The 57,671-nt window shown below is 70.9% G+C and carries 46 protein-coding genes (1 of these 46 cut by a window edge); 20 read left to right on the forward strand and 26 right to left on the reverse strand.

What is annotated here, in order from left to right; genetic code table 11:
* Positions 1 to 49: 49 nt before the first annotated feature.
* Positions 50 to 1,441, reverse strand: a complete 1,392-nt coding sequence (gene xylB, locus KZ829_RS00595) for a xylulokinase (RefSeq protein WP_220141925.1) — start codon at positions 1,439 to 1,441, stop codon at positions 50 to 52.
* A gap of 91 nt (positions 1,442 to 1,532) precedes the next feature.
* Positions 1,533 to 2,717, reverse strand: coding sequence for a xylose isomerase (gene xylA, locus KZ829_RS00600; protein ID WP_220141926.1), 1,185 nt, complete (start codon positions 2,715 to 2,717; stop codon positions 1,533 to 1,535).
* A 104-nt stretch (positions 2,718 to 2,821) separates the two neighbouring features.
* Between xylA and KZ829_RS00605 the strand changes: the two genes are divergently transcribed.
* Entirely contained in the window at positions 2,822 to 4,018 is a 1,197-nt protein-coding gene (locus KZ829_RS00605; RefSeq protein WP_220141927.1) for an ROK family protein, read from the forward strand.
* A gap of 126 nt (positions 4,019 to 4,144) precedes the next feature.
* Here KZ829_RS00605 and KZ829_RS00610 read toward each other — a convergent pair whose 3' ends face one another.
* From KZ829_RS00610 to KZ829_RS00620, 3 genes are all read right to left on the reverse strand, one after another.
* Positions 4,145 to 5,851 carry a VWA domain-containing protein gene (locus tag KZ829_RS00610; RefSeq protein WP_220141928.1) on the reverse strand — a complete coding sequence of 569 codons (1,707 nt, stop codon included), beginning with the start codon at positions 5,849 to 5,851 and terminating at the stop codon, positions 4,145 to 4,147.
* A 248-nt stretch (positions 5,852 to 6,099) separates the two neighbouring features.
* Positions 6,100 to 7,158: a lactonase family protein gene (locus tag KZ829_RS00615; protein ID WP_220141929.1), complete on the reverse strand. Its 1,059-nt coding sequence runs from the start codon at positions 7,156 to 7,158 to the stop codon at positions 6,100 to 6,102.
* 115 nt (positions 7,159 to 7,273) lie between these two features.
* Complete coding sequence (locus KZ829_RS00620; RefSeq protein ID WP_220141930.1) at positions 7,274 to 8,053, reverse strand: hypothetical protein; 780 nt, start codon at positions 8,051 to 8,053, stop codon at positions 7,274 to 7,276.
* 141 nt (positions 8,054 to 8,194) lie between these two features.
* Here KZ829_RS00620 and KZ829_RS00625 point away from each other — a divergent pair, with 141 nt between their 5' ends.
* Entirely contained in the window at positions 8,195 to 9,829 is a 1,635-nt protein-coding gene (locus tag KZ829_RS00625; protein ID WP_220141931.1) for an AfsR/SARP family transcriptional regulator, read from the forward strand.
* On the opposite strand, the gene KZ829_RS00630 is transcribed toward KZ829_RS00625, so the two are convergent.
* From KZ829_RS00630 to KZ829_RS00645, 4 genes are all read right to left on the reverse strand, one after another.
* The gene (locus KZ829_RS00630) at positions 9,826 to 10,422 is read right to left on the reverse strand and encodes a GTP-binding protein (RefSeq protein ID WP_220141932.1); all 597 of its coding nucleotides are present in this window, start codon (positions 10,420 to 10,422) and stop codon (positions 9,826 to 9,828) included. The genes KZ829_RS00625 and KZ829_RS00630 overlap by 4 nt on opposite strands.
* Positions 10,403 to 10,714 (reverse strand): DUF742 domain-containing protein, encoded by a 312-nt coding sequence (locus KZ829_RS00635; RefSeq protein WP_229795301.1) that lies wholly within the window; start codon positions 10,712 to 10,714, stop codon positions 10,403 to 10,405. The genes KZ829_RS00630 and KZ829_RS00635 overlap by 20 nt, the downstream gene beginning before the upstream one ends.
* Positions 10,715 to 10,778: 64 nt before the next feature.
* Positions 10,779 to 11,198: a roadblock/LC7 domain-containing protein gene (locus tag KZ829_RS00640; RefSeq protein WP_220141933.1), complete on the reverse strand. Its 420-nt coding sequence runs from the start codon at positions 11,196 to 11,198 to the stop codon at positions 10,779 to 10,781.
* Positions 11,199 to 14,000: a sensor histidine kinase gene (locus KZ829_RS00645; protein ID WP_220141934.1), complete on the reverse strand. Its 2,802-nt coding sequence runs from the start codon at positions 13,998 to 14,000 to the stop codon at positions 11,199 to 11,201.
* Between the two features lie 326 nt (positions 14,001 to 14,326).
* Here KZ829_RS00645 and KZ829_RS00650 point away from each other — a divergent pair, with 326 nt between their 5' ends.
* Both KZ829_RS00650 and KZ829_RS00655 read left to right on the forward strand, forming a co-directional pair.
* The gene (locus tag KZ829_RS00650; RefSeq protein ID WP_220141935.1) at positions 14,327 to 14,947 is read left to right on the forward strand and encodes a hypothetical protein; all 621 of its coding nucleotides are present in this window, start codon (positions 14,327 to 14,329) and stop codon (positions 14,945 to 14,947) included.
* 12 nt (positions 14,948 to 14,959) lie between these two features.
* Entirely contained in the window at positions 14,960 to 15,712 is a 753-nt protein-coding gene (locus tag KZ829_RS00655) for a hypothetical protein (RefSeq protein ID WP_220141936.1), read from the forward strand.
* A 40-nt stretch (positions 15,713 to 15,752) separates the two neighbouring features.
* Here KZ829_RS00655 and KZ829_RS00660 read toward each other — a convergent pair whose 3' ends face one another.
* Both KZ829_RS00660 and KZ829_RS00665 read right to left on the reverse strand, forming a co-directional pair.
* Positions 15,753 to 16,214, reverse strand: coding sequence for a hypothetical protein (locus KZ829_RS00660; protein WP_220141937.1), 462 nt, complete (start codon positions 16,212 to 16,214; stop codon positions 15,753 to 15,755).
* 150 nt (positions 16,215 to 16,364) lie between these two features.
* Positions 16,365 to 18,431, reverse strand: coding sequence for a M48 family metallopeptidase (locus tag KZ829_RS00665; RefSeq protein ID WP_246634881.1), 2,067 nt, complete (start codon positions 18,429 to 18,431; stop codon positions 16,365 to 16,367).
* 91 nt (positions 18,432 to 18,522) lie between these two features.
* Here KZ829_RS00665 and KZ829_RS00670 point away from each other — a divergent pair, with 91 nt between their 5' ends.
* Positions 18,523 to 19,785: a cytochrome P450 gene (locus KZ829_RS00670; protein ID WP_220141938.1), complete on the forward strand. Its 1,263-nt coding sequence runs from the start codon at positions 18,523 to 18,525 to the stop codon at positions 19,783 to 19,785.
* On the opposite strand, the gene KZ829_RS00675 is transcribed toward KZ829_RS00670, so the two are convergent.
* Entirely contained in the window at positions 19,748 to 21,151 is a 1,404-nt protein-coding gene (locus KZ829_RS00675; RefSeq protein ID WP_308285285.1) for a beta-N-acetylhexosaminidase, read from the reverse strand. The genes KZ829_RS00670 and KZ829_RS00675 overlap by 38 nt on opposite strands.
* Positions 21,152 to 21,176: 25 nt before the next feature.
* On the opposite strand from KZ829_RS00675, the gene KZ829_RS00680 reads away from it, so the two are divergent.
* Both KZ829_RS00680 and KZ829_RS00685 read left to right on the forward strand, forming a co-directional pair.
* Positions 21,177 to 21,722, forward strand: a complete 546-nt coding sequence (locus KZ829_RS00680; protein WP_220141940.1) for a GNAT family N-acetyltransferase — start codon at positions 21,177 to 21,179, stop codon at positions 21,720 to 21,722.
* Positions 21,715 to 22,221: a GNAT family N-acetyltransferase gene (locus KZ829_RS00685; protein WP_220141941.1), complete on the forward strand. Its 507-nt coding sequence runs from the start codon at positions 21,715 to 21,717 to the stop codon at positions 22,219 to 22,221. Before KZ829_RS00680 ends, KZ829_RS00685 begins: the two co-directional genes overlap by 8 nt.
* Positions 22,222 to 22,528: 307 nt before the next feature.
* Here KZ829_RS00685 and KZ829_RS00690 read toward each other — a convergent pair whose 3' ends face one another.
* Complete coding sequence (locus KZ829_RS00690; protein WP_246634882.1) at positions 22,529 to 23,482, reverse strand: helix-turn-helix transcriptional regulator; 954 nt, start codon at positions 23,480 to 23,482, stop codon at positions 22,529 to 22,531.
* A 61-nt stretch (positions 23,483 to 23,543) separates the two neighbouring features.
* Between KZ829_RS00690 and KZ829_RS00695 the strand changes: the two genes are divergently transcribed.
* The 5 genes from KZ829_RS00695 to KZ829_RS00715 all read left to right on the forward strand — a co-directional run bounded on the left by KZ829_RS00695 (position 23,544) and on the right by KZ829_RS00715 (position 30,226).
* Positions 23,544 to 24,476 carry an ABC transporter ATP-binding protein gene (locus KZ829_RS00695; RefSeq protein ID WP_220141942.1) on the forward strand — a complete coding sequence of 311 codons (933 nt, stop codon included), beginning with the start codon at positions 23,544 to 23,546 and terminating at the stop codon, positions 24,474 to 24,476.
* 2 nt (positions 24,477 to 24,478) lie between these two features.
* Entirely contained in the window at positions 24,479 to 25,228 is a 750-nt protein-coding gene (locus KZ829_RS00700) for an ABC transporter permease (protein WP_220141943.1), read from the forward strand.
* Between the two features lie 67 nt (positions 25,229 to 25,295).
* Positions 25,296 to 26,441 (forward strand): magnesium and cobalt transport protein CorA, encoded by a 1,146-nt coding sequence (locus tag KZ829_RS00705; RefSeq protein WP_220141944.1) that lies wholly within the window; start codon positions 25,296 to 25,298, stop codon positions 26,439 to 26,441.
* A gap of 246 nt (positions 26,442 to 26,687) precedes the next feature.
* A complete protein-coding gene (locus KZ829_RS00710; RefSeq protein WP_220141945.1) occupies positions 26,688 to 29,282 on the forward strand; it encodes a lipopolysaccharide biosynthesis protein in 2,595 nt (864 codons plus the stop codon).
* Positions 29,283 to 29,875: 593 nt separating this feature from the next.
* Positions 29,876 to 30,226, forward strand: coding sequence for a PRC-barrel domain-containing protein (locus tag KZ829_RS00715; RefSeq protein ID WP_220141946.1), 351 nt, complete (start codon positions 29,876 to 29,878; stop codon positions 30,224 to 30,226).
* Positions 30,227 to 30,278: 52 nt separating this feature from the next.
* Here KZ829_RS00715 and KZ829_RS00720 read toward each other — a convergent pair whose 3' ends face one another.
* Both KZ829_RS00720 and KZ829_RS00725 read right to left on the reverse strand, forming a co-directional pair.
* Positions 30,279 to 31,292, reverse strand: a complete 1,014-nt coding sequence (locus KZ829_RS00720; RefSeq protein WP_246634883.1) for a 3-oxoacyl-ACP synthase III family protein — start codon at positions 31,290 to 31,292, stop codon at positions 30,279 to 30,281.
* Between the two features lie 131 nt (positions 31,293 to 31,423).
* A complete protein-coding gene (locus tag KZ829_RS00725) occupies positions 31,424 to 32,335 on the reverse strand; it encodes an MHYT domain-containing protein (protein ID WP_220141947.1) in 912 nt (303 codons plus the stop codon).
* Positions 32,336 to 32,662: 327 nt separating this feature from the next.
* On the opposite strand from KZ829_RS00725, the gene KZ829_RS00730 reads away from it, so the two are divergent.
* Positions 32,663 to 33,940 (forward strand): D-arabinono-1,4-lactone oxidase, encoded by a 1,278-nt coding sequence (locus KZ829_RS00730; protein WP_220141948.1) that lies wholly within the window; start codon positions 32,663 to 32,665, stop codon positions 33,938 to 33,940.
* A gap of 218 nt (positions 33,941 to 34,158) precedes the next feature.
* Here KZ829_RS00730 and KZ829_RS00735 read toward each other — a convergent pair whose 3' ends face one another.
* Positions 34,159 to 34,584: a rhodanese-like domain-containing protein gene (locus KZ829_RS00735; RefSeq protein ID WP_220141949.1), complete on the reverse strand. Its 426-nt coding sequence runs from the start codon at positions 34,582 to 34,584 to the stop codon at positions 34,159 to 34,161.
* Positions 34,585 to 34,655: 71 nt separating this feature from the next.
* On the opposite strand from KZ829_RS00735, the gene ftrA reads away from it, so the two are divergent.
* Positions 34,656 to 35,600, forward strand: a complete 945-nt coding sequence (ftrA, locus tag KZ829_RS00740) for a transcriptional regulator FtrA (protein ID WP_220141950.1) — start codon at positions 34,656 to 34,658, stop codon at positions 35,598 to 35,600.
* Here ftrA and KZ829_RS00745 read toward each other — a convergent pair.
* A complete protein-coding gene (locus KZ829_RS00745) occupies positions 35,584 to 37,494 on the reverse strand; it encodes a beta-galactosidase (protein WP_220141951.1) in 1,911 nt (636 codons plus the stop codon). The two genes, ftrA and KZ829_RS00745, sit on opposite strands and share 17 nt — an antisense overlap.
* A 47-nt stretch (positions 37,495 to 37,541) precedes the next feature.
* Between KZ829_RS00745 and KZ829_RS00750 the strand changes: the two genes are divergently transcribed.
* Positions 37,542 to 39,686, forward strand: coding sequence for a glycosyl hydrolase family 95 catalytic domain-containing protein (locus tag KZ829_RS00750; RefSeq protein ID WP_220141952.1), 2,145 nt, complete (start codon positions 37,542 to 37,544; stop codon positions 39,684 to 39,686).
* Between the two features lie 148 nt (positions 39,687 to 39,834).
* Here the strand turns inward: KZ829_RS00750 and KZ829_RS00755 are convergent, their stop codons facing one another.
* From KZ829_RS00755 to KZ829_RS00765, 3 genes are read right to left on the reverse strand one after another with little or no spacing between them, the layout of a single operon-like run.
* On the reverse strand, positions 39,835 to 40,770 hold the full coding sequence (locus tag KZ829_RS00755; protein ID WP_220141953.1) for a carbohydrate ABC transporter permease: 936 nt from the start codon (positions 40,768 to 40,770) through the stop codon (positions 39,835 to 39,837).
* Positions 40,767 to 41,801 carry an ABC transporter permease gene (locus KZ829_RS00760; RefSeq protein WP_220141954.1) on the reverse strand — a complete coding sequence of 345 codons (1,035 nt, stop codon included), beginning with the start codon at positions 41,799 to 41,801 and terminating at the stop codon, positions 40,767 to 40,769. The genes KZ829_RS00755 and KZ829_RS00760 overlap by 4 nt, the downstream gene beginning before the upstream one ends.
* A complete protein-coding gene (locus tag KZ829_RS00765) occupies positions 41,798 to 43,471 on the reverse strand; it encodes an extracellular solute-binding protein (RefSeq protein WP_220141955.1) in 1,674 nt (557 codons plus the stop codon). The genes KZ829_RS00760 and KZ829_RS00765 overlap by 4 nt, the downstream gene beginning before the upstream one ends.
* Before the next feature lie 210 nt (positions 43,472 to 43,681).
* Here KZ829_RS00765 and KZ829_RS00770 point away from each other — a divergent pair, with 210 nt between their 5' ends.
* From KZ829_RS00770 to KZ829_RS00780, 3 genes are all read left to right on the forward strand, one after another.
* Positions 43,682 to 44,887, forward strand: a complete 1,206-nt coding sequence (locus tag KZ829_RS00770) for an ROK family protein (RefSeq protein ID WP_308285287.1) — start codon at positions 43,682 to 43,684, stop codon at positions 44,885 to 44,887.
* Between the two features lie 205 nt (positions 44,888 to 45,092).
* On the forward strand, positions 45,093 to 47,912 hold the full coding sequence (locus KZ829_RS43755) for a glycoside hydrolase family 3 C-terminal domain-containing protein (RefSeq protein ID WP_308285288.1): 2,820 nt from the start codon (positions 45,093 to 45,095) through the stop codon (positions 47,910 to 47,912).
* A gap of 340 nt (positions 47,913 to 48,252) precedes the next feature.
* Complete coding sequence (locus tag KZ829_RS00780) at positions 48,253 to 48,888, forward strand: LysE family translocator (RefSeq protein ID WP_220141957.1); 636 nt, start codon at positions 48,253 to 48,255, stop codon at positions 48,886 to 48,888.
* A gap of 172 nt (positions 48,889 to 49,060) precedes the next feature.
* Here the strand turns inward: KZ829_RS00780 and KZ829_RS00785 are convergent, their stop codons facing one another.
* The 3 genes from KZ829_RS00785 to KZ829_RS00795 form a co-directional block, all read right to left on the reverse strand.
* Positions 49,061 to 50,419: a TolB family protein gene (locus KZ829_RS00785; RefSeq protein WP_220141958.1), complete on the reverse strand. Its 1,359-nt coding sequence runs from the start codon at positions 50,417 to 50,419 to the stop codon at positions 49,061 to 49,063.
* Positions 50,416 to 50,958 carry a SigE family RNA polymerase sigma factor gene (locus KZ829_RS00790; protein WP_220141959.1) on the reverse strand — a complete coding sequence of 181 codons (543 nt, stop codon included), beginning with the start codon at positions 50,956 to 50,958 and terminating at the stop codon, positions 50,416 to 50,418. The genes KZ829_RS00785 and KZ829_RS00790 overlap by 4 nt, the downstream gene beginning before the upstream one ends.
* A 115-nt stretch (positions 50,959 to 51,073) precedes the next feature.
* The gene (locus tag KZ829_RS00795; RefSeq protein WP_220141960.1) at positions 51,074 to 52,750 is read right to left on the reverse strand and encodes a cellulase family glycosylhydrolase; all 1,677 of its coding nucleotides are present in this window, start codon (positions 52,748 to 52,750) and stop codon (positions 51,074 to 51,076) included.
* A 568-nt stretch (positions 52,751 to 53,318) separates the two neighbouring features.
* Between KZ829_RS00795 and KZ829_RS00800 the strand changes: the two genes are divergently transcribed.
* On the forward strand, positions 53,319 to 53,861 hold the full coding sequence (locus tag KZ829_RS00800; protein ID WP_308285289.1) for a hypothetical protein: 543 nt from the start codon (positions 53,319 to 53,321) through the stop codon (positions 53,859 to 53,861).
* A gap of 14 nt (positions 53,862 to 53,875) precedes the next feature.
* Here the strand turns inward: KZ829_RS00800 and KZ829_RS00805 are convergent, their stop codons facing one another.
* From KZ829_RS00805 to KZ829_RS00815, 3 genes are all read right to left on the reverse strand, one after another.
* The gene (locus KZ829_RS00805; protein WP_220141962.1) at positions 53,876 to 54,487 is read right to left on the reverse strand and encodes a GNAT family N-acetyltransferase; all 612 of its coding nucleotides are present in this window, start codon (positions 54,485 to 54,487) and stop codon (positions 53,876 to 53,878) included.
* 10 nt (positions 54,488 to 54,497) lie between these two features.
* Complete coding sequence (locus tag KZ829_RS00810; RefSeq protein ID WP_220141963.1) at positions 54,498 to 56,033, reverse strand: APC family permease; 1,536 nt, start codon at positions 56,031 to 56,033, stop codon at positions 54,498 to 54,500.
* A gap of 62 nt (positions 56,034 to 56,095) precedes the next feature.
* Positions 56,096 to 56,737 carry a GOLPH3/VPS74 family protein gene (locus tag KZ829_RS00815; RefSeq protein WP_220141964.1) on the reverse strand — a complete coding sequence of 214 codons (642 nt, stop codon included), beginning with the start codon at positions 56,735 to 56,737 and terminating at the stop codon, positions 56,096 to 56,098.
* A gap of 248 nt (positions 56,738 to 56,985) precedes the next feature.
* On the opposite strand from KZ829_RS00815, the gene KZ829_RS00820 reads away from it, so the two are divergent.
* Positions 56,986 to 57,671: the 5' portion of a helix-turn-helix domain-containing protein gene (locus KZ829_RS00820; RefSeq protein ID WP_220141965.1), read on the forward strand. It continues 163 nt past the right edge of the window; 686 of the gene's 849 nt are visible here — the first part of the coding sequence; the start codon lies at positions 56,986 to 56,988; its stop codon lies off the right edge, out of view.

A 57,671-nucleotide genomic window follows, 5' to 3' on the forward strand; every position in this document is an offset into this window, starting at 1 on the left:
CACGGTCACGCCGGATGGGCCGGAGCGCCGTGGGAGCCGGTCGGGCAGGTCAGCGCCTGCGGTCGAGGACCGCCTGCTGGGCCGCCGCGTACTGCTCCCGGATCAACGGGACGCTGTCGTCCTCGTACACCGCCGGGGTTGCCGCCGACCACGCGGGCGGAACGTCCCCGCCCAGGGTGACCCACGCGGCCTGGCGGGCCGCGCCGTCGGCGACGTACTCACCGGGCGGCGGCACGACGACCGGCCGGCCGAAGAGCGCGGGCGCGATGCGGCGGACCGCCTCGCTGCGCGCCCCGCCACCGACCAGGACGATCCGGTCGGCCACGGCGCCGGTCGCGACCAGCGCGTCCAGACCGTCGGCGAGGGCGCAGAGCATGCCCTCGACGGCGGCCCGGGCCAGGTGCGCCGGGGTCGACGTCCGGAGGGTGAGCCCGTGGATCGCGCCGGTGGCGTCCGGCCGGTTCGGGGTCCGCTCGCCCTCCAGGTACGGCACCAGGACCAGCCCGTCCGCGCCCGCCGGAGCGGACAGCGCGAGCCGGGACAGCTCGTCGTGGTCCACCCCGAGCAGCTTGGCCGCGGCGTCCAGGACCCGGGCCGCGTTGAGGGTGACCACGATCGGCAGGAACCGGCCGGTGGTGTCGGCGAACCCGGCCACCGTTCCGGTCGGGTCGTTCGGCGCCACCTCGGACGAGGCGAAGACCGTGCCGGACGTGCCGATCGAGACGATCACGTCACCGGGCAGCGCGCCGGTGCCGAGGGCGGCCGCCGCGTTGTCCCCGGCGCCCGGGCCCAGCGGAGCGCCGTTGGGCAGGTGACCGGCGATCCCGGTCGGGCCGAGCACCTCCGGGAGGTTCAATGATCGACCGAAACCGAGTTCCAGCAGGTCGTGCCGGTACTCCCCGGTCCTGGCCGACCAGTAGAGAGTGCCGCTGGCGTCGCTGCGGTCGGTGTACAGACCGGACTTCCCGGACAGCTTCCAGGTCAGCCAGTCGTGTGGCAGGCAGACCGTGGACACCCGCGCCGCGTTCTCCGGCTCGTTGCGGGCCAGCCAGCGCAGCTTGGTGAGGGTGAAGCTGGCGACCGGCACGATGCCGACCGCGTCCGCCCACTTGTCGCCACCGCCGAGTTCCTCGATCAGGTCGGCGGCCGCGCCGGCGCTGCGGGTGTCGTTCCACAGCAGCGCCGGCCGGACCACCTCACCGTCGGAGTCGAGCACGACCATGCCGTGCTGCTGCCCGGCGACCGAGGCGGCGGCCACGTCGTCCAGGCCGCCGGCCTCCTCGATCGCCTGCTGGAGCGCGGCCCACCAGGCGTCCGGGTGCACCTCGGTGCCGTCCGGGTGCGCCGCCCGGCCCTGCCGGACCAGCTCACCGGTCTCGGCGTCGCGGATCACCACCTTGCAGGACTGGGTGGAGCTGTCGATCCCGGCTACCAGCGCCATGACTGGGCCTCCTGCGGCATGCCCTCCTGGCCCTCGCCTTCAACGCCGCCGCCCGGTGCGGCTGGGTGCCGCTCGGTGCAGTCGCTCATGCCTACCGCGCCCCGATGAGGTGCTCGATCGCGAGCTGGTTCAGCTTGACGAAGCCGTAGCCCTGGGCGCCGGCGGCGTCGGCGTCGAAGTCCTCGAACGCGCTGCGGTCGGCCAGCAGGTCGGCGTAGCCCTCGCCCGGGTTCAGGGTGGGCGTGCTCAGCTCGGCCACCTTGGACGCGGCCAGCGCCGCCTGCACCTCGGGGTCCGCGCGGAACGCCTTGGCCCGCTCCTTGAGCAGCAGGTACATCCGGATGTTGGCCTTGGCCGACTCCCAGACGCCGTCGAAGTCCTCGGTGCGCGAGGGCTTGTAGTCGAAGTGGCGCGGGCCCTCGTAGGCCGGGCCGCCGTCCGGGCCGTTCTCCAGCAGGTCGACCAGGGAGAACGCGCTGAGCAGGTCACCGTGGCCGAAGACCAGGTCCTGGTCGTACTTGGGGCCGTGCTGCCCGTTCAGGTCGATGTGGAACAGCTTCTTGTGCCACAGCGCCTGGGCGATGCCCTGGGTGAAGTTCAGACCGGCCATCTGCTCGTGGCCGACCTCCGGGTTGATGCCGAACAGCTCGGGGCGCTCCAGCTCCTGCGTGAACGCGATGGCGTGGCCGGCGGTCGGGAGCAGGATGTCGCCGCGGGGCTCGTTCGGCTTCGGCTCGATGGCGAAGCGGAAGCCGTAGCCACGGTCCTCCGAGTACTGCGCCAGCAGGTTGAGGGCCTCCCGGTAGCGGTCGAGCGCGGCCTTCACGTCCTTGGCCGAGTCGTACTCCGCACCCTCGCGGCCGCCCCACAGCACCAGGGTCCTGGCGCCCAGCTCCGCGCCGAGGTCCATCTGCCGCAGCACCTTGCGGACCGCGTAGCGCCGGACGTTGCGGTCGTTGCTGGTGAAACCGCCGTCCTTGAACACCGGGTGGGTGAACAGGTTCGTGGTGATCATGGGGACGACCAGGCCGGTCTCGTCGAGCGCCTTCTTGAAGCCCGCGACGATGCCGTCCCGGGTCTGCGCGTCGGCGCCGAACGGCACCAGGTCGTCGTCGTGGAACGTGATGCCGTAGGCGCCGATCTCGGCGAGCTTGTGCACCGCCTCGACCGGGTCGAGCGCGGGCCGGGTCGCGTCGCCGAACGGGTCGCGGGCCTGCCAGCCGACGGTCCAGAGACCGAAGGAGAACTTGTCTTCGCGTGTGGCCTGCACGGACACGGGTTACCTCCCCGAAATTGTTTAGTGGTTGAATTATTTGGCCAGGGTATGGCACTGTCAAGGGCGTGTTGAGCCCTTCCACGACACCGGTTCGCCAGGCAAGCGTGCGGGCCCATAATCTCGCACTGGTGCTGCAAACTGTTGCGAACAGCACAAATCAGCCATCTCGTGCGGCGGTGTCCGCGGCCACCGGGCTCACCCGCGCGACCGTTTCCGCCCTGGTCGACGACCTGGTGTCGGGCGGCCTGCTGGTCGAGGTGGACCCACCGCCCCGCACCGGCGCGGGCCGGCCCGCGGTCGGGCTCACCCTCACCTCCACCGGCCCCGCCGGGCTCGGGCTCGAGATCAACGTCGACTACCTGGCCGCCTGCGTGGTGGACCTGACCGGCGCGGTGCGGCAGCGCTTCGTCGAGCACGCCGACCAGCGTCCCGCCGACCCGGCACAGGCCCTGGCCACGCTCGGCGCCCTGGCCGCCCGGGCCCGGCTCGCCGCCGAGGCCGACGGGCTGACCGTCGCCGGGGCGGCGCTGGCCGTGCCCGGCCTGGTGGCCGGCGGCGGCCTGGTCCGGGTGGCGCCCAACCTCGGCTGGCAGGACATCGACGCGGTCGCCGAGCTGCACCGCGTACCGGAACTGGCCGACCTGCCGGTCACCGTGGACAACGAGGCCAACCTGGCCGCCCTCGGCGAGTTGCGGGTGACCGGCGCCGTCGGCCCCTCCACGGCCGACGGCCCGTCCGGCGACACCCTGCCATCCACGGCCGCCGAGTCGTCCGGTAACGCCGGCGCAGGCCGGCCTCGCCACGTCGAGAAGGCCTCGTTCCTCTACGTCTCGGGCGAGATCGGCATCGGCGCCGGACTGGTCCTCGACGGCGAGCTCTACCGGGGCGTGCGCGGCTGGAGCGGCGAGATCGGGCACGTCACCGTCTACCCCGACGGGCGGCCCTGCCGTTGCGGCTCACGGGGCTGCCTGGAGCAGTACGCCGGGCAGGAAGCCCTGGAGTCCGGTGAGCCGCTCGCCGCGGCGGCGCTCGGGATCGCCCTGTCCGCGGTGGTCAACCTGCTCGACGTACCGGTGATCGTGCTCGGTGGGGCGTACGCCCCGATCTTCGAAAGGCTGCGGGAGGGCATCGAGGCCGAACTGCGGCAGCGGGTCCTGACCTCGGGTCTCGCGCCGGTCGCGCTGCGCCCGGCGGCGCTCGGCGCCGACGCGGCCATGCGCGGCGCGGCGGACGCGATCATCCGGGCGGTCCGGGAGGATCCCGCGGCCTGGCTCCGTCGCTCGTCCCAGCGGTACGTGTAGAGCCGCGCCCACCGCACGAAAGGCGGCCCGCCCGGCCGGGGCGGGTCCGGCATCCGCGGGAGCGGCCCCGAAACGGAGACGGCCGCCGCCCCGAGGGACGACGGCCGTTTCGGTGTTCGCGCCGGATCAGCTGACGCCGGTCCGGCTGCCGATCGCCTGGGCGAAGATGCCGGTGATCTTGGTGGGGTCCTCGGCCGGGAACACGCCGCTGCCCTTCACCACGTTGCTGATCTCCTTGAGCTCGTCCAGGTTGACGTCCGGGCCGACGGCGATGAGCACCAGCCGGATCGGCGTCTTCGGGTCCTGAGCCTTTTTGAGAGCGGCCAGGAGCTGCGGCCGGGTCATGCCGTCGGCGTTCTGGTTCTCACCGTCGGTGAAGAGGATGACCGAGTTCGCCTTGTTCTGGGCGTAGTTCGCCTTCACGTGGTTGTAGGCGTCCAGGATCGTGTCGTAGAGACCGGTGCCGCCGTTCGTCGGGTCCAGTCGGCCGATCGAGTCCTGCACCTCCTGGCGGGAGGTGGCCAGCGACTTGATCGACACCAGCTGCTCCCACGGCTGCTTGCCCTTCAGGCGGGTGGAGAAGCGCCACACACCGACCGACCACTTGTTGCTGAACAGCGACAGACCCACGCTTGCCGCCGCCTGGGTGACCTGGGCACGGGACTTGCCACCGGCGGTCGGCACCGGGTCGCCCATCGAGCCGGAGACGTCGAAGACGGTGAGGGCCTGACCGGGCTTGGTGAGGGCGATCCAGCTACCCACCACCTGGCTCAGCTCGGCGCCGGTGACGCCACCCGCGGCAGCGCCGCCGTCCGCGGACTTGGTGGCCGAGGCGGTGACCGCCGGCGAGGACTGCGGGGCGCCCATCGGGGCGTTGAAGGCCGCGCCGTAGGTGCCGTCCGGAGCCCGCAGACCGACCGCGGCCAGCGCGTCCTTGGCGCTGCTCTCGGCGAGCTGCTTGAGCAGGCCGTCGGCGGCCGCCGACTTCTGCTGGTCCACCACCTGCGGCATGATCGTGTACGGGTAGTCCAGCGGCGCCGGGGACGGGTCCAGGTAGATGGCGCTGAGCTGCACGGCCGGCCGCTTCGCGTTGTAGGCGACCACGTCCTCCTCGGAGAGCGGCGCGATGGCCACCGAGTCGGGGTTGGTGAGCTCGGACGCCGACTTCGGGAACTTCGCCAGCAGCTCCTCACGCAGCTTGAACTTGTTCTGCGACACGACGGTCAGCGCGCGGGTCTTGGCCTGGAGGGCGGCGGCCGACGCGGTGCCGGTCGCCTGGTTCATCGCCACGAGACTGGTCAGACCGGACGCGTCCACGGTCGGGTCCATGATCCCCACCGAGATCGGCTCGGCGGCGCTGAAGTTGGCGACCAGCTCGGTCCAGCCGATCTTCTTGTCCGGCCAGCCCATCTGCTTGGCGATCGGCTCGGGCGCGGCCAGCACGAGTGGGCTCTGCGCGACCGAGGTGACCTTGCTCGGCAGGAAGCCGGCGGCCTCCTGCTGGAGACGCATCAGCCAGGCCGACGAGTCCGGGATCCACACGTCGGGCACCTGGACCGCATCTGGTGCGGTGTCCAGACCCACGAGGGTTACCTGGTGGTCGCGGGACACGGCGCCGGCGATGGTCGACGAGACCTCCTCGGCGACGGTCACCTGAATACAGGTCCCGTCCACCTCGGCGCCCGCGGCGCTCCACTGCTTGGCGACCTGGTCGACGGCAGGGGCGATCTCGGGGGAGGCGGTGACGGTGAGGTTGACGGCTCCGGAGCACTCGGAGTCGGCTACCTGCTGGTAACCGATCCACGTCCCCGCAATCACGACGACTATCGCCATCGCACCTCCGACGACGCCGGCTCCCTTGGAGTTGAAGTTTCTACGATGGCGGCCAGACACGCGCTCCATAGTGCGCATGTCCGAAGCTGAATGCCATATACGTTCGGACGAAAATTACTCGGATTGACGCTTCCTGATCTAGAAAACACGGAGCGTGTTGACGCCGTTCCGATCGGTGTCGAGATCGACCTGCGGCGTGCCGGGTTTGCCCCACGTAATCACCGACACGCCGCAATGCCTGATCTGACCTATGACCTGATCGCTACCGGATTCCAGCGATGCAGGCAGGTTGGCGTCGGTTCGCCGGTCGGTTCCCCCTGGATCCCGGGAATTCCGGTGTCCGGGTCGATGCGGAAAACGGTCACACTGTGTGAACGCTGATTGGTTACGTAGAGGTGATCTCCCAGCAGGACCATGTGCCTCGGCCACACCCCTCCGGTGGGTACCTCGGCGACCAGCGTGGCCTGCCCGCCGTCCCAAGAGAAGACCGAGACGGTGTCCGGCCCCCGGTTCGCCACATAGACGAACCGGCCGTCCCGGCCCATCGTGATCTCCGACGGGTAGACCGCGCCGGACGACGTGCTCGACGGCGTCTCGCCCCACGATTCGAGCGTGGGGCCACCCGCCGGGCGGTACCAGGTGAGGCTCCCGGTCAGCTCGCCGACCACCAGCAGGGCGCCGTCGGCCGAGTGGAGCATGTGCCGCGGGCCGGTGCCCGGCTTCGTCTCCACGGCGGGCTCCGGAAGGCTCAGCCGGCCCGAGTTGGGGTCCAGCCGGGAGCGCCACACCCGGTCGGAGCCCAGGTCGGAGATCAACACCTCGGCGCTGTTGCTCTCCGGAACCACCTGGTGGGCGTGCGGTCCGGCCTGACGCTCCGCGTCCGGCCCGCCGCCGGTCAGCGTGAGCAGATCGCTGCGCTCTCCGGGGGCGCCTTCGGCGTCGAGAGGGTGTACGGACACCGAGCCGCTCGCGTAGTTCGCCACCACGAGGTGCCGCCCGTCGGCCGTGACGGCCAGGTGGCACGGGTCCGAGCCGCCGGTCGGGCGGACCGCCAGCGGGATCAGCGAGCAGTCCGGGGCCACCGTGAAGGCCGAGACGCTGCCCTGGTCCAGCTCGTTCACGGCGTACAGGACCGGGAGTGTGGGGTGCTGTGCCAGGAAGGAGGGTGACGGGGTGCGCGCGACCAGCCCGAGCCGGATCAGATCCCCGGTCGCCGGGTCACGCCGCAGCAGCGTGATGCCGTCACCCTCGCCTCCCTTGTCACCGGTGTAACACCCGACGAAGACGTATTCATCGCTGGAACCCATGCCCCGATCCCATCACAGAATCGGGTGTTCGCACGGCAGCACACCGCCGCCGGCGGCGCGGACCCCCGTTCTCACCCGCGCCGCCGACGGCGGTGTTCCGGCGCCGACCCGCAGGTCAGCCCTTCAACATCTCGTAGACGTCGGCCGGGGCGGCCACCCCGTCGGTCGGGGCGGTCAGCGGGGCGACGGTGCCGTACTGGTCGTAGACGACCTCGTAGGTGGCGGCCTTGGCCTCGCCTGCCGCCGGGATCTTGACGAGCGCCTTGGTGATCCGGCCCTCGGCGTCCAGGGTCAGCTCCAGCGGCACGGTCTTGGCCTGCTCACCCAGCGCGGCGAGGGTGTCGGCGTCGACGATCTCGGCCTCGGTGGACCCGGTCAGGTCGGTGGTGCCGGCGTAGACGCCCTTGCCGGTCTCCTTGAGGTCCGCAGCGGCCCGCAGCAGGTCGCTGACGTAGCCGGGGTCGGACTCGCCCTGGTAGGTGAAGTCCTCGCCGGAGTCCGCGGCGAGCTTCGTCTGGTCGAGCCTCATCCACTTCTTCGGCAGCTTCGGCAGACCGGAGTCCGCTCCCGCGTTCTTGAAGGCGATCTTGGTCCAGGCTTCGTCGCCGACGACCAGGAACTTCATGCTCAGGGTGATGTCGCTGTCCGGGATCTTCTCCTGGGCCTCGGTGGTGAGGGCCTTGTGCGGGCCGTCGACCACACCGGAGAGCGGCTGCTGGCCGCCCTTGATGGTGTAGCGGAACACCGGCGACTCGGTGGTCGGCACACCCTCGGCCAGAGTGGTGGCCGCGGAAACCTGCGCGACCGTCTCCTCGACGGCCTCGCCCACGCCGCAGCCGGTCAGCGTCACGCCGACGATCAACAGGGTGCTCGCTGTCTTGGTGAGAACGTTCATCGCTTCGTCTTTCTTCGAACGTACGGGGTTGATGGGACGAAGCCTCCGGAAGACGGCTGCCGATGCGCTGCGGCTATGCTGCTGCCGGCTGCGGTTCCGCTGCCGTGGGGAGAAACTGCTGCTCAACAGGGGGGTGCTGGGGTGACGACGCACCCGGCGACCGACCCGCTGCGGTTCGAGATCCTGGGTGCCGTTCGCGCGCTCCGGGACGGCGTGCCGCTCGATCTGGGGCCGGCGAAACAGCGCGCGGTCCTGGCCGTCCTACTGCTCAGCCCCGGCAGGCCGGTGCCGGTCCACCGCATCGTGGACGCGGTCTGGGGTGCCGTCCCCCCGGAGAACGGCACCAACGTGGTGCAGAAGTACGTGGCCGGCCTGCGCCGGGTGCTCGATCCGGACCGTTCACCGCGCACCCCCGGCGAGCTGATCGCGCTGACCGACGGTGGGTATGTGTTGCACGTCGGCGCCCTGGACGCCGAGGACTTCCGGACCGGACTGGCCCGGGCCGACGCGGAGCGGCGTGGCGGCGACCTCGAGGAGGCCGCCCGCCGGGCCCGGATCGCGCTCGACCTGTGGCGTGACGAGGCGCTCAGCGGCCTCACCGGGGGTGTCTTCGAGGCCGCCCGGCTCCGGCTGAGCGAGGAGCGGGCCAGCGCCTGGGAGCTGTGGGCCGAGATCGAGCTGTCCCGGGGCGGGTTCGCCGGCCTGGTCTCCGAGCTGTCCCGCCTGGTGCAGGAGTTCCCGCTGCGCGAGGGCCTGCGCGCACAGCTGATGATCGCGCTGTACCGCAGCGGACGGCAGGCCGAGGCGCTGGCCGCGTTCCGGGACGCCCGGGAGTACTTTCTGGACGAGCTGGGCGCCGAACCCGGCGAGCGACTCCAGGAGACGCACCGGCGGATCCTGCGCAACGAGCCGTTCTACGCCGAACCGGTCGACCCGTGGGCCGACCGCGCCGAACCGACGCCACCGCCGTCGTCCCCGGCGCCACCACCCCCGCCGCCGGCCGCCGATCCGGCGCCGGCGCAGCCGTGGTCACCGGCGCCGTACGCGCCCGCGATCCCGCACCAGCCGCCGGCCCCCGCGTGGCCGCCGCCGGCCGTGATGCCGGGACACCTGATGTCCCCGCGCCGGACCGGCATCCCGCTGGCCGAGGCGGTGGTGGCCGGGGTCCTGCCGGTGGTCACGTGCTCGATGGCCAGCTGGGCCTACTTCGTCTATGCGGCGTTCCAGCGGCGCACCCTGCGGGACGTGCTCACGGCGGCGTTCTACGTGACCGCGTCCCTCACGGCGATCTTCTTCCTGGCGATCGACCCGAGCGACCTGGACAGCGAGACCACCACCGCGGCCGAGGACATCGGGTTCACGCTGATGTTCCTGATCATCCCAGTCGCCGCGGTGCACGGCGCGATCCTCGCCTGCCATCCCGGTGACAACCGGGGCGCCCGCACCCGGCGGCAACTGGCCCGGCAGTTCGCCGCGATCCACCCGGACGGCGCCCGGCAGGCCGGAATCGGGCGGCCCGACCTGCTGCGGTCCTTCGACGACGGCGGGCTGGTCGACCTGAACCACGTGCCACCGCAGGAGATCGCCCGGCTGCGCGGCGTCAGCCCGATAGAGGCGCACCGGATCGCCCTCGACCGGTACGAGCGCGGGCCCTACCACAGCCCGGAGGATCTGGCCCGGCGCGGCCTGCTGACCGACCGGGCGCTGCGCCGGATCCAGCCGTGGCTGATCTGTGTCCCGCCCGGGCAGGTCGCCCCGCCCTCCGCGATCCGCTAGCGGCGGGCCGCGGCCGTCAGCTGACGGCGGGCCACGTACTCCACCAGCTCGATCAGCACGTTGCGGGCGGCCACCTGGTCACGGGCGTCGAAGAGGACCACCGGGACACCCGGGTCCAGGTCGAGGGCCCGGGCCACCGCCTCCGAGGCGAACCGGTGCTGCTCGTCGAAGCAGTTCACCGCCACCACGAACGGGGTGCCCCGCTGCTCGAAGTAGTCGATCGACGGGAAGCAGTCGGCCAGCCGCCGGGTGTCGGCCAGCACCACCGCGCCGAGCGCGCCCTGGGACAGCTCGTCCCACAGGAACCAGAACCGGTCCTGGCCGGGCGTGCCGAACAGGTAGAGCTGGAGATCCTCGGTGATGGTGATCCGCCCGAAGTCCATGGTGACCGTCGTGGTGGTCTTACCCTCCACACCGGAGATGTCGTCGGCGCCCTCCGCCCCGGTGAGGACCTCCTCGGTCTGCAACGGGCGGATCTCACTGACCGACCCGACCATGGTGGTCTTGCCCGCGCCGAACCCACCGGCGATAAGGATCTTGAGAGCGACGGGGATGCGCGACGAGCCGTTACGGTCAGAGCGCACGGAGTCCATTGACAACCGCCTTGAGTACGTCGACGTCATGCGGCTGCGACGCAGCCGGGGGTTCGTACAGCGAGATGAGACCCGCTGAGCGTAGATCACCGAGTAACACCCGGATCACACCGAGTGCCAGATCCAGCTGAGAGGCCAGCTCGACCACGGAGATCGGCTCCCAGGCCGCGGCCACGATGGCATGGTGCTCCGGCTGCAGGTGCTGACCGGGCGGCATGTCGGGCACGGTCGCCACGACGAACGCCACCAGGTCGAAGTCACAGTCGGCCGGAGCGACGCGTCCCTGGGTCATCGCATAGGGCCGCACCACCGGGCCCGCGTCGTTGTCCAGCCAGTCGTGAGTCACACGCGGCCGCTCAGAGGACGTCGGACGGTGTCAGCACCGACCGCTCGGGGGCGGCCATGGTCTGGCCCACCCGGGTGACCAGCATGGCCATCTCGTAGGCGATCAGGCCCAGGTCGGCGTCGGCGGAGGCCAGCACGGCCAGGCAGGCGCCCTGCCCCGCGGCCGTGACGAAGAGGAAGGCCTCCTCCATCTCCACCACCGTCTGCCGGACCTGACCGGCCAGGAAATGCCGGCTCGCACCCTTGGCCAGGCTCTGGAAGCCGGCCGCCATGGCCGACAGGTGCTCCGCGTCCTCCCGGCTCATCGCCGCGGAGGCTCCGAGCATCAGCCCGTCGGCCGAGAGCACCACCGCCTGCTGCGCGGTTGGCACCCGCTCGACCAGGTCGTCGAGGAGCCAGGTGAGATTCGCGCTCTGCTTCGTCTGTGCCACTTATGCGTCCTTCTCCAGCAAGAGGTTCTCCCCGGGACCTTCGGCGTGGTCGCCGCTCACGCCGACCTCCGGCCCGGATGGTGCGTTCTCGTTCTCTTCGGCCGTCGGGAGGGCCGGGAGACTGACGGTAGCCGCATCGCCGGGCGTCACATCGGTGGGAGCTCCGGCGTGTCCGGCGGCCGATTCGGCGCGGGCCGCGTCGACGCGGCCGCGAGTGGTGCCGAGCTGTAGTGCGCTCATCAGCGTACGGACCTGCTCGGGACTGCGAGCCGGTGCGGTGGACGGCGGCTCCTCGGCCGGCGGCGCCTGGCGCAACTGCGGTGCCAGGCTCGCCTGACGGACCCGGCGGGGCAGCCCGTCGTCGCCGGACAGCTCCGGCAGGGGCACGGTCGCCTCGGCGTCCTCAATCGACGAAGTGTCGAGATCCGGCACCTCGAGATCCGGCACCTCGAGATCCGGCACCTCGAGATCCGGCGCGTCGGAGGCGGGCGGCGCGTCGAGAGCCGGCGGCGCCGAGTTGCGGGGCACCGCCCGGGGCGCGGTCGGCAGCCCGGCGGCCAGCTCGTCCAGCACCGACATGTCGATCGTCTGGTCCGCGACGTCGGTGGGCGGGGTGGCGGGCGGCGGGGTGGCCGACTTCCGGGTGCGCCTGCGCTGCACCAGGCCCTCGGCGCTCAACTCCGCCGCGACCGTGCTCGGGGCCGGTCCGGTGAGCTCGGCGGCCGCCCGGTGGTGCCCGTTCACGGTGACGCCGTCGTGCGCCGGCTTCTCGTCCGCGACGGTGGCCCGGCGGCCGGACGTGGTGATCTGCTTCAGCTCGCCGCTGCCCTGCCACTGGAGTGCCGCGAGCGACCGGGACGGGTCCTCGGTGCCGGTGCCGACCAGCGGGCCGGGGGCGGAGCCGTTGGTGGGCCGCCCGCCGCCCGGTCCGCCGGTCACCAGGTCACCGGGGATCAGCGCCACGGCGGTCACCCCGCCGTACGCCGACGCGCGCAGCGACACCCGGATACCGTGCCGGTGGGCGAGCTGGGCCACCACGAACAGGCCGAGCCGGGCGCTGTCCGCCGGGTCGAAGTCCGGTGGCTCGGCGAGGCGGCGGTTGGTCTGCTCCAGCGCCTCGGGGGACATGCCCAGGCCGCGGTCCTCGATCTCGACGGCGTACCCGTTCGGCAGCAACTGGCCGATGACCTGGACCCGGGTGTGCGGCGGCGAGTAGGAGGCGGCGTTCTCGATCAGCTCGGCGAGCAGGTGGATCACGTCCCCGACCGCGCGGCCGAACAGGGCGGCCGTCGGGATCGAGCGGATGTCGACCCGCTTGTAGTCCTCCACCTCACTGATCGCGCCACGAACGACGTCGATCATCGGGACCGGGTTGCGCCAGCCCCGGCCGGGCGCCGCACCGGCCAGGATGACCAGGTCCTCGGCGTGCCGCCGCATCCGGGTGGCCAGGTGGTCGACCCGGTAGAGGTCCTCCAGCTCCTGCGGATCGGTCTCCCGGCGCTCCATCCGGTCGAGCAGCGAGAGCTGGCGGTGCAGCAGCGTCTGCGAGCGCCGGGCGATGTTGAGGAACACCTCGTTGATGCCGCGCCGGACGTTCGCCTCCTCGACCGCGGAGTGCACGGCCGTACGCTGAACGTCGTTGAACGCGTGGCCGAGCTGGCCGATCTCGTCGAGCCCGTACTCCAGCGGGGGTGTCTCCACCTCGACATCGACGATCTCGCCGCGCTGCAACCGCCGGACCACCGAGGGCAGGCGTTCCGAGGCCAGTTCCAGCGCGTCCCGGCGGAGCCGGATCAGGCGGCCCACGATCGAGCGGCCGAGACGGACCGAGACGTAGACGGACATGCCCAGCGCGACCACGCCGAGCAGGGCGCCGACCGCCAGCTTGCCGATGATGTCGATGGCGTACGGCGTGGCGTCCTCGGCCACGTCGTCGACCACCCGCATGGTGAAGTCGCGCATCTCCTGGGAAACGAAGTCGTACTCGGCCTGCCAGGTCACGCCGTTCACCGGGGGCGGACCGCCGGCGTAGCGCTCGGCGAGCAGCGCGTTGGTCAACTCGTCGATCTTGACGAAGCTGGGGTGGGTGATCAGCCGGGAGTAGTCGCCCTTGGCCCGCTCGGGCATGTCCGCGACACCGGCGTTGATCAGGTAGCGGGAGGTCCCGACGTACAGGATCAGGGTTTCCCGGGTCTTGGCGTCGATCCGCCCCTGGGCGTTGGCGCCGGCCAGCAGGGCGTCGATCCGGCTCATGTACTCCAGGCCGCGGAAGGCGCTGATCAGGCCACGGACCTCGCGGTCGACGCGGTCGTGGAAGAAGACGGCCGCCGACCGGGAGACCTCGAACGCGGACTCGATGATCCGGTCGAAGTCCTGCGCGGTGTAGAAGTAGCTGGTCTTCCGGTCGTCGACCTCGCGGCGGATCTGGCCGAGCTTGTCCAGCTCGGCGAGCAGGGCGTCGACGCGGGTGGTGACGTCCTCGCTGGCGTCCGCCTTCCGGGCGGCGGCCCGCACCTCGCCGACCAGCCGGTCGGTCATCACCCGTTCCTGGGCCAGTTCGGTCTTCGACGGACGGGTGGTGGCCTGGTAGATGGCGGAGTAGTGGCGTTCGCGCTGCAACTGGCCGATCAGCCGCATCCCCGGGTCGCCGAGCGTGAGAACCGACTCGCGGGCGTCGAGCAGATGGCTGGCGGGGCTGACCGTCACCGAGGTCGCGAAGATCCAGAGGGCCAGCACCGCGGACAGCGGCACCGCGACCATCGCGATGATCTTCGAACGGATCGACCAGTTACGGCTTCTCATCAGGCTCCGCCCGAGGGGTTCGGCAGGGAACGACCAGCGCGCCGCCCGTTGGCACCGGCCGGTCGGAGGGGGACGACCGGCACACCCGTGGGCACGCTTGCGGAAGAATACGTAATGACGTCCGTCTCAGCTAGTTCCCGAAACCGCTCCAGCGGCCGTCTTCCTCCTGTTTGTCCAGCCAGAACGCCTCACGATCTTTTTCGCTAGATCGTCGGTCTTACGACAGTGGCGTCCCGGTCACGGCTTCGGCATCCCTTATTCGGCGCGGTGGGATTGGCACGTGGTATCGGATGGGAATACAGGCGGTGGAAGAAGGAGGAAACCTGATGTCCACCACCGCCACCATCGTCCTGATAGTCGTCGTCCTCCTGGTGCTGGCCGCGGTCGTGGTCGGTGTCCAGGCCGCGCGCCGCCGCCGGTTGCGGCAGACCTTCGGCCCGGAGTACGACCGCGTGGTCGCCGACACCGGCAGCCGCTCCGAGGCCGAGAAGGAGCTGCTCGAGCGCACCAAACGGCACGCGAAGCTGGAGATCGAGCCGCTCTCCGCCGAGTCCCGGACCCGGTACGCCGCGGCCTGGGAAGAGGTCCAGATCCGGTTCGTGGACAGCCCGAAGGAGGCGGTGGCGACCGCCGACGAGCTGGTCACCCGCCTGATCACCGAGCGGGGCTACCCGACCGGCGACTACGACGAGCGGCTCGCCGACCTGTCCGTGGAGCACGCCGCCACCCTGGAGCACTACCGCTCCGCCCACGAGATCAGCGTCCGCAGCCGGGACGGCCGGGCCGAGACCGAGGATCTGCGCCAGGCGCTCGTCCACTACCGCGCCCTCTTCGCCGACCTGCTCGGCGAGGACCCGGTCGCGCACACCACCCCGGCGCCCCGGCCGGCCGCCGAGGCCGCGCCCCGCACCGGAACCACTCCTGAAACCGACGCCACCAGCCGCTGAGGAGCCCCGACGATGCGCTTCTTCTCCAACGAGGCCAACGAGACCGACGAGACCGACGAGACCGGCCGGACCGATCAGAACAACCAGGCCAAGGAACACGATGGCGCCAACGGGACCGCCTCGCGGCCGGTGCCGCAGCAGCGGGCCGGATCGCCGTGGCAGCGGGACCCCGGACCGGACCAGCAGCCCATCGCGGCGGGCGCCTCCGCCGTCGGCGACGACCCGGAGCGCACCGACCGGATCCCCACCGCCGCCTCCGAGCCGGCCGCCGACCGTACCGTCGCCTTCGAGGACGGCACCGCCCGGGCCGACACGGCCGACGCCAAGGACGACGTGCACAAGGACGACGTGCACAAGGACGACGTGCACAAGGACGACGTGCACAAGGACGACCCCGCGGTGGACCAGGCGATCGAGGATCGGGGCACCTTCGACGACCCGCACCCGGCCCCGGAGACCGGCTCCGCTGTGGACGAACCGCGGCCGGCCGCGGAGAAGCCGCTCACCGGCCCGGTGGCGCTGTTCCCGGGCGGCGACGTCGAGTCGCTGCGCGAGCGGTGGCGCGACATCCAGCTGCGTTTCGTCGACGACCCGAAGGCGGCCACCGGCGAGGCGGCCGGACTGGTGGACGAGGCGGTCGACAAGCTGACCAAGGCGCTGCGCGACCACCGCGGCTCGCTGTCCACCGGCACCGACGAGACCGAGGCGCTGCGTGTCGAGCTGCGTAGCTACCGGGACATCCTGGACCGGCTGCTGGGCCTCTGACCGCCGTACACGATGAGGGGGAGCCGCGAACGGCTCCCCCTCATCGTGCCGACGGATCGGGATCGACGCCGGCCTCCGGCTCGGAGCACTCCGGCGACGGCGAAGGCGACGGCGGCACCGGTGCGGTGCTGGGCGAGGGCCCGGCCGGCGAGGCCGACGGCGAGGACGGCGAAGCGGACGACGGGGAGGCCGGCGGCGGGGACGGCTGCACCGGTTCGAGCGTCGCAGGGCTCGCCGGGGCGGCCTGCTTCCGCTTCGCGGGCGCCGTCGACGTGGGCGGGTGGTACGGCGTGAACGGGTAGGTGGACATCGGATCGACGGCCGGATCACCCGCGCCGATGCCGCCGAAGTCCATGCCGACACCGGGGAACTGCTCGTTCACCGGGGCCGGCCGCTGGCTGGGCGCCAGGTTCACCGCGCCGAGCTGCGCGCCCAGCCACAGGGCGGGACCCAGGCCGACCGACACGATCGCCCCGAAGAGCGCCAACGGACCTCGCTCCATGACGGCCCCTCCCCCGCGTCCGAGACGATCGTCGCCCCTCGCTCCGGCACCTGCTACCCAATTCGGACGCCGGCGAAGCAAACAATCGCTGGAGTTATTGTGACCCAAAGTGACGTAACGGTTGCGGAATCGTCGGACAGGCGACTCGGGTCAGCGGGTGCCGGCCAGGAAGGTGACGGCCTCCTCCCAGGCCGCCCAGCCTCCGGGCAGCTCATCGGCGTCGAGGGCGGGGCGCAGGGACAGGTTGCCGCCGTCCCGCAGACCGAGGACCCACCCCTTTCGCCGTCCGGGCAGGACGGTCACCCCGGCGACATCGGCGAACGGCACGAAACGGCGCACCTCCTGATCGGAATCGGGCTCGGCGGGCGGCTCGGCGCCGGCCGGGACACCGTCGGCCGCGATCCGGGTCAGCCGGCGTTTCGCCTCGACGCCCCGGCCCCGCGGCAGGCCCGGCACCAGCAGCAGGCCCAGGTCGGTGATCAGCAGATCGGTACGCGTGCCGTCCGCGGACAGGTTGACCAGCCCGCCGAGCACCCGGGCGCGGGCCGAGGCGCGCCGGTCCGCCCGCGCCGCCAGGTCGAAGCCGTTCTCGGTCAGATACGTCCGGACCGCCTCGGCGGTCTCCGGGTCGGCGGCCGCGGCGGCGAGTTCGGCGAGGTTCAGGTTGGCGCCGTCGACGGCGACCACCTCCGCCGCGCCGGTCCAGCTGTGCCGCCAGCGGGCCACGCCGCCGCGCAGCGCGGCGAGGGCCAGCATGAGCCCGAGCAGGTCGACGATCCGCGCGGTGATCTCCTCCGGTGACGTGTCCGGGAAGACCGCGCCGGCCGCGGCACGCAGCCGGCCGTCGGCGACCAGGGTGAGCAGATGCGCGGCGTCCGGAACGGCCGCGTCCGAGGCGCGCGAGATCGCCGCGAGGGCGGCTTCCGCTTCCCGTTCCATCTCCGTGGTACGGGCGAAGCTGAGGCATTCGTCCCAGCTCACCACGGTGCGCCCGCGCGGTGGGAAGGCCACCGCCTGGAGCGCCCGCCCGAGCGCGGGCAGATCGGGGACGAGTTCCTCGTCCGGTTCCGCGGGTTTCTCCTCGGCCGCGGCCTCCGGCTCCTCGGACACGGCCTCCGGCTCCTCGGACACGGTCTCCGGCTCCTCGGACACGGTCTCCGGCTCCTCGGACACGGTCTCCGAGGAGGCCGGCTCCTTGGTCGCGGAAGAGGACGCGCCAACGGAAGCGGTCGCGGCATCGGAAGCGGCATCGGAAGCGGAAGAGGCCGCGGCAGCGACTGGGGAGGGCCGCGGGGTCAGGGCCGCCACCCGCTCGGCCAGCGGCGGGTGGGTGTCCCACGGACCGCTCGGCTCCGGCTCGGCGGCCCGCAGCATGCTCATCTCCACCGACCGGGCGGCCAACACCCGCAACAGCCCGCCGAACACGTCGTCCGGCACGTACCCGGCCTGCCAGCCGGGCCCCAGGTATTCGGCGTGGAACAGGCGCTGCATCCCGGCCAGCGCGGGCAGGTCCCGCAGCGCGGCCACGGCGTCGGCCACCCCGGCGTGGTCGGCCGCGATCCGGTCGGCGGCCAGTTCCTGGGCGCGGCTGAACGGGGCGTCCATCCGGCGGTAGAACCTCGCGTACGCGCGGAGCACCGCCCCGGCCGGATTGCGCCGGGAGATCCGCGGCGCCGTCCGGCCGACCGCGACCCGGCCGCGGTAGGCGAGCGGCGCCCACCGGCCGAGTTTCGGCGAACCGTGCGCCAGCTCGTGCGCGACCACCGCCCGGAGCCGGGCCGGCGGAAGCGCCTGGAGCAGCGGCAGGCCCAGATAGAGGTCGCGGCGCCCGCCGATCAGGCCGAGCACCCGGGTGCGCTCGCCGAGGGCCGCGGTGGCGTCGGCGACCACGGTGACCCCGTCCGGCGGGCGGACCCCGGCGGCCGCGGCGGCGCCGTCGATCAGCTCCCACAGCTTCGGGGCCTGCCGGCGGGTGACCGCCACCCCGGCCGGGGTACGCCGGCGGGTGTGCAGGGCCCGCCAGGTCTCGTACCCGAGGGCGCCGACGGTGGCGATGCTCAGCGGCACCCCGGCCCGCAGCGCGACGGCGCTGGGCAGCACCGACAGGACCGCCCAGAGGAGCAGCAGCACGGCGGCGAGCTGGAGCCCGGCGAGGACCGGAAACCCGGCCAGCGCGATGGCCGACCGCGCCGCCACCGGTGGTGCATTCCTACTCAAGCCGCACTCCTCCCCCAGACCGGCCACCCAGCGTAGGGCCAAAACCGTACGTAACCGTTTCGTGTCCGGACTGCTGGTTATACGGAGCGGTATGGCTGACCTCGATCAGACACTGGCCGTCGCCCTGAAGGGGTACGCGTGGCTGCCGGACCTGCGCCGCCGGGCGGGTGGTGGAGCGGTGCGGACCCGGGTGCTGGGCCGGCCGGCCGTCGGCATCTGCGGCCCGTCCGCGGCGCAGTTCTTCTACGGCACCGGCAACGTGGAGCGGCACTCGGCGCTGCCGGGGCTCGTGGTGCGGACCCTCTTCGGCGCCGGCGGGGTGCAGGACCTGGACGGGACGGCGCACCGGCACCGGAAGGCGCTGTTCACGTCGCTGCTGACGGACGACGGCGCCGACCGGCTGGCCGAGCTGGCCGGGGAGGCGTTCGACTCGGCCGCCGAGCGGTGGCGGGGCGGTCCGCCGGTGCGGCTCCTCGACGAGGCGACCCGGATCCTCGCCTCCGCGGTGTCGCGCTGGGTGGGCGTACCCCTGAAGGACCGTGAGGTGAACGCCCTGGCAAGGCATTGCGCTTCGATGGTCGACGGGTTCGCGACGGTCGGGCCGCGCACCGCGCGGGCCCTCGCGGCACGCCGCCGGGAGGAGAGGCGATTTTCCAAGATCATTTCAACGGTACGGGCGAAGCCGCGCTCGGGCACCGTCCTGTCCGCCGTGGCGCACCACACCGAGGACGGCGCCCGGCTGGATCCGCGGGTGGCCGCCGTCGAGCTGCTGAACATCATCCGCCCGGTGATCGCGGTGGCCTGGTACCTGGCGTTCGCCGCGCACGCCATGGACATGTGGCCGCGTCATCAGGCCCGGATCCGCTCCGGCGACGACGAGTACACCGAGGCGTTCGTGCACGAGGTGCGGCGGTTCTACCCGTTCGCCCCGTTCCTCGGGGGCCGGGCCGTCCGGGACGCCTTCTTCCAGGGCGAGCCGATCCCGACCGGAACGCTGGTGCTGCTCGACGTCTACGGGCAGAACCACGACCCGGAGCTGTGGCCGGAGCCGTACGCGTTCTCGCCGGCGCGGTTCCTGGGCCGGGAGATCGGCGACTTCGATCTCATCCCGCAGGGCGGCGGGGATCCCCGGACCGGGCACCGCTGCCCGGGCGAGAGGATCACCGTCGCCGTGCTCGGCGCCCTGGTCCGGCGGCTCGCGGCGCTGGACCACTACCTGCCGCCGCAGGACACCGCGATCGACCTGTCCCGGATCCCGGCGCTGCCCCGAGACCGGATCCAGGTGGTCGTCCCGGAGCACGCGGTGATCGGCGCGGTCAGTGCCAGTCGATCTCGGGCGTTCGATGGAAGTTGATCCCGGCGGCGGTCCAGCGCGGCCCGAAGGCGGCCAGCCGCTCCCGGAACGACGCCCAGTCCCGGCCGCCGCGCGGTGACCACGCCACCTCGGCCACCGCGGGCAGCCGGGGGAAGGTCAGATAGCGCACGTCATCGACGCTGCGCAGGGTCTCCGACCAGAGCGGCGCCTCGACGCCGAGGATCGCCTCCTCGCCGACGCCGGGCAACCGCTCGGCCGGGTCCCAGTCGTACGCCCGCTCGACCGTCAGGTGCCCGGCCCAGTCCAGCCCGATCGGGCTGCCGGCGTCGTACTTCATGTCGAGGTAGGTGCGGTCGGCCGGGGAGACGATGACGCGCCGGCCGGACGCCGCGGCCCGGGCCACCGCCTCGTCGGACTCCTCGATCCGCCAGAACTGCACGATCGCGTTCTCCGGCAGGTCGACGGCGGCGATCTCGTGCCAGCCGATGACGCTCTTGCCGTGGGCGGCCGGGATCGGCAGCACCCGCTCCAGGAAGGCGCGGTAGTCGCCCGGCGGCGTGGCCATGCACTCGTCGCCGCCGATGTGCAGGTAGGGGCCGGGGGTCAGGTCGGCGACCGTCTTCAGGACGGCCTCGACGAAGGCGTACGTCTCCTCCTTGCCGGCCACCAGCGAGCTGTAGCCCACCTCGGCGTCGGTGCGCGGCGCGACCGGCTGCCCGTCGGCGGTGAGCTCGGGGTAGGCGACCTGCACCGTGTTCACGTGGCCGGGCATGTCGATCTCCGGCACCACGGTGACGAACCGGTCGGCGGCATACGCGACCAGGTCGGCGTACTCGGCGCAGGTCAGGAAGCCCGGCCCGACCCCGTCCACGCCGGTGCCCGGGCCGCCGCCGACCTCGGTGAGCCGGGGCCAGCCGGGAATCTCCAGCCGCCAGCCCTGGTCGTCGGTGAGGTGCAGGTGCAGATGATTGATCTTGAACTGGATCAGCAGGTCGATGTGCGCCTTCACCTCGTCCGGGGTGAAGAAGTGCCGGGCCAGGTCGAGCATGGCGCCCCGGTAGGGGTACCGGGGGTGGTCCTCGATGACGCCGCCGGGTAGCACCGGGCCGAGCTGGCGCAGCGTCTGGACGCCCCAGAAGACGCCCGAGGGAGCGCCGCCGGCGAGGGTCACGCCGTCCGCGGTGATCTCCAGCCGGTAGCCCTCGGCGGGCAGCTCCCGGTCCAGGGTCAGGCGGATCGCGCCGTCGGCGGCCCGGGGCAGGCCCAGGTGCGCGGAGACCCGCTCCAGCTCCGGCGGCGCGCTGACGGCCGTACCGGAGACGATCGGGAACGTCGCGTCCGTGACGGGCCGCACCGAGGCCGGCCGAGGGATAACATCGCCGAGTTGCACCGTCCGCTCGCTCACTCTGAAGATTGTAAACAGTTTCTCCATGACGATCACCACACGTTTCGCCACCGAGGGTGACGAGCAGTCGCTGCACGACCTGGCCGCCCGCACGTTCGGCCTGGCCTGTCCGCCCGGGACGGCGCAGGCCGACATCGACGCGTTCGTCGCCGCCCATCTGTCGGTGGAGAGCTTCGCCCGCTACCTCGCCGACCCGGGGCGGATCCTGCTGCTGGTGTCCGTCGACGATCACCCGGTGGGCTATTCGATGCTGGTCCGGGGCCCGATCAGCGACCCGGACGTGGCGGTCGTGGTGGACGCGGCGACCAGCATCGAGCTGAGCAAGTTCTACCTGGCTCCGGAACGGCACGGCGGCGGCGCGGCGGCCGAGCTGATGACCGGCACCCTGGAGGCCGCGGCCAAGACCGGCGCGGCGACCTGCTGGCTCGGCGTCAACCAGCAGAACGAGCGGGCCGCCCGGTTCTACGCCAAGCACGGCTTCGAGGTGGTCGGGGTGAAACGGTTCCTGGTCGGCTCCGAGTGGCACGACGACCACATCCGGCAGCGGGGCCTATCCTCCGTCCATGGCTGAGGTGCGGGCGGCGACCGGCTCCGACGTGGCGGCGATCCGCGACATCTGTACGCGGGGCTACCGGACCACCTATCCGGACCTGCTGTCACCGGAGTTCATCGAGCGGATGCTCACCGAGTTCTACAACGCCGAGCGGGTGACCAGGGAGATCACGGCGACTCCCCCGGGCTGGCTCGGCTACCAGGTGGCCGAGGAGCACGGCCGGGTGATCGGCGCGGCCGGCGGCGGGCTCACCGCGCCGGGCGTGGGCGAGCTGTTCGTGCTCTACCTGGACCCGGACGAGCGCGGTCGCGGCCTCGGCACGCTGCTGCTGGACCGGATCACCGACCAGATCCGGGAGCTGGGCGCCACCGAGATGTGGGTGGCCGCGCTGGAGGGCAACGAGCTGGGCATCCCGTTCTACGAGGCGCGCGGCTTCCGCCCGGTGGAGCGGCGCCGCACCTACGGCTCGACCGAGGCCGACAACGCCTGGTCCTGGCGCTTCTCCCGGGGCATCTGACAGGTTCCGTGAACCCGATCCCGCGCCGCGGGCATCAACCGGGTGTGAACGACCTGATGGACATCACCGACGACGTGCTGATCCCGGGAGCCGGAACAGTTCGCGCCGCTCGTCGACCGGCACGTCCGGCAGGAGGAGCGCCACATCCCGGTCGGCACCGTCCGCTCCCGCATCAACCGGGCCCGGCTGGATTTCATCGAGATTTATATAAGCGAACGGTTAAACGTGACGGGATCTTGTCGTACCCCGTCGGTATTTTCTTCACTGCGGACCGGCGCCACGGGGGCGCCGGTCCGTCCAAAGTCGCCTAGGCCGCGCCGCGCAGCAGCGTCTCGCCCGCCCGGCGCACCTGTTCCCGCAGCTCGTCCGGGGATTCCACAGTGAAGGGCGCGTTCAGCACCCCGAGCACCATGACCGGCCAGCCCAGGTCGTCGATGTTCATCCGCAGCCGGCAGCCGCCCTCCGGCAACTCCTCCACCTCGCCCCAGTTGCCGACGAAACCACGGATCGTGGCCACGTCGGTCCGCACCACGACCGACACCGCGTACCGGTTCGGGATGGTCCGCATCCGGGAGCGCAGCCACCGCACCGGGTCGCCGCCGGGCAGGTCGCGGGGGCGGAACCGGGCGCCGGTCGGCTGCGGGCCGGTCAGCCGGTCCAGGCGGAAACTGCGCCAGTCGCCGCGGTCCAGGTCCCAGGCGATCAGATACCACCGCCGGCCCAGCGAGACGAGGCGGTGCGGCTCGACGTGGCGGCGGGCGGTCTCGCCCTGCCGCGGGGTGTAGTCGAACCGCAGCCGCTCCTCACCCCGGCAGGCCATCGCGCACGTGGTCAGGGTGAAGGCGTCGAGGACCGGGCCGCCACCGAACACACCCGGCGCGGTGACCGCCTGGAGGGCATCGATCCGGCGCCTGAGCCGGGGCGGGAGCAGCTGGATCACCTTGGCGAGCGCGCGGACCGAGGTCTCCTCGAACCCGGCCACCGAGCCGGCGGCGGCGCTGCGCAGCCCGACCGCGATGGCGACCGCCTCCTCGTCGTCGAGCAGCAGGGGCGGCATGGCCGCGCCGGCCTGCAACTGGTAGCCGCCGGCCACCCCGCGCGCGGCGTCCACCGGATAGCCCAGCTCGCGCAGCCGGTCGACGTCCCGGCGCAGCGTGCGGGCGCTGACCTCGAGGCGCTCGGCGAGTTCCGAGCCGGGCCAGTAGCGATGTGTCTGCAGCAGCGACAGGAGCCGCAGCATCCGTGCACTCGTATTCGCCATGGCGCCAGACTCCATCCGATTGCGGTCAGAAAGTGGCCGCAGTGGACTCTACCGTCGAGGGATGATCGAGACGCGAGAGCTGACGAAGCACTTCAAGGACGTGCGCGCGGTCGACGGCATCAATCTGACGGTGGCGCGGGGCGAGCTGGTCGCGATGCTCGGGCCGAACGGGGCCGGCAAGTCGACCACCCTGCGGATGCTGACCACCCTCATCCCCCCGACCAGCGGCAGCGCCGAGGTCGCCGGCTTCGACGTGGTGCGCCACCAGCGCGAGGTGCGGCTCCGGATCGGGTACATCGGCCAGGGCAACGGCGCCGGGCACAGCCAGCGCGGCCGGGACGAGCTGATCAGCCAGGGCCGGGCGTACGGCATGGGTGTCCGCGCCGCCCGGGCCCGCGCCGACGAGCTGATCGAGTCGCTCGGCCTCGCCGAGGTGGCGAACCGGACCGTCTCCACCCTCTCCGGCGGCCAGCGGCGCCGGCTGGACATCGCGATGGGCCTCATCCACGCGCCCGAGCTGCTCTTCCTCGACGAACCGTCGACCGGGCTGGACCCGCAGAACCGGGCCAACCTCCAGGAGCACATCCTGCGGCTGCGCGCCGAGCACGGGACCACGATCGTGCTCACCACGCACTACCTCGACGAGGCCGACTCGATGGCGGAGCGGGTGATCGTGATCGACCACGGCCGGATCATCGCCGACGACACGCCCCGGCAGCTCAAGGCGAAGCACGTCGGCGACCGGGTGATCCTGGGCTTCGCCGGCCCCGCCGAGGCGGCCGAGGCCGCGCGCGCCTCCGGTGGCGAACAGCGCGGCGCCCAGGTGCGGATCACCACCGACGACGGGCCCCGGCTCGCCGCCCGCCTGGCCGCCCTCGGGCCGGATTCGATCGAGGTCGTCCGCCCGACCCTGGACGACGTCTTCCTCACCCTGACCGGCCGCAGCCTGCGCGAGGACGCCAGCGCGCCGGAATCCGAACTCGTGGAGGCCTGACCATGACATCGCTCGTCACCGACACCCGGGTGGTCTTCAGCCGGGAGCTGCGGCCGGTCCTCCGCGACCCGTTCACCGTGATCTTCTCGATGATCCAGCCGCTGTTCTTCCTGGGCCTGTTCGCGCCGCTGCTGCCCGATTCACCGGACGGCGGCTCCCCGTTGCAGTGGTTCGTGCCCGGGATCATCGTGATGTCCTGCCTCTTCGGCTCGTCGATGACCGGCTCCAACCTGCTCTACGAGATGCAGACCGGCTCGCACGAGCGGATGCTGGTCACCCCGCTGCGGCGGCCCGCGCTGCTGATCGGGCGGGCGCTGAAGGAGATCGTGCCGATGATCGCGCAGGCCGCCCTCATCGTGGCCGTCTGCATCCCGTTCGGCTTCGAGCTGCACCTGGTCGGGGCGCTGCTCGGGCTGGTCATCCTGGCCGGGTTCTGCATCGGGCTGGGCGCGCTGTCGTACACGCTGGCGCTGGCCTCCAAGAACAAGGAGTGGATGTTCTGGACGGTCCAGCAGACGCTGCTGTTCCCGCTGCTCCTGCTGGCCGGCGTGCTGCTCCCGATCGAGAACGGGCCGGGCTGGCTCCAGGCGCTTTCCAGGATCAATCCCATGACGTACGTGGTGGACGCCGAACGGGCGCTGTTCAACGGCGAGGTGCTGACCCGCGGCACGCTCGAGGGACTGGTCGCGGCCGTACTGGTCGGGCTGCTCGGCCTGGCCGCCGGGGTGCGTGCCATGCGACGCTCCGACTGAGCCGTGCTTCCCCCGGCCCGCTACCTTTTCCCTCGCAGCCGAATGCGTGCGGGAAGGTGGCGGGCCGATGCTCGGTCGAAGTGACGACTCAGCCGAACGGCGGCGCCTGGTGCGCCCGCCCCGCCTCGGTGACCTGCCGCACGCGATCGGCCGCCTCCTGGGCGGCATCACCCGGCCGGTTCCGGTGTCCGGCCCGGTCCGCCGCGGCGGCAACCCGGACGCGGTGGTGGACTGCGCGGTCTACGCGAACGGCCTGCGGCGCGGCGGTTCGGCGCCGGTCTCCTATCCGGAGGCGGCCCGGCAGGCCCGGCGACGCCGCGGCACCTTCCTCTGGCTCGGCCTGCACGAACCGGACCTGGCCACGATGCGACCGGTGGCCGAGGTGTTCGGGCTGCACGAGCTGCTGGTCGAGCAGGCCGTCGCGGGCGGGCACCGGCCCGGCGTGCAGACCCTGGGCGACGTGACCCGGCTGGTGCTGCGCACCGCGCGGTACGTCGAGCACGACCGCCTCACCGCCACGTCCGAGGTGGTGGAGACCGGGGACGTCACCGTCCTGATCGGCCCGTGGTTCGCGATCACGGTGCGGCACGGCCCGGTGGGCCCGCTCTGGGCGGTGCGCAAGGAGCTGGAGGCCCGCCCCGAGGTGCTGCGGCAGGGCCCGTGGTCGGTGGCGTACGCGGTCGGCAGCCGGATGGTGGACAGCTACCTGGACGTGGCCGAGCACGTCGAACGGGATCTGGAACGCATCGAGGAGGAGACCTTCGCGTCCGAGCGCACCGGCGAGTTCGCCCACATCTACCAGCTCAAACGGGAGATGGTGGAGTTCAAGCGGGCGGTGCTGCCGCTGGCCGAGCCGCTGACCCGGCTGCTCGACTCGCGCGTTCTGCCAACCGGGCTGCGGCCCTACCTGGAGGACGTGCGGGGGCGGCTGGCGCGGGCCGCGGACCGGGTCGGCGGCTTCGACGACCTGGTGAACTCGATCCTCCAGGCGCGGCTGGCCCAGGTGTCGGTCGACCAGAACCACGACATGCGCAAGATCGCCGCGTGGGCCGCGATCGCCGCGGTGCCGACCGTGATCGCCGGCGTCTTCGGGATGAACTTCGACGTCATGCCGGGCACCGGGGCGACGTACGGCTTCTACGTCTCGATCGCGGCCATGCTGCTGATCGGCGGAGGCGTCTACCACCGCCTCAAGAAGTCCGGTTGGCTGTGATCTGAGAAGTCACTCAGCGTTACAGAGATGAAAGTCACAGTCTGCCGCGCGGTCTGATTCGGCGCTGAATCACGCGATGAAGACCCCCAATATGGTGTGGTCATTCCACCTAAAGGGTCCTGTCAACCACCGATACGGCCGGTTACCACACCGGACGGTCGCCGAAGCTCGGGCGTCCTGCCCTAGCCCGCAAACACGGCGAGTTACTAGTTTTCTGACTGCGTCGATCTTTGGGGGGATATCAGAGTGACGGCAACCGACGCCGCACCGCAGCACACCGGGCCGGAGGCGACGGGCAGGGGCGGCATCTTCGCGGCGCTCAAGGGTCACGTCGACCTGTTCCTGAACGCCGGCTCGCTCATGGCGACCACGCTCATCACCTCGGTGTTCGGCTTCGCCTACTGGTGGGTGGCGGCTCACGTGGCCCCGCAGGCGGCGGTCGGCCAGGCCTCCGCCGCGGTCTCGGCGATGACGCTGATCGGCACCATCGGCATGTTCGGCATGGGCACCATGCTCATCTCCGAACTGCCCACCATCGCCCGCGGCAAGTGGGACCTGATCTCCACCTGCCTGCTCACCGCCGGCTCGGCGGCGACCGTCGGCGGCCTGCTCTACGTGCTGGTGGCCACCCTGTGGATCCCCAGCCTCCAGGAGGCGCTGGGCGGCACCGTCGGCTCCTTCCTGCTGGTCGTCGGCATCGCGCTGAACGCCATGACGCTGGTCCTCGACGAGGCCATGGTCGGCCTGTTGCAGGGCCCGCTCCAGCTGATGCGCAACGCCTGGTTCTCACTGCTCAAGCTGGTGCTGCTCGGCGTGGTCGCGGTGATTCCCGGGCTGGCCCTGACCGGCACCCTGCTGCTGCTCACCTGGGTCGCCGGCATCGTGGCGTCGACCGCCATCCTGTTCCGGGTGCTGAACCGGCGCGGCATGATCGACTCGCTGCACCCGCGGCCGTCGCTGATGCGCGGGCGCGGCCGGGCGACCTTCGACCACAACCTGCTCAACCTGGCCACCTACCTGCCCCGGGCCGCGCTGCCGCTGATCGTCACGGCGACCCTGTCCGCGGAGGCGAACGCGGCCTTCTACACCGCGTTCATGGTGCTGTCCTTCATGGCCATGGTGCCGGGCAACGTGGCGCTCACCCTGTTCGCGGTGACCGCCGGCGACAAGAGCGCGCTGCGCGGCAAGGTCCGGGTGGGCCTGCTCATCTGCCTGGGCGCCGGGTTCCCGGCGTCGCTCGTGGTGCTGTTCCTGTCCGACACGATCATGGGGCTGTTCGGCGCGGAGTACGCGAGGACCGCCGGCGACGCCCTGGCCATCCTGGCCCTGACCTACGTCCCGTTCGTCTTCCACCACTTCTTCCTGGCCATCTCCCGCGTGCAGGGCAAACTGCGCGGCGCGGGGATCTTCTCGGTCTTCGCCGGCGTGGCCGAGTTGCTGGCCGCCTGGTGGGCCGGCACCCACGGTGACCTGAACGATCTGGTCACCGCCGTGGCGATCGTGATGGCGATCGAGACGGTACTGGTCGCCCCGACCGTGCTGAAGGTCGTCTTCGCCCCGGTCGTCGACATGTCCGCGGTAGCAGAGGGAGTTAACGTCATGTCCACCACCAGCCTCACCCTGCGCGAGCGCGCATGGCTGCCGCTGGAGTACATCCGCACCGTCGGCCCGCTCACCGGGGTCGACGCCGAGCGGGTGCGCGACGCGCTGATCGGCCTGCACACCGCCGACCCGACGCACCGGGCCGTCTCCCGGCTGGACCGTTCCGGCGCCAACTGGCAGCACATGGACGGCGCCTCGTTCGCCCGGTACGTCGAGGACGCGGTGACCGACCTCGGCCCCGGCCCGGTGGACTTCGACGCCATGACCCGCCGGCTCCAGTCCGAGCAGCGAGCCCACCACCCGGTGCGGATCCTCGTCGGCGGCGGCTACTTCGCGCTGAAGGTGTCGCACGCGTACGGCGACGCCGGCCCGGTCAACACGCTGGTCCACGAGATCGTCCAGGCGGCGTACGAGCAGCGGGCGGCCCGGATCGCGCCGTCGAAGCGGCACAAGACGGCGCTGCCGAAGGCCTGGTGGAAGCAGTTCGGCCTGAAGCCGGGCCGCTGGAAGGAAGGCCTGAGCTTCGCCCGCCCGCCGCACATCGAGGAGGGCCCCACCCGTCCGTGGCAGGCCGCCCTCACCGTGCGGACCGCGCGCTCGGCGCAGGTGCTCGGCCAGATGCGGGCCTGGCGTGACCAGCACGCTCCCGGCGTCACCACCTCGGCGATCACGTTCGCGGCGTTCACCGCGGCGCTGATCGAGCTGGGCCTCAAGCCGGACCTGCGGGGCGGCACGTTCCTCGCCGACGCCCGCCGGTACGTGGACAAGGGCGTCAGCATCGACAGCAACTTCTGCATGGGCCCGTTCCTGACGCCGGCCAGCCTCACCGACCCGATGGCGATCCACACGACGCTGAAGGCGGAACTGGCCACCGGCCGGATCCTGACCATGATGCTGCTGCGCGAGGGCAAGATCATGCTGACCGGGGCGCCCGGCATGCCGGACCCGTACCCGGCCGAGGTGGCGGCCGAGCCGCAGCCGCGGCTGACGTTCAGCAACCAGGGCCGGCACGACATGCTCGGTGACCTGCCGTGGGCCGTCGAGCCGGCGGGCCGGGTCAACCAGAGCGTGCCCACGCTCAACGGCCCCGAGGGCATCACCCTGACCACCAGCGAGATGAACGGCGTCCTGCACCTGGAGGCGACGTTCCACGGCACCACCTACGACCCGGCGGTCATCGACCGGGCCCTCTACCTGGTCTGCAGCGACCCGGCGGGGCTCATCATGGCGAACCGCTGACGAGCAGGGCGCCCGGCCGGTGTGCCCCCCGGATCGGCCGGGCGCCCACTTTTCGAGCCACCCATTTCGTACGCCGTGCGCAAATGCGATGCCCGGCCGGATTCCGTCCGGCCGGGCATCGCGTTTCTGTTCGGTCAGTGGCGCGGGCCATTCCGCCCGCCCGGACCCTGCCGTTCGCCGCTCGGGGCCTGCCCTGGTCACCACCGGGGGTGTGATGACCAGGGCCGCCCCTACCCGGACCCCTTCGGGTCTCCGTCTGGGCCTCCGATCCCCGGACCGCCGGAGCCGTCCTGGCCCAGCCCGCCCGGGTGACCGTGTCCGGGACCGCCCGGACCGTCGTGGCCACCCGGCCAGGTTGTTTCGCAGCACCGCCGGCGAGAGCACCGCGGTGCGCGCCTTTCCCGTACTCGTCGCACGAGAGGCTTCGCTGGCAAAACGGACAGTATGGGAATTCAAGGCGAATCGTGCGGTTTCACGTGCGTTTCGCCGGGAGAAACCGAAAACGGTACAAAATGTTTAGAGGCCGCTCGGCCGAAAAGATGATGTTGGCCTTCCGGGGCTGAATCGCTGTGTTGAGGGGTAACCCGACCGGCATGACGCAGAACAGCGAGACCGCGCCCGAAGACCTCGGTGCACCGGTCTCATACCTGGTGCTCACCGATGGGATGCCGGTCTACGACCGGTCCGGGGACCCGGTCGGCACGATCGAGCACGTGCTCGCCGACGAGCGCGAGGACGTCTTCCACGGCCTGCTGATCGCGACCCCGGTCGGCCCGCGTTTCGCCGGCGGCGACCAGGTGGACGGGCTCTTCGAGCGCGCCGTGATCGTGACCGAACCGGCCGTCCGCCTCGCCGAGCCGAGCGCCGACGCGCCGGCCGACCTGGCCGAGAGCCACGCCACCGGGCTACGCCGGGCGTGGGACTGGCTGATCCAGCCGAAATGACTCCCGGCCGGGCCCGCGCATGCGGACCCGGCCGGGATGGAGATCAGAGGTCTCAGCGCCCCCAGCGCAGAAGACACGCGCCCATCGACATGCCGCCACCGAATCCGGCGAGAAGAACCACCTCGCCGTCGCGCAGCGACCCGTTGCGGGCGGCGTCGTCGAGGGTGACCGGGAGCGAGGCGCTGCCCACGTTGCCGTACCAGGGCAGGGTGAGGTGGGTGTGCGCGTTCTGGAAGCCGGCCGACTCGACCAGCTCCTGGAGCATCATGCCGTTGGCCTGGTGCGGGACGAAGTGGTCGACGTCCTCGGCCTTGAGCTCGTTGCGGCGCAGCAGCGCGTCGAGCGCGGGCGGCACGGCGGTGGCGACGAAGTCACGGACGCCCCGGCCGTTCATCCGGAAGTAGTGGTCGCCGTCGGCGACCGTCTGCGGCGAGGCCGGCAGACGGCTGCCGCCGCCCTTGACGTAGATCAGGCCGTTGGCGTCACCGCGCGAGGCGAGATCGAGGTCGACGATGCCGTGGCCGTCGCTGACCCGGCCGACCACCGCGGCGCCGGCGCCGTCCCCGAAGAGCACGGCGGTCCGCCGGTCGCCGAAGTCGAGGATGCGCGAGTAGATGTCCGACGCGATGACCAGGACCAGCGCGTCAGGGTTGGTGGCGATCAGGCCGTTGGCCACACCGAGGGCGAAGACGAAGCCCGCGCAGACGGCGTTGACGTCCATGCACGCGGCGCGGGAGGCGCCGATCGCGTCCTGCACCAGATTGGACGTCGGCGGCTGTGGGGAGTCACCGGTCGAAGTGGACAGGACGATGTAGTCGATTTCGGCCGCCGTGACACCGGCCCGTTCGAGGGCCGCCCGGGCCGCGTTCGCCGCGAGGTCGGAGGCCGCCTCACCGGGAGCGGCGAATCGGCGCGCCTCGATCATGGTCTTCCGGGACACCCACTCCGGATCCGCGTCCGGCACCAGGGCCAGCAGGTCCACATTGGTGACGACCCGTGTCGGTAGATAGGAGCCGGTTCCGAGAATCCCTACTGCCACGCCCATCCCCCAGGTCTTGCCGTTCATTGCTTTTCACGTTTCACGTCCCGCCCCGCAAACCCTATCCATGCAGGGCGGGAACATGCGGATCGAACAGTCGACGGTTCGGCTGATAAATGCCGGACAGTCCGTCAGAGGGTCATCGGCCGCGAGTCGGGCTACTGGCGGCCACGATCCCGGTAGGTCCACGAAGCGTCACCGAGAGTGCCGCGACCGGTGGAACGGTTCGGCGGCTGCTGGCCGGCGGGCTGCCCGCCGAACTGAGGCTGGGCCGGGGCGGCCGGGGCCGCGGCGCGGTTCTCGATCCGCTGGCGCAGGTACTCGGCGGCATCCCGGTCCTCCTCGGTGGGCGCGGAGACCAGGGCGTAGCCCATGCCGACGATCGCGAAGACGACCGCCGCGCCGACCGGGACGAGCAGGTTGGCGGCGGTGGCGCCCTCGACCGAGCCGAACGCCTCGCCCTCCGGCGTCACCGACATGGCGAGCATGCCGGTGAAGTGCATGCCGTTGACCGCGACACCCATCAGCAGGGCCGAGCCGAAGATGGCGATCGGCTTGCTGACGATCAGGGTGAGCCAGAGCGCGACGGTCGCGGCGACCACGGCGATGGCGATCGAGGCGATCACCTCACGGCCGGAGTAGTGGATCTCGCCGCGCAGCCGCATGGCGGCCATGCCGGTGTAGTGCATCGCACCGACGCCCAGGCCGGCGAGCACGCCACCGATCAGGATCCGGAGCCGCGGGGCCGATCTGCCGAGCAGAGCGATCGACAGGCCGACACCGACCGACGCGAGGGCGATGACCGCGCTCGCCACGGTGAGGCCGATGTCGTACCGGATCGGCGTGCCGTCCACGTCGAAGCCGAGCATCGCCACGAAGTGCATGCTCCAGATGCCGGTGGCGCCGATCGCCACCGCCGCCAGGGTCAGCCACCAGAACCGTTCGCCGCCGCTGCGCGCCGATCGCAGGCGCACCGCGCTGGTGAGCCCCAGTAGTGACCCGAGCACGGAGAGGATGTAACTGACCGTGGGGGTTAGGGCCCCGTACTCGAAGTGATGGATCTGCGCCATCTCGCGCCGTTCCTCTCGTTCGCGATTCCGCCGGGCTGAATCCTGCCCTCACCCCCGCCATGGGCGTGACTGATTGTGACGCAGGTTGCGTTACGAGAGAACGAGCAGCGCGTCTCGATTTGGATCTACTGAAGTATTGAGGGGCCTTGTTCAGGCTATATCGGTACAGATCACCTGACAGTGATCACACAGACACAAAGAAACCTATATAACTTTACGTAACAAGTATGAAATACGACAGCACCACACGATGCCCCCGGCACCGGTGCCCGAAGTCTCGTTCGTCACACACCGTGTCCCTCGGCCGAGGCGGCATAGGGTGTGCTGATGCGGGAGCGTCTGACGAACTGGGCCGGCAACATCACCTTCGGGGCGCGGCGGTTGCACCGTCCGGAATCGGTGGCCGAGCTGCGTGCGGTGCTCGCCGGGGCCGACCGGTTGCGGGTTCTGGGCAGCGGTCACTCGTTCAACCGGCTCGCCGACACCGACGGGGATCTCGTCTCCCTGGCCGGTCTCCCGCGCACCGTCGAGATCGCGCCGGATCGACGGAGCGTGCGGATCGACGGCGGAATCCGGTACGGCGAACTGGCCGCCCGTCTCGCCGCCGAGAGCCTGGCCCTGCACAACATGGCGTCGCTGCCGCACATCTCGGTGGCCGGCGCGGTGGCCACCGCGACCCACGGCTCGGGCGTGCGCAACGGCAACCTGGCGACCGCGGTCTCCGGGCTGGAGATCCTCCGCGCCGACGGCTCGACGGCCGTCCTGGACCGCGACCACCCGGACCTCGCCGGCGCCGTGGTCGGCCTCGGCGCGCTCGGCGTGGTCACGGCGCTCACCCTCGACGTCGTCCCGGCCTTCGAGCTGCGGCAGTACGTCTACGAGAACCTGCCCGCCGCCGCCCTGGACGAGCACCTCGACGAGATCCTGTCGGCCGGATACAGCGTCAGCCTCTTCACCCGCTGGACCGGCACGGACATCGACCAGGTGTGGCTGAAGCGGGACGCGCCACTGACCGGGGACCTGTTCGGCGCCCGCCCCGCGGACGGCCCCCGTCACCCGGTGCCCGGCATGCCGACCGAGAACTGCACCGGGCAGGGCGGCGTCCCCGGTCCATGGCACGAACGGCTGCCGCACTTCCGGATGGAGTTCACCCCGAGCAGCGGCGAGGAGCTCCAGTCCGAGTGGCACGTGCCGCGCACGGCCGGACGGGCCGCGATCGCGGCGGTGACCGAACTGCGGGAGCGGGTCGCGGCCGTCCTCCAGGTCTGCGAGATCCGGACGATCGCCGCCGACCACCTCTGGCTCAGCCCCAACCACGAACAGGACAGCCTGGCCCTGCACTTCACCTGGATCGCCGACACCGACGCGGTGCTCCCGGTCGTCGCCGACCTGGAGAAGGCGCTGGCACCGCACGGCGCCCGGCCGCACTGGGGCAAGATCTTCACGACTGCCCCGTCCGAGGTGCGCGGCGCCTACCCCCGGTTCGGCGACTTCGCCGCCCTGACGCGCCGCTTCGACCCACAGGGCGTGTTCCGCAACCCATGGCTGGACGCTGTGCTTGATTGCTCCGCTTCGCTCCGCGGCAAAACGCCTGGTAACCGGTGACGAGGCAGCTGATTTTCCGCCACCGCAAACCCCACGGCGCCGGAAAACCAGGTGCCTCGTCACCGGCGGCGTTTTGCGGGTTGTTCCGTGGCTACGACCTCGCGTCGACAATGTGGTTCGGGTGACCGGCGCGGAGATGGATCATCTCGGTAGCGGCAGGGCGGGGCTGTCCTGAAAGGACGGGACGGGGTCGGGCGTACCGGAAAATGGTTGTGGGTTCAGGCGCAACCACAGGCGGCGCCGACCGGGGCGGTCAGGTCGTCGACCGGGCGGCTGGAGCGGCCGGCCGGGCCGTCGGTGGGGAAGCCTTCGCGGGCCCAGTACTCGTAGCCGCCGATCATCTCCTTGACCGGGTAGCCCAGCTTGGCGAACTCGAGCGCCGCCCGCGTCGCGCCGTTGCAGCCCGGGCCCCAGCAGTAGGTGACGACCGCGCTGCCCGGCGGGACGATTTCGGCGGCGCGGGCCGCAATCTGGCGGGTCGGCAGGTGGACGGCGCCGGGGATGTGGCCCTGGTCCCACGACTCGGTGCCGCGGGAGTCGATCACCACGAGGCCGGGGGTGCCGGCTTCCAGGTCGTGGTGGACGTCGCTCACGTCGGTCTCGAAGCGGAGCCGGTTCTGGAAGTGCTCGATCGCGCTGGTCATGGCATTGATCGTGCCGCCCGCACGGAAACCTGCACAGTGGCGTGAACGACGCCGATCGCTAAGATCCCGCCATGCGAACGGTGGCGGTCCTGGCGTACGACGGCATGTCGGTCTTCGAACTGGGCATCGTGAGCGAGGTCTTCGGGCTGCCCCGGCCGGAGTTCGACCGGCCGTGGTACGAGCTGACCATCTGCGCCGAGACGCCCGGCCCGGTCCGGGTGGTCGGCGGCGCGACCCTGCACACCGAGTACGGGCTGGACGTGTTCGCCGCCGCCGAAACGGTGATCGTGCCGGGGGTCAACGCCGGTGTCTCACCGGAGCTGATCGCCGCGCTGCGGGCCGCCCACGCCCGGGGCGCGCGGATCATGTCCATCTGCTCGGGCGCGTTCGCCCTGGCCGCGGCGGGTCTGCTGGACGGCCGCCGGGCCACCACCCACTGGCGGTACGCGGACGCGCTCCGGGAGCGCCATCCGGCCGTGGAGGTCGACGCCGACGTGCTCTACATCGACCACGGCGACGTGCTGACCAGCGCGGGCAGCGCCGCCGGCCTGGATCTCTGCCTGCACGTGGTCCGTCTCGACCACGGCCCGTCGATCGCCAACGCGGTGGCCCGCCGGCTGGTCGTCCAGCCGCACCGGGACGGCGGGCAGGCCCAGTTCGTGGAGGCGCCGGTGGCGGCCGATCCGGAGGACGCCCGGGTGGCCCGCAGCATGGACTGGGCGCTCGGCAACCTGGCCGAGCCGATCACGGTGGCCACGCTGGCCCGGCAGGCGCACATGTCCGAGCGCACCTACCTGCGGCATTTCGCCCGTGCGACGGGGAGCACGCCGATCCGCTGGCTGATCGACCGGCGGGTGCACGCCAGCCTGCCACTGCTGGAGACGACCCGAACCCCGATCGAGGCGATCGCCACGGCGGTCGGTTTCGAGACCGCCGTGACCTACCGGCACCACTTCGGACAGACGATGCGCACGTCCCCGTCGGCCTACCGGCGGGCCTTCAACGCGCCGGAATGAAACGCACGCCGCCGGCCGGGATGGTGACCTCGCCGACCCGGGCCGGGGTGATCCCGTGGTTGAACAGGAACATCAGGTCGCCCCGGCGGACCGCCTCCACCTGATCGGGCAGGCCGGGCAGCACCGGCTCCACCCCGGCCTCGGTGGCGATCCGGGTCAGTAGGGCCCGCAACCCGTCGTCGCTGAAAGAAGTGGACACGTACCAGGCGGCGCCCTGCCCGTACCGGTGGCGGGTGACCGCGGGCGCCCCGGCCAGCGGACCGTCCGCGTAGCGGCCGACGGTGAGAGCGCCGGCCGTCTCGACCCGTTCGATCCAGCGGTTCACCGGCGTGCCGTCGTCCAGGGCGAACGTCACGTCGGCGGGCTGCGGATGCCACTCGACCACGCGGACACCGAGGACCTCCCGGAACGCGCCCGGGTAGCCGCCCAGCCGGATCCGGGTGTCGGGTTCGGCGATCCCGCTCAGGTAGGTCACCACCAGATGCCCGCCGGCCGCCACGAAGTCGCGGAAGGCGGCCGCCGCCTCGTCCGAGACCAGGTAGAGGTGCGGCGCCACGATGAGCCGGTAGTCGCCGAGGCCTGTGGACACCCCCGGGAAGACGAAATCGGTCTGGATCTTGGCGCGGAACAGTGCCCGGTGCGCCTGCCGGACCGCGCCGGGGTAGTCGATGTCGGCGGACGGCAGGGCCGGCGCCTGCAACGCCCACCAGGACGGCGCGTCCCAGGTGAGCGCCACCTGGGACGCGGGCGGTGCGGCCGAAGCGACCGGCGCGAGGCTCTTGAGCGTGCGCCCGAGCCCGACCGCCTCCCGGAAGACCGGGCTGTCCGGGCCGGCGTGCGGGACCAGTGCGGAGTGGAACAGCTCCGCCCCGCCGCGCGGCTGGCGCCACTGGAAGTACATGGCCCCGCGCGATCCCCGGGCCACGTAGCCGAGGCTGTGCCGGGTGAGCCGCCCCGGCTCCTTGGCGTGCATCCGGCCGCGCGTGTAGATCAAATTCGGCGCGGTCTCCATGAGCAGCCAGGATCCGCCACCCCAGCCGCGGGCCAGGTCCCCGGCGAAGGCGGTCTCCTCCTCGGCGCCCGGCCCGGCGTCGTCCGGGTAGTGGTCGACCGCCACCACGTCCACCTCGGCCGCCCAGCGCGCGTGGTCGACGCTCACCCAGCCGCCCTGCACGAAGTTGGTGGTGACCGGCACGTCCGGGTTGGCGGCGCGCAGCAGGTCGCGCTGTTCCACGTACGCCCCGAGCAGCTCGTCGGAGAGGAACCGGCGGAAGTCGAGCACCTGCGCGGGGTTCGGCAGGTACTGGGTGGCGCGCGGCGGCGTGATCTGCGCCCAGTCCGAGTAGCGCTGGCTCCAGAACGCCGTGGTCCACGACTCGTTCAGCGAGTCCAGGTCGCCGTGCCTCTTCGCCAGCCAGGTCCGGAACGCCGCGGCCGTGGTGTCGCAGCGGCAGTCGGTGCCGTACTCGTTGTGCACGTGCCACATGGCCAGCGCCGGATGGTGGGCGTACCGCTCGGCCAGGCGTTCCGCGATGTTCCGCGCCGCGGCCCGGTAGGCGGGCGCCGACACGCAGTAGGTGTCCCGGCTGCCGTGGGTGAGCCGGATCCCGTCGGCGCCGGCCGGCATGGCCTCCGGGTGTGCCAGGGTGAACCAGGGCGGCGGCGAGGCGGTCGGGGTGGCCAGCGCGACCCGGACGCCGCCCTCGTGCAGCCGGTCCAGCACCCGGTCCAGCCAGCCGAACTCGTAGCGCCCCGGCTCGGGCTCCAGATTCGACCAGGAGAACACGCCGACCGTGGCGATGTTCACCCCGGCCTGCCGCATCAGCGCGACGTCCTCCGCCCAGACCTCCTCCGGCCACTGCTCCGGGTTGTAGTCGCCGCCGAAGAAGAGCATCGCACCACCCTTGACATTAGTTTGACCTCTAAACAAAGTATTCACTCGTGGAGAGCCAAGTCAATCCGTCCTTCCGTGACAGCACGTACACAGAGGACTGGGAACACGCCCTGATCAGCGGCAACGGGCGGCAGGGCGCGCTCTGCTACGGCTCCCCCGCCGGGTTGCGCTTCACCCTCGCCCACGAGGACCTCTTCCAGCCCGTCACCGAACCGCTTCCGGCGCCGGCCACCGCCGCGGCCCTGCCACGGCTGCGCGAGCTGCTCGCCACCGGGCGTTTCGGCGACGCGGCGCGAGCGGTCTGCGACCTCGCCGTTCAGGATCATCCGGGGTACGCCGAGACGCGCTGGATCGATCCACTCATCGGCGCCGGCACGATCACCTTCATCCCGGACCGGCCCGGCGACGGCTACCTCCGGGGCACCGACTTCACTACCGGCGCAGTGCGGCAGGAGTGGTCGGGGGTGGTGGCCGACGCGGTCGTCTCCCGGTCGGCGGACGTGCTGGCGGTCCGGATCACCGGCACCGGCGGCACGGTCCGGATCGCCCCGGTCGACGGCGTCCCGGAGAGCCCGATCGCGTTCACCGTCGACCACTTCGGTGACGACCTGGTCCTCACCGGACGGTTCGGCGGCGACCTCTGGCCGGGCGCACCGGACGGCTGGACCGTGGCGGTGCGCGTACGGCGTACCCCCGAATCGGTGTTGATCGTGGCCCGGGTGGCACCCGGCCTGCGCCCACCCGCCGAGGCCCTCGCCGCGCTGCCCGACGGCGGATTCGAGGACCTGCTGAAGGAGCACGCCGAGATCCACCGCGACCTGTTCGAGCGGGTCTCCCTGGACCTCGGCGGAATCCGGGCGCAGCACCTCTTCGACGCCGGCCGGTACGCGATCATCAGCAGCACCGGCAACCGCCCGCCCACGCTCCAGGGTGTCTGGAGCGGCACCTGGTCGCCGCCGTGGCGCAGCGGCTGGACCATCGACGGCAACCTCCAGGCGGCCCTGCTGGCGGTCCACCCGACCGGCGTCCCCGAGTTGATGTCGCCGCTGTTCGACCTGCTGGACAGCCTGCGCGAGGACTTCCGGGAGAACGCGCGCCGGCTCTACGGGCTACCCGGCCTGTACGCCCCCGCCCACCTCGGCACACACGGCCGGCAGAACCACTTCGGCCCGGTCTGGTGCCTCACCTTCTGGACCGCCGGCGCCGCCTGGCTGGGCCGCCTCTACCTGGAGCACTGGCAGCACACCGGCGACCGCACGTTCCTGGCCGACCGGGCGCTGCCGTTCCTGCGCGAGGTCGCCGAGTTCCACCTGGGGTTCGCCGAGATCGTCGACGGGCGGGCCCGGTTCAGCCCGTCCTATTCGCCGGAGAACGACCCGGGCAAGGGCCGCGATCAGGCGGCGGTGGACGCCAGCCTGGACGTGCAGGCGGTGTCCGCCCTGCTCCGCGGCCTGCTGGCGATCACCGGGACGCTGGGCGTCGACGACCCGGACGAGGGTCGCTGGCGGAGGCTGCTCGCCGCGCTGCCGCCGTACCGGATCAACGACGCCGGTGAGCTCGCCGAGTGGATCGACCCGCGCTTCCCGGACAACCACGAGCACCGGCACTCCAGTCACCTGTTCCCGTTCCTCTACGGCGGCGATCCGGCGTTCGAGGAGGATCCGGCGCTGCGCGCCGCCGCGGTGCGGGCCGTGCGGTCCCGGTTGCGGTGGTGGTTGAGCGAGGCCTCCGACGAGATGGGGTACGGGCTCGCGCTGCTCGGCGTCGCGGCGGCACATCTGGGGCTGGGCGAGGAGGCGTACGCGGCCCTGGAACGGATCTCCGAGGCGTACTGGCGGCCCAACCGGGTGCCCACCCACAACCGGGACCACATGTTCAACGTCGACCTGGCGGGCGGCCTCCCGGCCCTGGTGGTGGCGATGCTCCTGCGCAGCCGCGACGTCGGCCCGGACGGCGTGGCCCACATCGGCCTGCTCCCGGCACTGCCATCGGCATGGCCCACCGGCACCATCCGCGGCCTGGTAGCCCGAGGCCCGGTCACCGTAGACCTGACCTGGTCACCGACCCATTGGGAGGCCACCCTCACCTCCCCCACCGACCGCACGGTCCACCTCAGCCGACCGACCACCACCACCACCGAGACGATCCACCTACGCGCCGGTCACCCGAACCACATTGCCGACGCGAGGTAGTAGCCACGGAACAACCCGCAAAACGCCGCCGGTGTCGAGGCACCTGGTTTTCCGGCGCCGCGGGGTGTGCGGTGGCGGAAAACCAGCTGCCTCGACACCGGTTACAAGGCGTTTTGCCGCGGAGCGAAGCGGAGCAATCAAGCACAGCTCAGCCCTTGACGGCGCCGATGATCACGCCCTTGGTGAAGTGGCGCTGGATGAACGGGTAGACGATCAGGGCCGGCACGATCGTCACCACCACGACGGCCATCTTGATCGCCAGGCTGGGGGGCATCGTCGAGCCGAGGCCCGGGATGGCGACCGCCGTGCCCGAGCTGGTCGGGGACTGGCCGGCCAGGATGAACTGCTGGAGCACCCGCTGGACCGGCTGCAGGTCGTTGCGGTCGATGTAGAGGATCGCGTTGAAGAACGCGTTCCAGTAGCCGACCGCGTAGAACAGGCCGACCACCGCGGTGACCGCTTTGGAGAGCGGCAGCACGATCCGCCACAGGATGCGCAGTTCGCCGGCGCCGTCGATGCGGGCGCTGTCGTACAGTTCGCCGGGGATGCTCATGAAGAACGCCCGCAGCACCACCAGGTTGAAGGCGCTGATCGCGGTCGGCAGGATCAGGGCGAGCAGGTTGTCCTTGAGGCCGAGGCCGGTGACCACCAGGTAGCTCGGGATCATGCCGGGATAGATCAGGAACGTCAGCAGGAAGTAGAACAGGATCGACCGGTGCCACAGCGTGCCGGGCCGGGACAGGCCGTAGGCGGCGAGCACCGTGACGACCAGGCTGAGGGCCGTGCCGACGATCGTGACGAACGTGCTGACCAGGATCGCGTCGGTGACCTGCCCGCCCGAGAAGATCACTACGTACGCGGCCGGGTTGAACTCGCGCGGGACGAAGACGTAGCCGCCGGCCTCGTTGATCGTCTTCTCCGACGAGAGGCTGGTGACCAGGACCGTCCAGAGCGGAATCAGCACGGCCGCCACCACGAGGGTGAGAATCGTGCCCTTGCCGAACTGGCCGATCAGCGTGGGTTTCTCCTCCCACGCCGGGCGGAGCGAGTTGCGGCGGGGCCGGATCGCGGTGTCTGCGCTCATGATTTGGAGTAGATCCCTTGCTCGCCGAACCGGTGTGCCAGCTTGTTGGCGCCCACGATCAGGAGGATGCCGACCACCGCCTTGAACAGGCCGGCGGCCGCACCGACGCCCCACTGCTGGACGGCGATGCCCTGGTAGTAGACGTAGGTGTCGACCACCTCGGCGGCTTCCCGGCCGACCATCTCCCGTTGCAGCACGAACTGCTCGAAGCCGACGTTGAGCGCGTCGCCCAGGCGCAGGATCAGCAGCAGGATGATGACCGACCGCAGACCGGGCAGGGTGATGTGCCACATCCGCCGCCAGCGGCCGGCGCCGTCGGCGGCGGCCGCCTCGTACAGGGAGGTGTCGATGGCCACGAGGGCCGCCAGGAAGACGATCATGCCCCAGCCGGCGTCCTTCCAGAGGGCCTGCGAGGTGATCAGGAACATGAACGTCTCGGGGTTGGTCATCATGTCCGGCGGCGTGTACCCGGCGTGGCGCAGGGTCTGCGCGAGCAGGCCGGCGCCACCGATCATCATCTGGAACAGCGAGACCACCAGCACCCAGCTGAAGAAGTGCGGCAGGTAGACGACGCTCTGCACCAGCGACCGGACGCGCGGCGACATGATGCTGTTCAGCAGCATGGCCAGGAAGATCGGGATCGGGAAGTAGAACACCAGCTGGAACGCGGTGATCGAAAGGGTGTTGATCACCGAGTCCCAGAACGCCGCGTTCTTGAACAGGTACTCGAAGTTCCCGAACCCGATCCACTCGCTGTAGAGGAACGCCTCGAGCGGGTCGTCCCCGACGAACGGGTTGTAGTCCTGGAAGGCGATGATGTTGCCGAGTGCCGGGATGTAGTGGAAGACCAGCAGCAACAGCATTGCCGGCAGGCACATGAGCAGCAGCGGCCAGTCCCGCCGCAGCCGCTGCCCGAAGGACAGCTGCTGCCGCGAGACCGACTTCGCCTTCTTGGCCTTCACCGCTACCTGCGGCTCAGGTGCTAATGATGGAGCACGCATAGCACCTGATTCGCTCGCAAGCTCGCTCATCGCCCGTTGTCAGCCAGGACCTTGGCGTAGAACTCACGACCCGCGTCGCCACCGGCAGCCCGCCACTCGGAGACGATCTTGTCGAGGTCGCTCACCGGGGTCCGGCCGCGGTGGATGTCGGTGATCTTGTCCTCGGTCGGCTGCGCGATGGCCGCCATCTGGGTGGGCGTCTCCACCTTGATGCCGTCCCACGGGTTCTTCTCCAGGTACTGCGCGGCGTCGTTGCCCCACTCCACGAAGTCCTTGGCGTAGGTGGGGATGTCCGGTCCACCGACCACGACCGGCGGGCGCCCGCCGAGGAAGATGAACTGGTTCGCGAACTCCTTGACCCACAGGTCGTTGGTGACCGGGGAGCCGCTGGCGTCCCGCGTGAAGTGGGTGCCCTCGACGCCGTAGTTCTGCAGCTCCCACTCCTTGGTGCCGAACGGCGCCGCGGTGTAGTTGAGCACGCGCAGCAGCTCCTGGGTGCGCTCCTGCCCGAGGCCCTTCTTGATGAAGGTCCAGATGATCGCCGAGCGGGTCTGCCAGCGGACCGGGGGCTTGCCCTTGTCCGCGCCGAACACCTTCACGGCCTGCATGTTGAACTTCGGGTTGACCGCGACGGCCGGGCGCCACGTCTCCTTCCAGGAGCCGCCACCCGTGCCGTACATGAACATCTTGCCGCCCTTGAAGAGGGCCTGCGTGTCGCCGCCCTTGCTGGACGCCACGTCCGGGTGGACCAGCTTCTCGGCGTAGATCTTGGCCATGAACTCGACGGCCCGCTTGTACTCCGGCGTCTCCATCCGGTGCACGACCTTGCCGTCGGCGGCCTTCATCCAGCCGTTCTCCGAGCCACCGGCGCCGCAGATCTGCTGCACCTCGAGCCAGATGTCGCCGAAGGCCCACTCACCCTTGTCGGGGTTGGTGAACTTCTTGCCGAACTCGTAGAGCTCGTCCAGCGTGGTGGGGGCCGCGATGCCGCGCTCGTCGGCGACGTCCTTGCGGTAGAAGAGCACCGACGGATACGGCGCGTCGGTGGGGAACGGGACGCCCATCAGCTTGCCGCCCCACACCGAGTCCTGCCAGGCCCGGGTGTCCAGACCGGCGAGCAGCGGGTAGGCGTTGACCTTGTCACCGGCCAGGTACGGCGTAAGGTCCTCGAAGAGCGCATGCACACCCTCGCTGAACCGGGCAAGCTTGTTGACCTCCCAGCCCGGGATGCAGGTCAGCTCCGGCACGTCCCGGGCGCCCAGCATGGTGTTGAGCTTGTCGCCGTAGGTGTTGCCGTCCTGGATGCTGAAGTTGATCGCACCGCCCATGTCGGCGCCGACCGCCTCGACCAGCTTGTTCGCGGTCGGCGGCGCGGGGCCCCACCAGGGGGTGGTGGCGGTGACCGGCTTGCCGCTGGTGATCGCCTTGTCGGCGACCGCGTCGGCCAGCGAGGTCGGGTACTTCACGTAACCGTCGGCCATCGGCCGGACGCCCTTGACGTCCGGGGGGACCAGGGTGGAGTCCTTGAAGTTGGGGACGAGGCCGGCGGCCTGCTCGGCGTTGGTCGCCGAGCCGGTGGTGCCCGGCTCCTTGCTGCATCCGGCCAGCATCCCGCCGCTGGCGAGCGAGGCCGCGCCGAGGCCGACCAGCCCCAGGAAGTTCCGCCTGTTCGTCGACGCGCCCGGAAGCGTATTCGCCACGGCGCACCACCCTTCCGTTATGGGTTTAGTTTGGTTAGCGTCTAAACTAAGTACATCGAAGACAAGCTAACCGACACGGTGACGGCCCGACAAGAAGCAAATGGGAGCGCACCCATCCGGCGGGCACCGATCAGGGGAGACGACGAACCGCGGTGATGCGGCAAGATGACCAGGCGGACAGCAGGCGCCCGGCCGAGAGCGGAGCTTGATGTGAAGACCACCCGGGCCGATCCACAACCGGCCGACTTCACCGATGTGCGTGCCACCAACCTGGCCGTGGTGCTGCGGCACCTGCGCGCCCACGGCCCCAGCTCGCGCGCCGCGATCGCCGCCTCGACCGGGCTCAACAAGGCGACCGTGTCCAGCCTGACCGGCGACCTGATCCGGCAGCGGCTGCTGCGCGAGACCGGCCTGACCAGCAACCGGATCGGCCGCCCCGGGACGACGCTGGCCCTCGACGGCTCGGCGTACGCGGCGATCGGCCTCCAGGTCTCCGCCGACCGGCTCACCGCGCTGGCCGTCGACTTCGCGGGCGACCAGCTGCTGCTGTGGCACCGGGCGTTCGACGGCGAGCCGGCCACCACCGGGGCGGGCCGTGCAGTCAGCGCGATCACCGCCCTGGCCCAGCGAGCCGCGACCCGGGTGCGCCAGCAGGGCCGCCAGGTGCTCGGCCTGACCGTGGCGGTGCCCGGCCTGGTCGCCGACGGCGGCACGGTCCGCCTCTCCCCGCCGCTCGGCTGGTCCGACGTCGATCTGCGCGGCCTGCTCTCCGGCTCGCTGCGCCAGCCGGGGCTGGACGTCGCGGTGGCCAACCACGCCGGCCTGGCCGCCGTCGCCGAGCTGCGCCACGGCGGGCATCAGGTCGAGCTCGATCTCACGTACGTCTCCGGCGCGGCCGGGGTCGAGGCCGGCATCGTGGTCGACGGCCGCCTGCTGCACGGCTCCCGTGGCTTCACCGGCCAGATCGGCCGTTTCGCGCTCGGCGCGGCCGGTTCGCCCACGCTCCAGGACCTGGCCGGTGTCGAGCCGCTGGTCCGGCGCGCCCTGCCCGGCTTCGATCCGGAGTCGCTGACCGACCTGGCGCCGGCCGTCGAGCAGGTGGCCGTGCTGGCCCGCTCCGGCGACCCGGGAGCGCTGGCCGCACTGGGCGACACCGGCCGCCATCTGGGCCAGGGCCTGGCACTGCTGGCGAACCTGGTGAATCCCGAGCTCATCGTGCTCGGCGACCACTACGCGGCACTGGCCGACTGGCTGATCCCGGCGGCCGAGGCCGAGCTGACCCGCAACACCCTGGCGCCGGACGCGGGCGGGGTCCGGCTGACCGCCTCGCGCCTGGGCCTGCACGCCGCGGCCCTCGGCGGCGCGGTGTCCCACTTGGACCGGGTGGACACCGGCAGCCTGCCGGCGAAGCAGTGACCGGATCCGCCCGGGGCCGCACCCGGGCGGATCCCGCACGTAACAATCGATGACCAAACATGCCCCGCGCGCCTTGACCGAGGCGTGACTGTGGTGCGAGCCTCAGGGAACTCCGTTCGAAACATTCGCGAAACCACTCGCGGAGGCTTCTTTCGCCGCGTAGTCGAAGCGCTTCGACGACCGGCTTGGCCCGAAGGAACACGTTGTGACCGAATCCCCCTCTCGCATCGTCTTTCGCGACCCGCAGCAGAAGCTCGCCACGCGGGTGTCCGACCTTCTGGAGCGGCTCGACCTGGCGGAGAAGATCGCCCTGCTGCACCAGCACCAGGCCGCCGTGCCCCGGCTCGGCGTCGCCTCCTTCCGCACCGGGACCGAGGCGCTGCACGGCGTCGCGTGGCTCGGCGTCGCCACCGCCTTCCCCCAGGCGGTCGGCCTCGCCAGCAGCTGGGACCCGGACCTGCTCCGCCGAGTCGGCACGGCGGTCGGCACCGAGGTCCGCGCCATGCACCACCGCGACCCGGAGAACGTCGGCCTCAACGTCTGGGCGCCGGTGGTCAACCTGCTGCGCGACCCGCGCTGGGGCCGCAACGAGGAGGGGTACGCCGAGGACCCCTGGCTCACCGGGGTGCTGAGCACGGCGTACTCGAACGGGCTGCGCGGCGACGACCCCCGCTGGCTGCGCACCGCCCCCACGCTGAAGCACTTCCTGGCCTACAACAACGAGACCGACCGGTGCCTGACCTCCAGCAATCTGCCGCCGCGGGTGCTGCACGAGTACGAGCTGCCCGCCTTCCGCCCGGCCCTGGCCGCCGGCGCCGCGGTCGCCGTGATGGCCTCCTACAACCTGGTCAACGGCCGGCCCACGCATCTCAGCCCGCTCATCAACGAGGTGCTGCGCGGCTGGGCCGAGGACGACGTGATGGTGGTCGGCGACGCGTACGCGGTCCAGAACCTGGCCGGCGACCAGAACCTGTTCGAGGACCACCCGGCCGGGTTCGCGGCCGTGCTGCGCTCCGGCATCGACTGCGTCACCGAGCCCGGGCCGCTGTCCGAGGAGTCGTTCACCACCGCCCTGGACCGTGGACTGATCACCGAGTCCGACGTGGACGCCGCGGTCCGGCACATCCTCTCGGTACGCGTACGGCTCGGCGAGTTCAACCCGGAGGAGGACCCGTACCGGGAGACCGGCCCCGAGGTGATCGACTGCCCGGAGCACCGCGCGCTGGCCCGGGAGGCGGCCCGCGCCTCGGTGGTGCTGCTCGGCAACGACGGCCTGCTCCCCCTCGAACCGGCGGCCACCCGGCGGATCGCGGTGCTCGGCCCGCTCGGCGACACCACCTTCGACGACTGGTACAGCGGCACCCCGCCGTACCGCCGGACACTGCGCGACGCCCTGGCCGAGCGGGTCGGCGCGGACGCGGTGCTCGTCCACGAGGGCGCCGACCGGGTGGCGCTGCGCTGCCCGGCCGGCCTGCTGTCGGCGGACCCGGAGGGCGGTCCACTGCGGATCAGCTCGCATGAGGACGGGGACACCACGCTGTTCGACGTGCTCGACTGGGGGGAGGAGACGTTCTCGCTGCGGGCCGTCGTCAACGGCCGGTGTGCCGGCGCCGACGGGCTCGGCCCCGAACCCCACCTGCTGATCAACGACCGGCCCGGCCCGAACGGCTGGGAGGTGCGGGAGACGTTCCGCTTCGAGCCGGCCGGCGACGGTGTGGCGCTGTTCCACGTGCAGAGCGGGCGGTACCTTCTGGCCGGCGGGGACGGGCTCGTGCGTACCGGCGCCACCCGGGCCGCGGACGCCACCGTCTTCACCGTCGACCTGCTGATCGACGGGGTGGCGGCGGCCGCCACGGTTGCCGCCGGGGCCGACGTGGTGGTGCTGGCACTCGGCAACCATCCGCTGGTCACCGGCCGGGAGACCGCCGACCGCCGGGACCTGGCGCTGCCCGGCACCCAGGACGATCTGGTGCGCGCCGTCCAGGCCGCCAACCCGCGGACCGTGCTGGCGTTGAGCAGCAGCTACCCGTACGCGATCGGTCATGCTCTTGATCTTTTGCCGGCGATCGTGTGGTCTGCGCACGGCGGCCAGGAACACGGCACGGCCCTCGCCGACGTGCTCTTCGGCAGCGACCCGTCGGGTGTGCCCGTCGACCCGGCCGGACGGCTCACCCAGACCTGGTACACCGATGCCGGCGACCTGCCGGACCTGCTCGACTACGACATCATCGCCACCGACGCCACCTACCTCTACTACCGGGGCACGCCGCTGTTCCCGTTCGGGCACGGGCTGTCGTACACCTCGTTCCGCTACGAGGACCTGTGCGTCAGCGCGGCGTCGATCGGCCCGGACGGCGAGGTCACGGTCACCGTCGACGTGATCAATACCGGACACCGGCCCGGCGTCGAGACGGTGCAGCTCTACACCCGTCAGCAGCGTTCCCGGGTCAAGCAGCCGCTGCGGCGCCTGCGCGGCTACCGGCAGGTCCGGCTCGAACCCGGCGAACGGTCCACGGTGGAGTTCCTGCTGCCCGCCGCCGAACTGGCGTTCTGGGACGTGACCCGCTCCCGCTGGGTGATCGAGGAGGCCACCCACACCATCGCGGTGGGCCGCTCCAGCACCGATTGGCGCCTGACCAGGACGCTGCGCGTCGATGGCGAGCGCATCCCGGCCCGCTCACCCTGGTCGCCACTCCATCTGATCGACAACGATGGGTACGCGGAGACGACACCCGTAGCCGTCCCGGACCACCCCGGCGAGGCTCTGCGCGGCGACCGCCCCGGCGCGTGGGCGGTCTTCGACCAGGTCGACTTCGGCGCCACCGGCCCGTCCCGGGTCCACGCCACCCTCTCCGCCCCCGGCGAGATGGTCCTCCGCCTCGACGACCCCCTCTCCGGTCCGATCCTGGCCACCCTGAACACGACAGCCTCAACCCCGGTCCCCCCGGTAACCGGCACCCACGACCTGTTCGTCCTCTACTCGGCCCCCGGCACCACCGTCACCACGATCACCTTCACCCGCTGACCCCACCTTCCAGCCGGACGGTGGCGCACTCGACGCCCGCCTTTGCCGCCACCCCCCATCGCCCCGCCGATCTTGGATGATTGACCACCACTCCTTGGAGTCAAGAGGCGGTTGCACCGCCCACCTCCAGGCCGACCTTGGACGACCGACCACCGCCCGCGGTAGGCAAACGTCCAAGATCGAAAGGGGGAGACGCGCCGCCCAGATGCCCGCCGATCTTGGACGACCGGCCACCGCGGACGGTGAGGGAACGTCCAAGATCCAGGAGAGGCCGCAGAGCCCACCTTCCGCCGATCTTGGACGATTGCCGCTGAGCAATCAGGCGCAGGAGGATAGGGGGATGACTGGTCTCGGGCAGGCACTGGCGTTCGCGGGTGTGATCGGGCTGGCGGCGGTGTCGCCGGGGCCGGACTTCGCGGTGGTGGTGCGGCGTTCGGTGGCGGCCGGGCGATGGCATGGGATGGCCGCGGCCGCAGGGGTCGCCGCGGGGGTGTTCGTGTGGTCGGTGGCCGCCTCGGTGGGGGTGGCCGCGCTTCTGGCCGCGTCAGCAGTGGCGTTCACCGTCGTGAAGCTGGCCGGTGCGGCGTACCTGCTCTGGCTGGGGGTGAGCGCTCTGCTCGCGGCCCGGCGCGGCGGCGGTGAGATCGAGCCGGCAGCGGCTGAGCGCCCGGAGAAGCGGCTGTGGGCGTCGTTCCGGGACGGCCTGCTGACCAATGTGCTCAATCCCAAGTGCGGTGTGTTCTTCGTGGCGGTGCTGCCGCAGTTCGCGCCGGTGGACGGCGCCGCCGCCGATGTGCTGCTGCTCTCGGTGGTGGCGGTCGCGGTGACGGTGGCCTGGTTCGTCGTGGTGGCGAACCTGGTCGCGGCTCTGCGCCGGCTGCTGTCCCGGCCGGTGGTGCGCCGCGCCCTGGACGCCGTCACCGGCGCCGTCCTGGTCACGATCGGGATCCGTCTCGCCGTCTCCCCCACACCCTGATCACGACCCGGTCCGCCGCACCGTGATCACGACCCGGTCCGCCGCACCGTGATCACGATCGGAATCCGCCTCGCCGCCGCCTCCGCACCCTGATCACGGTCTAGGCTCGCCCCGCCGCCTCCGCACCCTGATCACGGTCGGGCCCGCCACGCTCGCCTCCTCCGCGCCCTGGTCATGATCGGGGCCCGCTTCGCCGGCGCCTTCGCAGTCTGATCGCCAGGAGGGTGAGGAGGCCTACGATCGTGAGGATCAGGGCGTTGCGGAGGTACGGGCCCAGGCCGCTCGGGGGCCGGGCGGCTCGGATCACGCCGCCGCTGATCACGTCGTCGGCCACATCGACTGAGCGGATCTGCAGGTCGGGGCCGGTGAGCAGGGTGCGCGGGGTGGTGAACGGGCTGACCGCCCACACCTCGGTCTTGCGGACCCACTCGTAGTCGGTGAGCCCTTCCCCGAGACGTGCGCCACCGGTCTCGAAACCGGTGACGTCGATTCCCGCGAACGGGTACGACGCCGTTATCACCGCTTCCCCGCTGGGCGACCAGCCGAGCAGCCGAACCGCCACGAGGTCGGTCAGTTCGCGGATTGCGGGTGTGGACCGCTCCTCGCCGGTGGCCGGGTCAACCATGATCAGCTTCCATCGGGACGGGTAGTCGGCGCCGTCGCAGCAGCGGCTCTGCCGGAGGAGGGTGAGCCCGAAACCGTCCGGGGTCCAGGATCCCTTCCCCGCCAGGCGACTGTCGTCGACCGCCCTGAACCGGCTGATCACCCGCCCGTCCATCGAGGTGACCGTGACGATCGCGCCCGATTGGAAGGCCAGCCGCCCGCCGTCGCGGGAGAACGCCACCGTGTATCCGTCACGGTCGGTTCGCGGGTCGAGATCGCTGATCACCCGGGAGGTTCCGGCCACCGGATCCACCAGGTGCAGGGTGGCGCTGGTGAACCTCTCGCCGTCGGCCGTGTAGGCGGTCACCGCCAGCCGCCGTCCGTCCGGCGACCAGGCCTGCGGCACGACCAGGTCGGCGTCGAGGCGGGGCAGGGGCGTGTGGTCGCCGGTATCGAGGTCGATCACCGAGCCGACCGTGGCGAGCCGGGTCCCGCTCGGGGACAGCACGGCATGCTCCCCGGCGTACCGGAAGTTCTCGGGATCGTGGGAGATGCCGTAGACGTCCTCGTGCGCGCCGACCAGGGCCAGGTCGCCCTTGCTGCCGAGCGGCCACCAGTCGGGCGCGCCGAAGACGACGCTCGCCGCACCGATCGGCGCGTTCTCCACTTCGGACGTTCCCCAGAGCGGGACGCCGACCCGGTTCGGCAGGGAGCCCGGTGCGGCCGGTGGCGCCGCGGGGAGGTCGCGGCCCGGCCGGTCCAGCGGGACGATCGCGGTCAGCACGACGGCCAGGACGGCGGCCGCCGCGGCGAGGATCCGGCCTCGGCGGCGACGGCGCCGGGCCAGGTCGATCGCGCCGCGGTAGAGGTCGTAGGGCTCGACCTGGTCGGCCCGCTCCCGCAGGGCTCCACGCAACCGGGCTGTCACGACCGTCCCCTCACGGCTCGTTCGGCCGGCGCCGGCCGATCCTCGTCGACCAGATGTGGCGCCGTGGTCCGCAGCCGGGACAGGGCGTCGTGGGTGTGCCGCTTGACCGTGCCGACCGAGCAGCCCAGCATCGCGGCCGCCTGCGCCTCGGTCATGTCCTCGTAGAAGCGCAGCACGAGCACGGCGCGCTGCCTCGGGCTGAGCCCGTCGAGGGCCTGGTCCAGGGTCATCCGCAGGGCGATGGTGCGGTGCGGGTCCGGACCGCCCCGATCGGGTGGGGCGGCGGCCAGCCGCTCCGGCACCCGGCGGCGGCGCCACCAGGACATCTGGAGGTGGTACATGGTCCGGCGGACGTAACCCTCGGGGTCGCCGTCCCGGACCTTCCGCCAGTGCCGGAGCACCCGGGCCAGCGCCGACTGGACCAGGTCCTCGGCGGCGTGGTGATCGCCGGTCAGCAGATAGGCGGCACGCGACAGCGCCGGCCCGCGCGCCGAGACGAAGTCCCGGAAGCCCGGATATCGATCCTCGCCGACTCCCACATTCACAATCTTGTAGAACGCCGGCCGCCGGCCCCATGGTTGGGGGCCGGCGGCCGGTATTTCAGCGCCGGGCGGCGTGACGGTGGCCCAACCACCACGCCGCCCGGACGATTTCTCACCCCGCGAGCGTTCCGCTCACCACGGTTCCGGTACGGGTGACCTGGTACGTCACGGTCTCCCCGCTCCAGAGGTAGAACCGCAGGTTCACGAGGGCGCCGTCGGTGACCTCGGCGAAGAAGTCCGGGGTCAACCTGATCGTGCCGGCCGTGTAGTCGGGGGCGAAGGCCCGGTCGAACTCCTTGTACGGCGTCCATCCGTGCGGCCCGGCGTTGCTGCCGTCCGCGTAGGTGGCCGTCATGGTGGCGAGACGGTCCCCGTTGAACGTGGTGGGGATCGCGAACGCGCTGGTCTGCCCGGTCACGGCGGCCAGTTGCGGGGTGTCGGAACTGACCACGTCGAGCCGCCACGGGACGCCGCGGGAGAACCGCAGTGACAGCGACGCCTTCACCCCGTACCCCTCGGTCCTGGTCAGTCGCTGGAGCAACCCGGCAGTGAGGGTGAGCTGATCGCCGGAGACCTGGTAGTCGGGGCCGCGCCGCAGCGTGGTCTCGCCGAGGCGGACGTGGGTGAAGCCGAGGCCGTTGGGGTTGAGCGTGATGGTCTGCGCGGTGACCGGCGCGGATCGCCGGACGAACACCAGGTCGCTCGCCGCGGTGCCGGAGCGGGTGCGCCAGCTCGACGAGATCTGGCCGAACAGTTCGGCGTCGCGCCAGATCCCGGCGGTACGGTCGTAGTGCTGGCCGTTGTCCCAGAGCATCGTGGTGACCCCGGACGCACGGGCCTGCTGCCCGAAGAGCTCGAAGAACTTGAGCTTCTCGCCCTGCTCGATGGTGCCGGTGTGCCGGTCGAAGCCGAGCAGGCCGTATTCGCCCAGGATCACCGGGATGCCCTTGCTGATCAGGCTGTCGCGGAGCCGCTGGAAGGTGCCGAGCAGGTCCTGCTGCGCGGTCGCGTCGAACCGGTAGCCGCCGGCCACGTTGACGCTGAACGGCCAGTAGCCGTAGTAGTGCACGGTGGCGATCAGGTTCAGGTCGTTCAGCGCGGTGAACTCGCCGGCCAGCGCGTCGAGGCGGCCCCGGTCGGCGTTGGTGTGCAGGGTCGGCAGGACCAGGAACCGCTTGGTGTTGCCGCCGCCGGTGCCGCGCACGATCCGGTGGAAGGACGTGTTCAGCTCGGCGAGCAGCGCGTAGTTCTCGGTGTCACCGGTGCTGCCCCAGAACTGCGGCTCGTTGACGCTCTCCAGGAGCAGTCTGGGCGAGGTGTCCCGGAAGGCGCCGGCCACCTGTGTCCAGATGGCGTTGTAGCGGGCCAGCACGTTGTCGTGGTCGGTGGGCATGGTGGCGATCCACTGCCACGAGTCGTGATGGATATTGATCATCACGTAGAGGCCCTCGTCGAGCGCCCAGCCCACCACCTCCTGTACGCGGGCCAGGTAGGCGGGATCGATCGTGTAGTCCGGCGCCGGGCCCTGGTGCTGGCCCCAGGTGACCGGGATGCGGATGCTCTTGAAGCCCTGGGCGCGGATGCCTCTCAACAGCTCCCGGGTGACGCGCGGGTTGCCCCACGAGGTCTCGTCGGCGCCGGTGGCGTCCAGGGTGTTGCCGAGGTTCCAGCCCGGTTGCATGGCTTTCGTTATCGCGGCGGCGGTGGGCGCCGCCTGTGCCGGACCGGCCCACGCCATCCCACCGAGGATCAGGACGAGCGCGAGCAGCCTGCCGAGTAGTCGCGACATGACGCTCCTAGCTAGGACGCGCGGGAGTACGGGGTTTGGGAGCGCTCCCGCTTCACCTCGGCAGACTATGTATGGACGCCAAACTATGTCAATCGATGTCCACACATGACTGCGGACCACCCGGGGCGAGCGGGGGATGCGCTCCTCGCCCGGCGGCGGCCCGCAGACTCGCTGGAGATGCCCGCCGCGTCGTCGAAGGGGAGTCCCGGCGGCGAGGCGTCAACAGGACGCCAATCGCACGGAGGCTAGTACTCGGTGCATTCCGCAGAAAGGCAGACTCACGGAATCATGCACTTTCCAGAACCGATTCCAGCAACCCTCGCAAGAATTGCCAACCAGAACTCCGGCGGGTTTGTCCAGCGCTGCTACCTGCAACTTTGCAAGTTGCACAAGATCATCCAATAATCATCCCTCCTAACTGGAATTGGCACGTCGAATTCCCGGCAACGCATTGTCGTAGCCCTATTACAGTTCGTACTCTGATGGTCAACTGCAATCGACCTTCGTAAGTACGATGCAGCGGGCCGGCTGTCACGGGGCCCGGAGGGGAGCAGCCATGCTTGTCAAAGTGCTCGACCAGATCACCGACGACGACATGCACAAGGCCGCTTGGGAGCTCTACGAAAGCGCTCTCGGCGAGATGCGGTCGCTGGCGGTACAGCGCCACCTCATGTACCAGTCGGAGTTCGACGACGTCATGTCGGACCCGCGAGTGGAGAAATATGTCTGCTTCGATGAGGAGGGCAACCTCTGCGGTCTCGCCACGTTCAGCAACGATCTTTACGCGATGCCGCTGATCTCACCGGAGTACTTTGAACGGCAATGGCCGGAGCTGTACCGGCAACGCCGGATCTGGTACGCCGGGTTCGTCGCGGTCGATCGCGCATCCCGCGCATCCCGGGCACTGCTGGAACTGATGGAGGCGATGTTCAACACCGCCGCCGCTCAGAACGGCATCATCGCCCTCGACTTCTGCCGATACAACGACGTCAAGCGCAACATGGGCCGCGCCACCGAGCGGATCCTGAACCGGTTCGCCGGCGGCACGATGCGCGCCAAACGCATGGACGAGGAGCAGTTCTGGGCTTACGAGTTCCCAGCGGCCGCATGACTCGGCCGCCCCGGTCAAACCATAGGCTTCCTCCACATCGCCCAGAGCGGCGGTCCGTCGGGTAGTTCGATCACGGACCGGACCTGGTATCCGTGCCGGAGGTAGAGGTCACGGTTACGGGGATCGTTCGCCTCCAGGTAGGCGGGGATCCCGGCACGATCGAGCCTGGCGTGGTGCCGGTCGAGCAGGGCGCTGCCGACGCCCCGGTTCTGCCGGCTCGGGCGCACGGCCAGGAATGCGAGATAGTGGTGCGGCTCCAGCGGATGGTCGGCGTCGAGAGCGGCGTCAAGTTGGTGAACGCGGTCAGTCGCATCCTCCGCGGCCTCCTTCACCCGGCGGTCGTAGTCGGCCGGTGGCGGGATCATGGAGGTCAGCGGGAACCAGAGAGCGACGCCGTCCATCCGTCCGGTCTCATCGGTGGTGCCGTACACCTCTCCGTACTGCACCGCGTGCTCGACGAAGATCTCGAAGTATCGGGGGGCGTTCCTACGTCGTGCCATCGGATCCGGGTGGAGCCAACGCGCGACTGGGCCGTCCCACATGGCGTCCGCCACGAGTCCGGTGATCTCGGCGGTGTCCAGCGGCGAAACGTGCCGGACCACGAGTTCCTGAATGGCATAGGTCATGAACGTTTCCCTACCTGATCGACTGCATGTGACTGTTGCCCGCGAGCGCGTGAGAATGTGGCCGGTTCAGGTCCGCTAGATCGAAGACGGACCGCCCGGCGCCGCCGCGCCCGATCATGGCGTAGGAGTGCGGGCGCCACCGTCGCATCGCCAGCGCCCAGAAGATGCCCAGCACCGCACAGACGAGGTATGCGACCGGGAAGATCCATCGGAACGGCGAGCCTTCGGACACCTGCAGGATGTCCCCCAGGCCGATGACAGTGGCGTCGAGGACAATACTGAGCAGGAAGAACGCGATGATGGGTGCGACCATCGAGCGCCAGACGTTCTCCCGGCCCGGATTTCGCAGGAAGAACGCAACCACCGCTGCCGATGCGCTCCACATGAGAATGAGCACGCCCAGCCCGCCGACCGTGGTCAGCCAGGCGAACAGATACACCAGCGGGTCCGCGCCGAGGAACGCGTACAGGATGATCACGCCGAGTGCGAGGATGCTCTGCGCGATCGAGCCGACCACCGGCGCGCCGGTCCGCGGATGCGTGTACCCCCAGATGCTCGGCAGCACGCCCTCCCGGCCCAGCGCGAACTGGTAACGCGCGACCGCGGCGTGGAAGGCCAGCAGCGCCGCGAAGATGCTGGTCATGAAGAGCAGATAGCCGATGCTGACCAGGATTTCCGGGACGTGCGGCGCGACCAGGGTGAAGACCAGGTCGGTCTTCTCTTCCTGGGCGACCGCGACGATGCGCTCCGGCCCCGTGCTGACCGACATGGCCCAGGCCGAGGCGCCGAGGAGAAGACCGGCCACGATCACCGAGAAGTGGGTGGCACGGGCAACCGTCCGCTTCGGGTCCTTCGCCTCTTCGGAGAGCACGACGGTCGCCTCGAAACCGACGAACCCGGCGATGGCCAGCACCATCATGGCCGCCACCTCGGGGGTGAGGAGCTGGACCGGCTCCAGCGTCGCGAAGCTGACCGTGCCGCCGGCCGGGTGGGTAACCATGATCAGGTCGTAGACCAGGACCACGGCGATCTCAGCGGCCAGCAGCACGCCGAGCACCTTGCCGCTGAGGTCGACCCAGAGTATGCCGAGCACGGCCACGAGCGCCCAGGCGACGAGCGCACAGATCACCCAGGACGCCTGCACGCCGAACGCGTCCAGAACACCCGAGGCGACCACACCGAAGAGCCCGAATAGACCGATCTGCATCATGGCGTATGCGGGTAGGGCCACGAACGCCGCGGACACGCCCAGCTGACGGCCGAACCCGTGGCTGATGTAGGAGTAGAAGGCTCCGGAATTGACAATGTGCCGGCTCATCGCCACGAAGCCGACCGTGAAGATCGACAGAATCGCGGCAACCACGATGTAGACCACCGGGGCCGCCGTCTGGCCGATCACCGCATAGACCGTCGAGATCCCACCGATGATTACGGTCAGCGGTGCCGCGCCGGCCACGCCGAAGAAGACCACCGACGGCACACCGAGTCGGTTGCTGGCCAGCGCACGCGAGATCAGATCCGGTTCAGTCGCGCGTCTGCGCTCCATCAACACCCGTTCGGCCCACATGTCGACGTTGTCACGTCGGCGTTGATGGCGGCCGGCCGGGCTCACCGCCGACCGACCGTGAGGGCGGAGCCCACCGAGGACTCGGTGCACTCCACGAGCTCGCGGAGGTCGCTGGGGAGGGAGGCGATCATGCTCGGCAACCCGTGGTAGATGTGCGGATAATTCTCGAAGCCGTACATGACATGGCGTGTGAGCCCGGTCGCCACCACGAGGCCGACGAGCATGCGGTCGGTGAGGTTGAGATCCAATCCGCGGACCAGCATGTTGGCGACCCGGGTCGAGGCCCAGGCCGCGGCATTGCGCTGCCGGGCACTATTGGGCATGTAGAGCGTCTGCGTGGTGCCCAGCATCCGGCGCCGGGTCACGAGTTCCACGGCCCCGACCCGCATCAGCCGCTCCGCCACGCGTAGTCCGGCGTCCTGGGAGAGAAAGGCGAGCCAGGTCCGCAGGTCACGGTGTTGCGGCTGGGCATTCAGAAGGTCCAGAATGTCGTGATTGAGCGCGTCCCGGGGCGGTCGCCGGTCCAGTACGAGCAGATCCCCGTCATTGACGCCGATGCGGCCTTCGAGGACCAACTCCGCTAGTAAAGCGGCGGCCAGACCCAGGCCGGTCGCACGAGGATGGAGACGGGAGCGTCCCGTCCGGTCCTCGTGCGCGATCAGGTAGTACTGGTCAGCCAACACTGCGTCACGCCCCTTAGACGCAAGTTCCAATGATCTTTTACCTATGTAGGAAACAAGACAGAACTCGATGTCCGGAGCATCATGTACCCAACACCAAGGTCAATACAAGAAGTACTAGACTTCTTATTCAGTCCTCGGTGCCGAGGTCCACTTTATTGATCTTTTCGAAATAGCGATCATGAATGGGTTACCGGATCGTCAGGGAGCGGTCGTAATATCGACTCCATCAGGACCGTAGGGGAGTCCAGGTGTCCGATATAGAGGGTCCGACGCTGCGTCGCCGCCGGCTGGGGGCGGAGCTCAAACGATGCCGGGAGGCCGCGGGCCTCACCCAGCAGGACGTGTCACGCCACTTCGAGTGGCATTCGGCCAAGGTGACCCGCATCGAGACCGCCCGGGTGGCGGTCACCCCGCGGGATGTGCGTGACCTGCTCACTCTCTACAACGTGCGGGACCAGAGCTATCGCGAGGCGCTGGTCGAGCTGGCCCGGCAGTCCCGCGAGCGGACCTGGTGGACCGACTACCGCGACATCATGCGGCCCGGGAACTTCGTGGGCCTGGAGGCCGCCGCCTCGGCGATGCGGACCTGGGAGCCGGTGCTCGTGCCCGGTCTCCTCCAGACTCCCGCCTACATGCGGTCACTGATGAGAAGCGGACGCCCGACCGATCCCGAGGAGCACATCGACCGGCGGATCACGCTGCGCCTGACCCGTCAGGGCCGGCTGACCAGTGAGCGTCCGCTCGAGTTGTCGGCCTTCATGGACGAGGCCGTACTGCACCATGTGATCGGTGGCGCGGAGGTCATGACGGAGCAGCTTCGCCATTTAATCGAGGTAGCTAAATTACCGAATGTTTTCCTGCAGATACTGCCCTTCACCGCTGGTGGGCACCCCTTCCTGAGCGGCCCGGCAGCGCTTTTGGAGTTCCGAGAGAC

Source organism: Actinoplanes hulinensis (assembly GCF_019429605.1).
Classification (GTDB): Bacteria; Actinomycetota; Actinomycetes; order Mycobacteriales; family Micromonosporaceae; genus Actinoplanes; species Actinoplanes campanulatus.

What these genes read in the sequence shown, in the direction of transcription:
- xylB (WP_220141925.1), bottom strand. Translation starts at nt 1,441, where the DNA reads ATGGCGCTGGTAGCCGGGATCGACAGCTCCACCCAGTCCTGCAAGGTG.
- KZ829_RS00610 (WP_220141928.1), bottom strand. Translation starts at nt 5,851, where the DNA reads ATGGCGATAGTCGTCGTGATTGCGGGGACGTGGATCGGTTACCAGCAG.
- KZ829_RS00615 (WP_220141929.1), bottom strand. Translation starts at nt 7,158, where the DNA reads ATGGGTTCCAGCGATGAATACGTCTTCGTCGGGTGTTACACCGGTGAC.
- KZ829_RS00620 (WP_220141930.1), bottom strand. Translation starts at nt 8,053, where the DNA reads ATGAACGTTCTCACCAAGACAGCGAGCACCCTGTTGATCGTCGGCGTG.
- KZ829_RS00630 (WP_220141932.1), bottom strand. Translation starts at nt 10,422, where the DNA reads ATGGACTCCGTGCGCTCTGACCGTAACGGCTCGTCGCGCATCCCCGTC.
- KZ829_RS00635 (WP_229795301.1), bottom strand. Translation starts at nt 10,714, where the DNA reads ATGACCCAGGGACGCGTCGCTCCGGCCGACTGTGACTTCGACCTGGTG.
- KZ829_RS00645 (WP_220141934.1), bottom strand. Translation starts at nt 14,000, where the DNA reads ATGAGAAGCCGTAACTGGTCGATCCGTTCGAAGATCATCGCGATGGTC.
- KZ829_RS00650 (WP_220141935.1), top strand. Translation starts at nt 14,327, where the DNA reads ATGTCCACCACCGCCACCATCGTCCTGATAGTCGTCGTCCTCCTGGTG.
- KZ829_RS00655 (WP_220141936.1), top strand. Translation starts at nt 14,960, where the DNA reads ATGCGCTTCTTCTCCAACGAGGCCAACGAGACCGACGAGACCGACGAG.
- KZ829_RS00660 (WP_220141937.1), bottom strand. Translation starts at nt 16,214, where the DNA reads ATGGAGCGAGGTCCGTTGGCGCTCTTCGGGGCGATCGTGTCGGTCGGC.
- KZ829_RS00670 (WP_220141938.1), top strand. Translation starts at nt 18,523, where the DNA reads ATGGCTGACCTCGATCAGACACTGGCCGTCGCCCTGAAGGGGTACGCG.
- KZ829_RS00680 (WP_220141940.1), top strand. Translation starts at nt 21,177, where the DNA reads ATGACGATCACCACACGTTTCGCCACCGAGGGTGACGAGCAGTCGCTG.
- KZ829_RS00685 (WP_220141941.1), top strand. Translation starts at nt 21,715, where the DNA reads ATGGCTGAGGTGCGGGCGGCGACCGGCTCCGACGTGGCGGCGATCCGC.
- KZ829_RS00690 (WP_246634882.1), bottom strand. Translation starts at nt 23,482, where the DNA reads ATGGCGAATACGAGTGCACGGATGCTGCGGCTCCTGTCGCTGCTGCAG.
- KZ829_RS00695 (WP_220141942.1), top strand. Translation starts at nt 23,544, where the DNA reads ATGATCGAGACGCGAGAGCTGACGAAGCACTTCAAGGACGTGCGCGCG.
- KZ829_RS00700 (WP_220141943.1), top strand. Translation starts at nt 24,479, where the DNA reads ATGACATCGCTCGTCACCGACACCCGGGTGGTCTTCAGCCGGGAGCTG.
- KZ829_RS00705 (WP_220141944.1), top strand. Translation starts at nt 25,296, where the DNA reads ATGCTCGGTCGAAGTGACGACTCAGCCGAACGGCGGCGCCTGGTGCGC.
- KZ829_RS00715 (WP_220141946.1), top strand. Translation starts at nt 29,876, where the DNA reads ATGACGCAGAACAGCGAGACCGCGCCCGAAGACCTCGGTGCACCGGTC.
- KZ829_RS00720 (WP_246634883.1), bottom strand. Translation starts at nt 31,292, where the DNA reads ATGAACGGCAAGACCTGGGGGATGGGCGTGGCAGTAGGGATTCTCGGA.
- KZ829_RS00725 (WP_220141947.1), bottom strand. Translation starts at nt 32,335, where the DNA reads ATGGCGCAGATCCATCACTTCGAGTACGGGGCCCTAACCCCCACGGTC.
- KZ829_RS00730 (WP_220141948.1), top strand. Translation starts at nt 32,663, where the DNA reads ATGCGGGAGCGTCTGACGAACTGGGCCGGCAACATCACCTTCGGGGCG.
- KZ829_RS00735 (WP_220141949.1), bottom strand. Translation starts at nt 34,584, where the DNA reads ATGACCAGCGCGATCGAGCACTTCCAGAACCGGCTCCGCTTCGAGACC.
- ftrA (WP_220141950.1), top strand. Translation starts at nt 34,656, where the DNA reads ATGCGAACGGTGGCGGTCCTGGCGTACGACGGCATGTCGGTCTTCGAA.
- KZ829_RS00745 (WP_220141951.1), bottom strand. Translation starts at nt 37,494, where the DNA reads ATGCTCTTCTTCGGCGGCGACTACAACCCGGAGCAGTGGCCGGAGGAG.
- KZ829_RS00755 (WP_220141953.1), bottom strand. Translation starts at nt 40,770, where the DNA reads ATGAGCGCAGACACCGCGATCCGGCCCCGCCGCAACTCGCTCCGCCCG.
- KZ829_RS00760 (WP_220141954.1), bottom strand. Translation starts at nt 41,801, where the DNA reads ATGAGCGAGCTTGCGAGCGAATCAGGTGCTATGCGTGCTCCATCATTA.
- KZ829_RS00780 (WP_220141957.1), top strand. Translation starts at nt 48,253, where the DNA reads ATGACTGGTCTCGGGCAGGCACTGGCGTTCGCGGGTGTGATCGGGCTG.
- KZ829_RS00795 (WP_220141960.1), bottom strand. Translation starts at nt 52,750, where the DNA reads ATGTCGCGACTACTCGGCAGGCTGCTCGCGCTCGTCCTGATCCTCGGT.
- KZ829_RS00805 (WP_220141962.1), bottom strand. Translation starts at nt 54,487, where the DNA reads ATGACCTATGCCATTCAGGAACTCGTGGTCCGGCACGTTTCGCCGCTG.
- KZ829_RS00810 (WP_220141963.1), bottom strand. Translation starts at nt 56,033, where the DNA reads ATGGAGCGCAGACGCGCGACTGAACCGGATCTGATCTCGCGTGCGCTG.